The sequence below is a fragment of the Embleya sp. NPDC020886 genome (genome assembly GCF_044333915.1).
Taxonomy (GTDB): domain Bacteria; phylum Actinomycetota; class Actinomycetes; order Streptomycetales; family Streptomycetaceae; genus Embleya.
Window position 1 is genome coordinate 453,698 of the sequence record NZ_JBIRRX010000001.1, and the last position, 57,540, is coordinate 511,237.

The following is a 57,540-nucleotide window of genomic DNA, read 5'->3' on the forward strand; positions in this document are numbered from 1 at the left end:
GCCCAAGCCCCACAAACGCAACAGGGCCACCCCGACCAAGCCGAGGCAGCCCTGTACACAAAAACGCCCTACACCCGCCCGCCGACCCTCACCACCATCGATGCGACCCCGGCCCCGACCCAACGCCCAGCATCGCCCAAACGACCCTCGGCCCTCGGCCCCAATCCCAGCCTCAAGCCCTCAGCCGGAAGCCCTCGAACCCTCAGCCCGAAGCCCTCAAGCCCCGACCTGCCCCCGACCCCGACCCAGGTCCCGGCCCGGCCCCCGCCCAGGCCCCAACCTCACCGCCGCCCCCGCCCACCATCCCGCCGAGTCCCCCGAGCCTCCCGAGGCGCCGGCTCCAAGATCGCCACCGACTCCACGTGATGCGTGTTCGGGAACAAATCAAACGACCGCACCGACCGCAGCCTGAACCCGACCCCCGCGAAATACGCCACGTCCCGGGCCAGTGCCGCCGGGTCGCACGCCACATAGGCGACTCGACGCGGGGTCAGCCGTGCGATCCGCTCGACGACCGCCTTGCCCGCACCCGCACGCGGCGGGTCGAGCACCACGATGTCCGCGCGGCGCAGGAACCCGGGTCGGCCCAGCACCTTCTCCACCGTGCCGGTCTCGAAGCGCGCACCCGGCACGTCCCGAAGGTTGTGGATCGCGTCCTCGACCGCCTGCTTGGAGCTCTCGATCCCGATGATCGTGTCGCTGTCCGCCAACCGCTCGGAGATCGCGCCCGCGAACAGCCCGACTCCGCAGTACAGGTCGAGCGCCAGGTCGCCCGGTCGCGGCTCCAGTCCCGCCACGACGGCCTGCACGAGTACGTCCGCCGCTGCCGGGTGCACCTGCCAGAAGCCGCCCGCCGAGACCTTCCAGGTCCGTCCCGCGGCCACCTCGCGCACCGCCGGTCGCCCGTGCACCTTGCGTACCCGGCCCTTGTCGTCGGCACGGAACACCGACACCGCGCGGTTCAGCTCGACGATCGGCATCCGCCCGTCCGCGCCCTCGGCGGGCACCACGGTCACCGCGCGATCCAGCGAACCGGTCGCCGAGACCGCCTCGACCGAGGCCACCCCGGGCCACTCGTGCGCCTCGATACCCAATTCCTCGACGCCGGGCGCCGCGATCGGGCAGGAGTCGATCGGCTGCACATCGTGCGAGCGGTGCTTGCGCAGCCCCGCGCGGCCGGTCGCCGGGTCCACGGCGAACTGCACGCGGGTGCGCCAGCCGAGGCCCTCGGCCATCCCGGGCGGGCTGTCCACGGCCTCGACCTCGACGTGCACGTCGACCTTGCCCAGCCGCAACAACTGCTCGGCCACGACATCCGCCTTGAGCCGGCGCTGCGCGGCGGGTGCGGCGTGCTGCCAGTCGCAGCCGCCGCACATGCCGGGGCCGGCCACCGGGCACGCGGGGGTGATCCGGTCCGGGGAGGCGGCCAGCACCTCGACCACGTCGCCGCGCAGGAAACGCGAGGTGGGTCCACCGTCGGTGATCTCCACGACGGCCCGCTCGCCCGGGAGTCCGTGCCGGACGAAGATGACGCGGCCCTCGTGGCGGGCCACGCAGTGCCCACCGTGGGCGACCGGGCCGATCTCGACCTCGTACCGCTCACCCCGCAGGGACTGGTCCGATTCGGGGGTGGTCGATCCGACAGGCACGGCACTCCTCGTACAACTCGTACAACATCGACAGGGGTTTCGGTGGTCCCTCGGCCGGCGGCGCCCGACGGCGACGCCCGGGGACGACACGGCGACACAAAGAAAGCGCCTCACGGAGGTGGGCGCGCATCCAGGGTAGTCCCTACCCGAACAAGCCGCGCCCACCGTCACGACGCGCCGTCCACCACCGCCGCCCGCACACCCCCCGGCCCGGACACCAGGCGCCCAGACCCGGCCCACACCCCCGGCCGAGCACCCGCCGACCGCACCTCAAACGCCCGTCAAGACTCCCCACCCGAACCACCCGAACCACCCGACCCACCCGACCGGTCCGAACCACCCGAGCCACCCGACCGATTCTCCGGCCGCACCGGCCGACTCTCCGCCCGCTCCCCCGACCCCCGCTTCCCGTCCCCGCCGCGCGGCGTCCGCGCCGGCCCGCGCCGCACCGACCCCGGCGCGACCCACGCCTTCGGCTCCTTGAGCCGCTCGGAGGACTCCAACTGCCACGGCACCGAGGTGACCATGACCCCGGGTGTGAACAGCAGCCGGCCCTTGAGCCGCAGCGCACTCTGGTTGTGCAGGATCTGCTCGTACCAGCGCCCGACCACGTACTCGGGGATGTACACGTTCACCACATCGCGCGGACTGGACCGACGCACCGACTTCACGTATTCGATCACCGGTCGGGTGATCTCGCGGTACGGCGAGTCGAGCACCTTGAGCGGCACCTCTATACCCCGCTCGTCCCACTCCCGGCGCAGCGACTCGGTCTCGGCCGGGTCGACGTTGACGGTGACCGCCTCGACCACGTTGGGGCGCGAGTATCGGGCATAGGCCAGCGCCCGCAGGGACGGCTTGTGCAGCTTGGACACCAGCACGATCGCGTGCACGCGCGAGGGCAGCTTGGTGTCGTCGATCTCGACCGCGGCCAGCTCGGCGGCGACCCGGTCGTAGTGCCGGCGGATCTGCTTCATCAGCAGGAACAGGAAGCCCATCGCCGCTATCGCGATCCAGGCGCCCTGGGCGAACTTGGTCACCAGCACGATCACGAGAACCGTGCCGGTCATGAACAGACCGAAGGCGTTGATCACCCGGCTGCGCATCATCCGGCGGCGCGCGGCCGGGTCGGCCTCGGTCTTCAGATGCCGGGTCCAGTGCCGGATCATGCCCGCCTGGCTCATCGTGAAGGACACGAAGACGCCGACGACGTAGAGCTGGATCAGCTTGGTGGGTTCGGCGTCGAACGCGATGATCAGCACGATCGCGAACGCGGCCAGCATGATGATGCCGTTGCTGAACGCGAGCCGGTCGCCGCGCGTGTGCAGTTGCCGGGGCAGGTAGCGGTCCTGGGCCAGGATCGAGCCGAGCACCGGGAAGCCGTTGAACGCGGTGTTCGCGGCCAGGATCAGGATCAGGCCGGTGACCGCGAGCACGAGGTAGAACAGCGGTGATGCGAACGTGCCGCCGAAGACCGCGTCGGCGACCTGCGCCACCACGGTCTTCTGCTCGTAGTCGGCGGGCGCTCCCTGGATCTGGGTGGCCGGGTTCTCCGCGAAACGCACCTTCGTCATGTTGGCCAGCGCCAGCATGCCCATCAGCATGGTCACCGAGATGGTGCCCATCAGCAGCAGCGTGGAGGCGGCGTTCTTGCTCTTGGGCTTGCGGAACGCGGGAACGCCGTTGCTGATCGCCTCGACGCCGGTGAGGGCGGCACAACCGGAGGAGAAGGTGCGCAGCAGCAGGAACACCAGCGCGAAGCCGCTGAAGCTGTCCTCGGCCTCGATGTGGAATCCGGCGCTCTCGGCCTCCATGTCCGCGCCGGTGGAGGCCCGGATCAGGCCGAACAGCGTCATCCCCAGGATGGCCGCCATGAAGGCATAGGTGGGAACCGCGAAGAGCTTGCCCGACTCGCGGACACCACGCAGGTTCATCGCCATCAACAGCAGCACCAGGCCGACCGCCAACAGCACCTTGTTCGATTCCAGCGCAGGCACCGCGGAGGCCATGTTGGCCACCCCCGAGGAGACCGACACCGCCACGGTCAGCACGTAGTCGACCAGCAGCGCGCTGCCGACCGTAAGGCCGGCGTTGGGCCCGAGGTTGACGCTCGCGACCTCGTAGTCGCCGCCGCCGCTGGGATAGGCGTGCACGTTCTGGCGGTAGGAGGCGACGACCGTCAGCATGACCACGACGACGGCCAGTCCGACCTTCCACGAGAAGTGGTAGGTCGCCATTCCCGCCATGGAAAGGGTGAGCAGGATCTCGTCCGGCGCGTACGCGACGGAGGACAGTGCGTCGGAGGCGAAAATGGGCAGCGCGATGCGCTTCGGCAGGAGCGTCTCGGACAGCTTGTCGCTGCGCAGGGCTCGGCCGACAAGGATGCGTTTGGACAGATCGGTCAGTCTTGACACGCAGGTGATCGTAAGCCCATCGACTTTCGCCGGGCCGGGGGCATGCCGTAAGGCGTCCACGTGTAACGTCTCGGCGAGGTCTGCCACCCTGGTAACACCACATACGAGCATCAGACCGGGCACAACGGACCAAATCCGGAAGGACGGCCGTGCACATCGTCATCATGGGCTGCGGGCGCGTGGGTTCCACGTTGGCCCAGACGCTCGAGGAGCTGGGGCATTCGGTGGCGGTCATCGACCGCGATCCGTCCGCGTTCCGCCGGCTGGGGTCGCACTTCTCCGGCCGCCGGATCAAGGGCATCGGCTTCGACCAGGACACCCTGCGCGAGGCCGGTATAGAAGAGGCCGGCGCGTTCGCGGCGGTCAGCAGTGGCGACAACTCCAACATCATCGCGGCGCGCGTCGCCCGCGAGACCTTCGGCGTGGAGAACGTCGCCGCGCGGATCTACGACCCGCGCCGGGCCGAGGTCTACGAACGCCTGGGCATCCCGACGGTGGCCACCGTGCGCTGGACCGCGGACCAGATGTTGCGCCGGTTGTTGCCCAGCGGCGCGGAGCCGCTGTGGCGCGATCCGTCCGGGAGTGTGCAGTTGGCCGAGGTGCACGTGAACTCGGCATGGGTGGGCCACCGGATCAACCGGCTCGAACAGGCGTCGGGCGCACGCGTCGCCTTTGTCACCCGTTTGGGCGAAGGCATCCTGCCGACCTCCGAAACCGTGATCCAGGAGGGCGACCTCGTGCACGTGGTCATGCACCAGGCGGATGTGGCCGCCGTCGAGGCGGCCTTCGAGAAAGCGCCGGAGGAGAGCTGATGCGGGTCGCAATCGCGGGCGCGGGGGCGGTGGGTCGCTCCATCGCGGCCGAGTTGTTGGAGAACGGCCACGAGGTGCTGCTCGTCGACAAGGCGCCGGACGCCATCAAGGTGGACAGCGTGCCGCAGGCCGAGTGGCTGCTCGCCGACGCGTGCGAGATCTCCTCGCTCGACGAGGCCGCGCTGCAGCGCTGCAACGTGGTGATCGCCGCGACCGGTGACGACAAGGTCAACCTGGTCGTCTCGCTGCTGGCCAAGACCGAGTACGGGGTCCCGCGCGTGGTCGCCCGGGTGAACAACCCGAAGAACGAGTGGCTGTTCAACGAGGCGTGGGGGGTGGACGTCGCGGTGTCCACGCCGCGACTGATGTCGGCACTGGTCGAAGAGGCGGTCAGCGTCGGTGACCTGGTCCGGCTGATGCGGTTCAGCCAGGGCGACGCCAACCTGGTGGAGCTGACCCTCCCGGGCGACGCCGCCCTCGTCGGCACCCGCGTCGGTGACGTGGCGTGGCCCGAGGACACGGCGCTCGTGACGATCATCCGCGAGGGCCGCGTACTGGTACCCGGCAAGGACGACTCGTTGGAGGCCGGCGACGAACTGTTGTTCGTCGCGGCGCCGCATCGCGAAGAGGAACTGGAAGAGCTGTTGTCGGCCTGACCGACAACGCGGTGGAGTGGACGCTCAGGCGGCGGCCAGGTCACCCATGACCTGGTCCGCCTCCTCGCTGAAGGCGCGCGCGAGCGGCTCCCGGCCGTACGGGCGCAGCCGCCTGCGGAAGTCCGCGAGGAAGTCGTTGCACTGGGCGGACGACAGGTTGCCCGCGATCCGCAGCGCCTCGGTGGCCTTGCCGCAGGCCGCGTCCAGGTCGCCCTGGGCCAGGTGGGCCGCGGCCATGAAGGTGGTGTCCTGGGCACACCGGCGGGACGCGCCGGCGCGGCGCAGTTTGATCGACTCGCCCGCGAAGTCGTGGATCCGGTCCGGTAGGCCGAGGTCGCGATGGCTGTGCGCGAACTCGTGTTGCAGCTCCGATTCGTCGAAGTAGTTGCACCAGGAGGGGTCGTCCTCGATCGGGCCGGCCGCGTCCAGGTGCCGCTCGGCGATGCCCATCGCCCGTTCGCACGCGCGCCGATCGCCCAGCGCCGCATAGCCGCGCGCCTCCATCGCGGCCACGATCGCCCGCGCCCGGGGACCCAGCGCGCCGCCGGCGCCCTGTTCGGCGGCCCGGGCCAGTTGTACCGCCTCCCAGCCGTGCCCCAGGTAGACCGATTGGCAGGCCATGTTGGCCATCACGTAGGCCCCGTAGGCCGGGTCGTCGGCCGCCTGGGCCAGCCGCAGGGCCTGGATGTGGTAGCGCTGGGCCAGCGCGTGCCGGCCGGAATCGAAGGACAACCAGCCTGCCAATTCGGTGAGTTCGGCGACGGCGCGGAACAACCGGCGACCCACCTCGTCGCCGTAGGAACCGGCCAGCTTGGTGCGGGCGACGCCGTTGAGGTGGTTGACGACGGTGTCCCGCAGATCCCCGCCGCCCTGTGCGCGGTCGAGTCGGCGAAAGGCCAGGACGGTCTGGTGGATGCGTAGGACGTCCGCGTCGCGCACGGTGACGGGACCGCGCGAGGCGAGCTTCTCGGGCTCGCCCTCGGCCCGGGACGCGGTCGACCAGAACAGCGCGGGGGCGGCGAACGCCCCCACGCCGAAGGCCGTATTGGCCAGGAAGGTACGGCGGTTCATGTCTCTCTCCGACAATTCGGCCACGGCGTGTCTGACTTCGGCCGCGGTCCGGGCGACTTTCAGCCCGTCGAAGGGGTCGGGGTTCGGTGGCCGCCGGTCGCGCATCCCGAGGTCCTCGACCGTGAGTTCGCAATCCAGGCGCCGACCGAGAGCCTCGGCCAACAGCTCCGGAATCGGCCAACGCGGCTGTGCGCCTTCCAGCCAACGGGCCACCGAGGTGTGGCTGCACCCGAGGTGCAGCCCGCGTCGCTCGGCGACCGAGTTGACCCAACGGGCCAGTTCGCGCCGGGAGAGACCGGCTTCCGCTACCAATGCGATGAGGTCACCGTTTCCGGCCACCGTCCCCGCCTCCTTCGTCCACTGGAGGTCTAACGGGGACGCTAACGGCACGGTTACGCGATCATGCGGGAATAGCCGATTGGACCGCACATGGCCCAAATTCTCCGTAATCGACCAATGCGCCATACCCGAATGATCACCGCGATGATCACTTCGGCACCCACCCGAACCGGCCCGGCACGGCTCGCATCATCCACCGCCACACGACGACGACCCGACGACCCGACAGCCCGACGAGCAACCGCTCAATCCGCGACGCGGTCTTCCCGCCGCTCGTCCCGCTGCTCGCCCACCGGCGCCGCCTCGACCGCCGCCGAGCCGTCTTCGGCGTCCTCGGCGTCCTCCACCTTCACCGGCGGCGGCGCCTTCGACATGATCAACCAGGTGATGTAACAGACCACCAGGAACGGCGGCACGCCCAGGGCGACCTTGGCGATCCCCAGCGCCGTGACATTGCCGGTCCAATAGATCGGGATCTGGATCACGATCCGCAACACGAACATCACGAACCAGACCCAGGTCGCCCGGCGATACGCCGCGAACCGGGCCGGGTTCTGCCGCCAGGTGAAGTTCTCGCCCAGCGCCGGGCCGAGCACGATGCCGATGAGCGGCCAGCGCACCAGGATCGAGATCAGGTAGGCCAGCGCGTAGGCGCCGTTCAGCAACATGCCGAAGGCGTAGAAGTTCTCCGCCTTGCCGGACTTGACCGCGATCCAGCCGGCCAGCGCGACGCCCAGGAAGCCGCCGAGTGCGTGCTGCAGGGTCTCCCGGCGCGCGATCCGAACCACCGCGAACGCCAACGCGACGGCGCCGGCGGTCATCGCCGAGGTCCACGTGGAGTGGCTGATCGTGAAGGCGACCACGAACACCAGGCCGGGCACGGTCATGTCGATCATGCCGCGCACACCGCCGAAGGCGGCGATCATCGAGGCCGCGCTGTCGGTGGGGGCCGGCTGCTCGCCGGGCGCGTCGGAGGCGGACTTTTCCATATGGGCGGTCACTCGTTCACTCTCGGCCGACGGGGCGCAGCTCGTACCTGGGGTTGAACAGGACGGGGCGGCCCGCAGTGGTGCTCACCCGCCCGTGGGCGACCAATTGCCGCCCCGGCTCGATCCCGGCTATCCGCCGCCGACCGAGCCAGACCACCGACAGCGCCGCCGAACCGTCGTACAGCTCGGCCTCGAGCGCGGGCACGCCCGCGCGCGGCCGGAAGGTCACCGTGCGCAGCGTGCCGCCGACCGTGATCAGGTCCCGTTCGACCACGTCCACGATCTTGGTACAGCCGAGCCGCTGGGTGTCGTGCAGCAGCTCCTCGGCGTGCAATTCCTCATGGGTGGAGGTCCACCGATCCAGCATCCGCCGCAATCGCCCGGATCGACGCTCCACCCCGGCTGCGCTACCACTCATGCCGGCAAGGGTACCGCCTATCCAACGGCCCTCGGCTGCCCGAAAGTGCCCGCCCGCCGGGGCCGGCGGCCCACCGGGTGAGGCCGCGAGCTATCCCTCGAAGCGATAACCCATCCCCGGCTCGGTCAGCAGATGGCGAGGGTGCGAGGGGTCGTGCTCCAGCTTGCGGCGCAACTGGGCCATGTAGACCCGCAGGTAGTTCGTCTCCGTCCCGTACTGCGGCCCCCACACCTCCTGCAACAACGCGCGCTGGCTGACCAGCCGGCCGGCGTGCCGGACCAGCACCTCCAGCAGGTGCCACTCGGTCGGGGTGAGCCGCACGTCGGCTCCGTCCCGGGAGACCCGTTTGGCCGCGAGATCCACCGTGAAGGATTCGGTGACCACGACCGGCGCCTCCTCCTCGGGCACCGCACGCCGCACCGCCGCGCGCAGCCGCGCGAGCAACTCGTCCATCCCGAACGGCTTGGTCACGTAGTCGTCCGCGCCCGCGTCCAGCGCCGCGACCTTCTCCGCCGACGCGTGCCGTGCGGACAGCACGATGATCGGGATCCTGGTCCAGCCGCGCAGTCCCTTGATCACCTCGACCCCGTCGATGTCCGGCAGGCCCAGGTCGAGCAGCACCACGTCCGGATGCCGGTCGGCGGCGGCGGTCAGCGCCGCGGTGCCGTCCCCCGCAGTGTCCACGTCATAGCCGCGGGCCTTGAGGTTGATGGCCAGGGCCCGCACGATCTGTGGCTCGTCGTCGACGACCAGGACCCGTGTCATCGCTGTTCCTCCCAAGTGGTTCGCTGATCGGTCGCGGGGGTCCGCCCCTCGCCCGCACTCTCGACTTCACGAGCGCCCGCGCCCGCACCCACGCCGGCGCCCGCACCGGCACCGGCACCGGCACCCGCACCCGCACCCGCGAGCGAGGCCGTGCGCAACGCCAGCACCATCGTCAGCCCGCCGCCGGGCGTGTCCTCGGCCGTCAACGTGCCGTCCATGGCTTCGGCGAAGCCACGCGCGACCGCCAACCCGAGTCCCACCCCATTGCCCTTCGGCGCGTCGCCCAAGCGTTGGAACGGCTCGAAGATCCGCTCCTTCGACTCGTCCGGCACACCGGGCCCGCGGTCGGCCACCCGCAGCTCGACCCGATCCTTGAGCGCGCCCGCCGACACGTGCACCCGGCGGCCCGGCGGATTGTGCTTGACCGCGTTCTCGATCACGTTGGCCAGCACCCGCTCCAGCAGGCCCGCGTCCGCGGACACCGCGGGCAGCGTCTCGGGGATGTCCAGCGCCACCCGGTCCTCGGCGACCCCGGCCAGCGCGCCCGGCACCACCTCGTCCAGACCGATGTCGCCCATCAGCGGAGTCACCGTCCCGGTCTGCAACCGGCTCATGTCCAGCAGGTTCCCGATCAGCGTGTCCAGCCGGTCCGCGCCGAACTCGATCGCCGCCAACAGCTCGGCCTCGTCCTCCTCCGACCAGCTCACATCCTCCGCCCGCAGGCTCGACACGCTGGCCTTGATCGTGGCCAGCGGCGTCCGCAGGTCGTGCGAGACCGCCGCCAGCAGCGCGGTGCGAATCCGGTTGCCCTCCTTGAGCCGACGCGCCTGGGCCGCCTCGGCGACCAACTGTCGGCGCTCCAGGACCACCGCGGCCTGCGCGGCGAACGCCCCGAGCACCCGGCGGTCCTCGGCGGGCAACACCCGCCCCGACAGCGCCAGCGCCAGCGAATCGGACACCGGCACGTCCACGTCCGCGTCCTCGGGCCTGACCGCCGGATGCGGCCCCACGCTGCCCACGCACAACCACGGAGTGTGGTGCTCCTCGCGCTGCAGCAGCGCCACCGACTCCATCCCGAACGTCTCGCGCACCCGATCCAACAGCGCCGGCAGCGCCTGCTCGCCGCGCAACACACTGCCCGCCAGAAAGCTCAGCGTCTGCGCCTCGGCCTGACTTCGCGCGGCCTGATGGGTACGTCTGGCCGCCAGGTCCACCACCGAGGCCACCGACAGCGCGACCAGCACGAAGATGCCCAACGCGAGCATGTTCTCCGGATCGTCGATGGTCAGGTTGTGCAGCGGCGGCGTGAAGTAGTAGTTCAGCAGGATCGAGGACACCACCGCGGTGAGCACGGACGCCCACAATCCGCCGAGCAGCGCGACCGCGACGGTGACCGTCAGGAACAGCAACATCTCGGTGGACAGGCCGTGGCTGTCCCGGGTCGCGTCCAGCGTGTAGGTGAGTGCCAGCGGGCCGATCACGGTCACCGCCCACGACGCGATCCGCCGGCCGCGCCCCAGCGGGGAGCGCATCGGGCGCAGCACCCGCCCCACGCCCGCGTGCTCGTGGGTGACGATGTGCGTGTCGATGTCGCCGGACTGCGCGGCCACGGTGGCGCCCACGCCCGGGCCGAACAGGTACTGCCAGGGCTTGCGCCGGCTGCTGCCGAGCACTATCTGCGTCGCGTTCACCCCACGCGCGAAGGACAGCAGCGCGGTGGGCACGTTCTCGCCGACCACCGAGTGGAAGGTGCCGCCGAGCGACTCGACCAGCGCGCGCTGGCGGGCCAGCGCCTCCGGGGAGGCGCCGGTGAGGCCGTCGCTGCGCGAGACGTAGACCGCGAGCAGTTCGCCGCCGGAGCCGCGGGTGGCGATCCGAGCGGCCCGGCGCAGCAGCGTCTCGCCTTCCGGGCCGCCGGTGAGGCCGACCACGATCCGCTCGCGGGCCGGCCAGGTGGCGTCGATCTGGTGTTCGCTGCGGTACTGCTGGAGGTATTCGTCCACCCGGTCCGCGGTCCACAACAGCGCGAGTTCGCGCAACGCGGTCAGGTTGCCGACCCGGAAGTAGTTGGACAGTGCCGCGTCGACCTTCTCCGGCGCGTACACGTTGCCGTGTGCCATCCGCCGGCGCAGCGCCTCCGGCGCCATGTCGACCAGCTCGATCTGGTCCGCCCGGCGGGCCACCTCGTCGGGCACGGTCTCGCGCTGCGGCACCCCGGTGATCGACTCGACCACGTCGTTGAGCGATTCGAGGTGTTGCACGTTCACCGTCGAGATCACGTCGATCCCGGCGTCGAGCAGTTCCTCGATGTCCTGCCAGCGTTTCTCGTTGCGCGAGCCCGGCACATTGGTGTGCGCCAGCTCGTCCACGAGGGCGATCCTCGGTCGCCGTGCGATGACGGCGTCCACGTCCATCTCGGTGAACGCGCCGCCTCGGTGGATCATGTCCCGCCGGGGGACGACCTCCAGACCCTGTAGTGCTTCCTCGGTGGTGGGTCGGCCGTGGCATTCCACGAAACCGACGACGACGTCGCTGCCGCGCCTGCGCCGACGTTGTCCCTCGCCCAACATCGCGTAGGTCTTGCCGACGCCGGGTGCCGCACCGAGATAGATCCGGAGCTTGCCGCGTGCCATGTCACCCATTCTCTGCCTCGGGGTGGGGAGTGCCGACACCGGCACTCCCCGTCCCCGGCCCGCCACGACCGCCGGGATCAGCCGGCGAGTCGGGCGAGCGCGATGTTGAGGTCCAGCACGTTCACCCGTTCCTGGCCGAGGAATCCGGCGTTGGGCGCGTCCACGTGCTTGTCCACCAGGGCGCGCACCTCGGCCGGGTCCAGGCCGCCGCGCTCCTTGGCCACCCGCTCCACCTGGAGCAGCGCGTAGGCCCGGGAGATGTGCGGGTCCAGGCCGGATCCGCTCGCGGTGACCGCGTCCACCGGGACCCGGTCCTCGCTCACGCCGTTGAACTTGGCGACCTGTGCCTTGCGGTCGCCGATGAGCTTGACGAAGGTCGGGTTCTCGGGGCCGTAGTTGGACGCCCCCGAGGCCAGGCCGTCGTGGTTCGAGGCCGACGGACGCGGCTGGAACCACCTGGGGTCCGGCAGCGTGCCGACTCCCTCGGCCTGCTCGGCGGTCAGCGCGCCGCCGCCCTGGAGGTAGGTGTAGCCCGCGCCGTCCGCCGTGGCGAGCACCTCGCGGCCGTCGGCGTCGAACTTGCGCGGGTCGCCCTGCGCGTCGACCAGGTCGAAGGACTGCCCGATCAGGGCGGAGCCGACCTTCCTGCCGTTGACGCTGACCATCGAACCGTCGGCGTTGTCCTTGAACAGCGCCTGTGCGATCCCGGTCATGGACAGCGGGTAGAGCACGCCCAGGAGCACGGTGAGCACCAGGAAGGCCCGCAGGGACGCGCCCAGGACACGGATACGGGTACTGAAGTTGGTTGCCATCTGAATCAGCCGATTCCGGGGATGAGCGAGACGAGCAGGTCGATGAGCTTGATCCCGACGAACGGGGCGATCAGGCCGCCGAGACCGTAGATCCGCAGGTTGCGACCGAGCAGCTTGTCCGCCGACATCGGCCGGTAGCGCACGCCCCGCAGGGCCAGTGGGATCAGCGCGACGATGATCAGGGCGTTGAAGACGACCGCCGAGATGATCGCCGACTCGGGGGTGGCGAGCTGCATGATGTTCAGCTTGTCCAGCGGGCCGAGCGCCTCGGCGCCCTTGATGCTCGCGAACATCGCCGGGATGATCGCGAAGTACTTCGCGACGTCGTTGGCGATCGAGAACGTGGTGAGCGCGCCGCGGGTGATCAGCAACTGCTTGCCGATCTCGACGATCTCGATCAGCTTGGTCGGGTTGGAGTCGAGGTCGACCATGTTCCCGGCCTCTTTGGCCGCCGAGGTGCCGGTGTTCATCGCCACGCCCACGTCGGCCTGGGCCAGCGCCGGTGCGTCGTTGGTGCCGTCGCCGGTCATCGCGACCAGCTTGCCGCCGGCCTGTTCGCGCTTGATGAGCGCGAGCTTGTCCTCGGGGGTGGCCTCGGCGAGGAAGTCGTCGACGCCGGCCTCGTCCGCGATGGCCTTGGCGGTCAGCGGGTTGTCGCCGGTGATCATCACGGTCCGGATGCCCATCCGGCGCAGTTCGTCGAACCGCTCCCGCATGCCCTCCTTGACCACGTCCTTGAGGTGGATCACGCCCAGGATCCGGGCGCCGTCCACGTCCTCGACCGCGACCAGGAGCGGTGTGCCGCCGGCGGCGGAGATGCCGTCGACCAGTTCGCCGGACCGGGCCGGCACCACGCCGCCGCGCTCGGACACCCACGCGTTGATCGCGGAGGCGGCGCCCTTGCGCACCATCCGCCCACCGCGGTCCTCGGTCAGGTCCACGCCCGACATCCGGGTCTGCGCGGTGAAGGCGATCCATTCGGCGTGCGTGAGCTCGCCCTGGTGCCGCTCGCGCAGCCCGTACCGCTCCTTGGCCAGCACCACGATCGAGCGGCCCTCGGGCGTCTCGTCCGCGAGCGAGGACAACTGCGCGGCGTCGGCCAGTTCGGCCTCGGTCACGCCGTCCACCGGGACGAACTCGGACGCCTGTCGGTTGCCCAGGGTGATCGTGCCCGTCTTGTCCAGCAGCAGCGTCGACACGTCGCCCGCCGCCTCGACCGCGCGTCCCGACATGGCCAGCACGTTGCGCTGCACCAGTCGGTCCATGCCCGCGATGCCGATCGCCGACAGCAGCGCCCCGATGGTCGTCGGGATCAGGCAGACCAGCAGCGCGACCAGGATGATCAGCGACTGCTCGGCGTGCGCGTACATCGCGATCGGCTGCAGCGTGACGACCGCGAACAGGAAGACGATGGTCAGCGACGCGAGCAGGATGTTGAGCGCGACCTCGTTCGGCGTCTTCTGCCGGGCGGCGCCCTCGACGAGGGCGATCATCCGGTCGATGAAGGTCTTGCCGGGCTCGGTGGTGATCTTGACGACGATCCGGTCCGACAACACCTTCGTACCGCCGGTCACCGCGGACCGGTCACCGCCGGACTCGCGGATCACCGGCGCGGATTCGCCGGTGATCGCCGACTCGTCCACGCTGGCCACGCCGTCCACGACGTCGCCGTCACCGGGGATGATGTCGCCGGCTTCGCACACCACGAGGTCGCCGACGGCCAACTCGGTGGCCGCGACCCGCTCTTCCCTGCCGGCGACCACGCGCCGGGCGACCGTGTCGGTCTTGGCCTTGCGCAGCGTGTCGGCCTGCGCCTTGCCGCGCCCTTCGGCGACCGCCTCGGCCAGGTTGGCGAACACCACGGTCGCCCAGAGCCAGACGGTGACCACCCAGGCGAAGACGCTCGGGTCCTTGATCGCCATGACGGTCGTGATGACCGACCCGATCTCGACCACGAACATGACCGGCGTGCGGACCATGACCCGGGGGTCGAGCTTGAGCAGGGCTCCGGGCAGCGACTTGAGCAGTTGGCGGGGTTCGAACAGGCCGGCCGAGACCCGGCCGGGGCCGGTGGGTGACTCGACGTGTTCTTCGGTGGGGCGTATCGCGGTGTCTGTCATGCCAATCCCTCGGCAAGCGGCCCGAGAGCCAGGGCGGGGAAGAAGGTCAGGCCGGTGATGATCAGGATCACGCCGACGAGTTGGCCCACGAACAGGGGCCGATGCGTCTGCAGGGTGCCCGCCGTGTCCGGAACGCTCTTTTGTTCGGCCAGTCGACCGGCGAGGGCGAGCACGAGGCAGATCGGTACGAATCGGCCGATCAGCATGGCCAACCCGATCATCGTGTTGTAGAACTCGGTGTTCGCGCCGAGCCCGGCGAACGCGCTGCCGTTGTTGTTGGCGCCCGAGGTGAACGCGTAGAGCACCTCGGAGATGCCGTGCGGCGAATCGGAGTTGAGGATCGCGGCCTGTTCACCGGGCAACGCGAGGGCGATGCCAGTGAAGGTCAGGATGGTGGCGGGGACCACCAGGATGTACATCGCGACCAGCTTCATCTCGCCGGCGCCGATCTTCTTGCCCAGGTACTCGGGCGTGCGGCCGACCATCAGACCGGCGACGAAGACCGCCAGGATCGCCATGATCAGGATCCCGTACAGACCGGAGCCGACACCGCCCGGCGTGATCTCGCCGAGCATCATCCCCAACAGGGTGATGCCGCCGCCCAGTCCGGTGTAGGACGAGTGGAACGAGTTGACCGCACCGGTGGAGGTCATCGTGGTGGACACCGCGAAGACCGACGAGCCGGGGATGCCGAACCGCTGTTCCTTGCCCTCCATCGCACCGCCCGCGAGTTCGGGGGCCGCGCCGTTGCCGTGCGCCTCGGTCCACCACATCAACAGGACGGCGACGAACCAGATCACGAACATCGCGGCGAGGATCGCGTAGCCCTGCTTGAGGTTGCCGACCAGGCGCCCGAAGGTGCGGGGCATCGAGAACGGGATCAGCAGGATCAGGAAGATCTCGAAGATGTTGGTGAACGCGTTGGGGTTCTCGAACGGGTGCGCGGAGTTGGCGTTGAAGAAGCCGCCGCCGTTGGTGCCGAGTTCCTTGATCACCTCCTGCGAGGCCACCGGACCACCGGGGATGGTCTGCGATCCGCCGGAGAGCGTCCGCACGGTCTGCGGGTCGGCCAGGTTCTGGATGGTGCCGGACGCGACCAGCACGATCGTGCCGATGATCGCGATCGGCAGCAGGATCCGGATCGAACCGCGGATCAGGTCGACCCAGAAGTTGCCGATCTCGCCCGAGCGGACCCGAACGAACCCGCGCACCAGGGCGATCGCCACCGCCATGCCCACCGCGGCCGACACGAAGTTCTGCACGGTCAGCCCGACCATCTGGACCGTGTGGCCCATCGCGGTCTCACCGGAGTACGACTGCCAGTTCGTGTTCGCGGTGAACGACGCGGCGGTGTTGAACGCCTGGTCCGGCGTGATCGGCTTCATCCCGAGGTCGAACGGGAGGTGGTCCTGGAAGCGCTGCAGGGCGTACAGGCCCAGCAGCGAGAACATCGAGAAGCCGAGCACGCTGCGCAGGTAGACGGTCCAGCGCTGCTCGGCGTTCGGGTCGGCGCCGATCAGCTTGTACAGGACGCGCTCACCGCGCAGGTGCTTGTCGCTGGAGTACACCCGGGCCATGTAGTCGCCGAACGGGCGATGGACCGCGGCCAGGACGGCTATCAGCAGGGACAGCTGGAGTATCCCCGCGAGCGTGACGCTCACCTAGAACCTCTCGGGGAAGATCAGGGCCAGGACCAGGTAGCCGAGCAAAGCGATGGCAACGCTCAGGCCGACGATGCTGTCCGCGTTCACAGCTTCGCCACCCCCTTGGCGATCAAGACGACCAGCGCGAAGAACGCGATCGTCAGGAATACGAAGGCCAGATCAGCCATCGCGGATGCTCCTTGGGACGGACAGGCGCTTGATCGCCCGTAGCGAGGTCATTGATAGCACTTCCAAGCCGTCAAAAATCCTCATAAACAGGGCAAAACCGAAAGCGTTGGCGGCGCCCTAACGCACCCATATGCCTTCTTGACGCGCCCTTGACATCAAGATTCGACGCCCCCGGAACCGCACCCGCGCGCGGGCCGGTGCCACACCCGTCCACGCCCCCACCCACGCCCCCGACATGCACGAAGCCCGGCCCCGCCTTTCGGCGGAACCGGGCTTCGGTGTCTCTCGGGGACCTGCGCCGTTACCGGACCTCGGTGATCTCCGGGCCACGCTGGAACGGGTCCAGGTCGCCCGCGAAGCGGTCCTCCTCGGCGCCCTGCGACGGCACCGCGAGCCCGCTGTTCGGGTCGACCTGCGCGTTCTCCGGCAGGCGGAGCAGGATCGGGTCGCGCGGCGCCATCGGCTCGTTGCCGCGCACCACCACGGTGTCGCGGAACATGCTCTCCAGGTCGGCACCCACCGCGGGGTCCACCGCGGCACGACCGGAGATCACCCCGCGCAGGAACCAGCGCGGCCCGTCGCAACCGACGAAGCGCACCAACTGGTGGCCCTGTGTGCCGTCCGGAAGCTGGACCGGCACCTGGGCCCGCAGTTCCCAGCCCAGGCCGGAGTCCTGCTCGTCCACGATGCCACCCTGCTGGGTGATCCCGGAGGCGATCTCGGCGCGCACCTCGTGCCAGATGCTCTCGTTGCGCGGGGCGGCGAACGCCTGCAGTTGCAGACCGCTGTCCTCCAGCACCACGGTGGCCGCGATGATCAGGTCGTTGGAGACCTCGACCCGCAACTCCATCCGCGGGTCGCTCGGGATCAGCATCCCGCCGAGGTCGATGCGGTCCTCGTGCGGGTCCTCGAGCTCGTCGAAGTCCCACGGACCGTCCGGCCGGGGCGCGGGCGGGATCGGTCGGCTCAGCTCGTCGAGGTCCGAGTCGTCGGAGCCTTGCCCGGCCCCGTCGCTCGAAGCCTCGTCGGCATCGCCCTCGTCCTCGATGATGCCGTCGAGGTCATCGTGCTCCTCGACGGGCAGATCATCCTTTTCGCTGCGTCGGCGACGACCGAACACGTCACAGTCCTTCCCTGTCGGAAGCCGAGTCTTGCATGCCCGCGTTGCCCGCCGCCCCGGCGCTCGAAACGCCGATCGCGGCGTGGCCGCCGGTGGATCCGAAGCCGCCTTCGCCGCGCCCGGAACCGGGCAACTCGGCGACCTCGTGGAACCCCGCTCGCTCGACTCGTTGGATCACGAGTTGGGCGATTCGGTCGCCGCGACGAAAAACGACCGGCGTACGCAGGTCGTGGTTGACCACGACAACCTTGATTTCGCCACGGTATCCCGCATCGACGGTGCCTGGGGCGTTCACCAGGGATACTCCGCACCGCGCGGCGAGTCCGGAGCGCGGGTGCACGAAGGCGGCATAGCCGTCCGGGAGCGCGATCGCGATGCCGGTGGGCAGCACCACACGCTCACCGGGGGCGATCTCGGCGTCCTGCGCGGTCACCAGATCGGCGCCGGCGTCGCCGGGGTGCTCGTACGCGGGCAGCGGCAGTTCGGGGTCCAGCCGGCGCACCAGGATGTCCACACTCGTGCTCACGGGTTCACCTCGAACGCTCGGGCCGCCTTCATCAGGTCGGGGTTGTCCATGACGCGCTGTACGTCTTCCGCACGTCCATTGTCGACGAAGTGCTCGAGTCCCACGCTCACGAACAGCGCCGCCGCCTCGACCGCGACCGGTCCGTCCGGGGCGTCGAGCCGGCCCACCGCGCGCAGGTAGATCTTGCGGCCGGCCACCGCCTCGCACCACGCGTGGATGTACAGCGTGGACCCCACCGGCACCGGGCGACGAAAGTCCGTCTCCAGGTGCCCGGTCACCGCCGTGGTGTGCAGCATGTACCCGATCGCGCCGAGTGCCTCGTCGAACGCGCAGGTCAGCAGCCCGCCGTGGGCCAGGCCCGGGGCTCCCTGGTGCAGCGCGGTGACGGTGAACTCGGCGTCCACGGAGACGCCCTCGCCGGCGCGCGCGCGAATGCGCAGCCCGCCCGGGGCGGCCTCGCCGCAGCCGAAGCAGTCGCTGTAGTGCTCGCCCAGCTCGGTGCCGGGAGGAGGCGCGTCCGGGTGGAGCCGGGGCACCACCGCTTCCGGAGGCGGGGTCAGGGATGTTGGTCGACTCACGCCGAAGGACACTACCGTCGTTCCGACCGACACCCGCGCAGCGGCTTGGGAGCCGCCGGCGCCGCGGCCCGAAAGGGGCGCGGGACGGAAGGAAGCGCATGACCAAGAGCGTGGTCGTCACCGGGGCGACCGGTGGGATCGGCCTTGCCGTGGCCCTGGAGCTGGCCGGATCCGGCTTCGACGTGATCGGCACGGCCAGGACCCACGAGCGGGCCGAGCGCCTGCGCGAGGCCGCCGAGCGGGCCGAGGTGGGCGTGCGCACGGTCCTGCTCGACGTCGCCGACGCCACCTCGACGGTGCAGGCCTTCACCGAGATCGCCCAGATGACCGCGGGCGGCCCGTGGGCCGTGGTCAACAACGCCGGGATCGCGCAGCCGGGTGCGATCGAGGACGTGGACGACGAGCAGATCCGCGCCCAGTTGGAGACCAACCTGGTCGCGCCCGCGCGGATCGCCCGGCTGGTGCTGCCGCAGATGCGCAGACGTCGGGACGGGCGGATCGTCAACATCTCCTCCCTCTCCGGCCGCGTCTCGACCCCGTTCGTGGGCTGGTACTGCGCGAGCAAGCAGGGGCTGGCCGCGATCACCGACGCGCTGCGGATCGAGACGGCCGGGTTCGGCGTCAAGGTGGTGCTGATCGAGCCGGGCAGCTTCGGCACGAACATCTGGGAGCGCGGCATGTCCCGGCTGCCGCCGCGCAAGACGTCGGCCTACAACGACTCCTACGACCTCGTGGACGACGTGGCGCGCCGGGCGAAGGCGCTGCCCGCTCCGGCGCCGGTCGCGCACGCCGTACGCGTCGCGCTGAGCGTGCCCAGACCCCGGCCGCGCTACCTGGTGGGCAACGACGCCAGGGCGGGTGCGCTGCTCGACCTGGTGGCCCCGACCGCTCTTTCGGATTACGCCAAAGGGGTGGCGACCGGCCTGCGTACGCCGCCGGAGCAGGTCACCCGCGCGCTGGCCCGGTTGACCCGGCGGCACGGCCCCCGCTGAACCGCGTCGGCCGCCCATGACAGGCTGGTGCCATGCAGGCGTACAGCGAACGACTCGGCGTGCCGGCCTCGTGGTGGGCCCTGACCGTCCTGATGGCCGTCTCGGGCGGGTTGGTGGGCCTGGCCTTCGGGATCGTGGCCACCATCGTGCTCGCCTTGGCCCTGGGCGCCCTGACGGCCTGGGCCACCAGTGCCTACGGCGCGGCGCGGATCACCGTGACCGATACCGAGCTGCTGGCGGGTCGGGCCAGGATTCCGCTGACCGCGCTCGGTGCGGGCGTCGCCCTCGACCCCGAGCAGGCCCGCTCGCTGCGGATGGAGAACGCGGACCCGCGTGCGTTCATGGTGCTGCGCGCGTACATCCCGGGAGCCGCGCGGATCGAGGTCACCGACCCGGCCGACCCCACGCCCTACCTGTATCTGTCCTCGCGCAACCCGCAACGTCTGGTCGACGTGGTGGCCGCGCTGCGCGCCCGCGCCTGACCGGACGCGGACGGATCGATCCCGGCTCGGGCGAGCCGGGAGTGCGTGCGGGATCCGGCGCCGAGTCGGGCACCGGACAGTCAAGAACGCCCGCCGGTGCATCGGCGGACGTTCGACTTCGTACGTCATGCGTGCGGTTTCATCGTTTCCCACGCTCCGTATCGTGCTCTCGCGTTCAAGGACGCTCGGCGAACGTCGACGGTCCAACTCCTGCCGGTACCCGTATGGCGTGTGCAGGGTTGCCGTTCATCGCCGGTCGTCCTCGACCGCACACGATCAGGCGCAGTCGCTGCAGATCGCCTGGCCGTCCTTCTCCTTGGCGAGCTGGCTGCGGTGGTGCACCAGGAAGCAACTGGAGCACGTGAATTCGTCGGCCTGCTTCGGGACGACCCGGACGGACAGCTCCTCATTGGAGAGGTCCGCACCGGGAAGCTCGAGAGACTCGGCCTGCTCGAACTCGTCGACGTCGACCGAACCGGCCGACTTGTCCACGCGCCGAGCCTTCAGCTCCTCGATGCTGTCTTCGTTGATGTCGTCATCGGTCTTACGCGGGGTGTCGTAGTCGGTTGCCATGTACCTCTCCCCCTCCGGGTGGATCTGCGGTGCTGGGTCATGCGGACATCGCCCGAGGACCTTCGTGGACGATGCCTTCAGCGCACGTAACGCGCGAGGGGCCGGAGTTGTGCCCGACCCGGAGCGCAGATTTTGCCTTACATCAAGGCTCGTTACGCAATCGACACCCAACCGAACCCCCAAAGAGGTGACTTGGTTGGATGGGGGGCCACTGTAACCCCGTACCGCCCTGCACAACCAGGAGGAATCGTGACGGTCTACGCGCTGGGTGATCAAGTGCCCAAGGTGCACCCCGATGCGTATGTGCATCCCGACGCGGTCGTGATCGGCAGCGTGGAGATCGGCGCGGATTCTACGGTGTGGCCGGGTGCCGTATTGCGCGCCGATCACGGCCGGATCGTGATCGGCGAGCGTACGTCGGTACAGGACGGGTGCGTACTGCACACGACGGCGCCGTGGCCGACGGTAGTGGGCGACGAGTGCGTGATCGGTCACATTGTGCATTTGGAGGGCTGCGTGATCGAGGATCGTTGCCTGGTGGGCAACGGCGCGGTGGTCATGCATCAGGCCGTGGTGCGCACAGGTGCCCTGGTGGGAGCGGGTGCGGTGGTCGGAAATCGGATCGAGGTGCCGTCCTACGCGATGGCGCTCGGGGTGCCGGCGAAGATTCGTGAGAACGCGGTCGCGCCCGGCGCGTTCGCGGAGGCGGTGCGCAGTTACGTCGAGAACGGTCGTCGATTCCGTCGGGACCTGTACCGAATCGACTGATCGGCACGAGGCGCCACGACCGGCGGGTGTGGCGGATCGCACACGCCCGCTTCGGTTTGAAGGCCCCGTTCGCCCCCGTATATAAGTGCGACACGGGGGGCTGGGAATCACACGGGGAGTGTTGTGCTCGAGCTGGCCGGCCTGGACAAACGGTTCGGTGGGAAGGTCGTCCTCGACGACCTCTCACTGACCGTACAACCGGGCCAAATGTTTGGTTTCGTCGGTACCAACGGTGCCGGAAAGACCACGACCATGCGCATCGCGCTGGGCGTGTTGGCGTCGGACGCCGGGGAGATCCGTTGGCGCGGCGCGCCGGTGGACCGCGGCATGCGACGACGGTGGGGCTACATGCCCGAGGAGCGTGGGCTGTACCCGAAGATGCGCATCCGGGATCAGCTCGTCTATCTGGCCGAGTTGCACGGCATGACGCGGACCCGGGCGCACGAGTCGGCCGAGCACTGGTTGGACCGGCTCCAGGTGGCGGGCGGGCCGATGGATCGGCTGGAGACCCTGTCCCTGGGCAACCAGCAGCGGGTGCAGTTGGCCGCCGCGCTCGTGCACGAGCCGGAGCTGCTGGTGCTGGACGAGCCGTTCTCCGGTCTCGACCCGGTCGGCGTCGACGTGATGGCCGGCGTGCTGCGCGAGCGCACCGCCGCGGGTGCCTCGGTGGTCTTCTCCAGCCATCAACTCGAACTGGTCGAGTCGTTGTGCGACGCGGTCGGGATCATCGACAAGGGACGCATGCACGCCGTCGGCACCGTCGCCGAGCTGCGCGGGGACGACCGCGCGGTGCGCTACCGGGTGCGGCTCGCGCAGGCGCCGACGGGCTGGGCGGACGAGGTGTCCGGGGTCAAGGTGCTCTCCGCGCAGGAGGACACGGTGCTGGTCGAACTGCTTGCCGGGACGAGCGAGCAGACGCTGCTCGACGCGGCCCGGGCGGCGGGCCGGGTGCTGGCCTTCGCGCCCGCGACCCCCTCGCTCGCCGAACTCTTCCGCGAGGTCGTCAACGGGACGGAGGTCGGCGCGTGAGCACCGGCGGCAGCACGTTTTGGTCCGCCGTGCGGCTGGTCGCGCGCCGCGAGTTCACCGAGCGCATCCGGGACCGGGGCTTTCAGGTCTCGGTCGGGGTGATGCTGGCCATCCTGCTCGCGTCGGTGGCCATCCCGGCCGCGCTCGGCAGCGGCTCGGACAAGTACGACGTGGCCTTCCTCGGCCCGCGGCACACCGAGTTGGCGCAGACCGCCCGGCACCAGGCGACGCTGCTGGACGTGGACGTGCGGGTCGGCTCGGTAGCCGATCGCGCGGCGGCCGAGAAGGCGCTTTCCGACGGGAAGCTGGACGCGGTCGTGGACGACGGCCGGATCCTGGTGGACAGCAAGCTGGCCGACCCGTTGGCGGCCGTCCTGCAGAGCTCCTGGGCCACCGTGGAGCGCGACCGGCGGCTGGGTGAGGCGGGCATCGACCCGGGCGCGGTGAACCAGGCCTCGACGATCGCGCCGATGCCCAAGACCACCCTGGATCCGGACGCGGACCAGCGCGACGCCCGCAAGGGCATCGCGTTCGTCGGCACGCTCGTGCTCTACGGCATGCTCATGTTGTTCTGCATGTGGGTGGCGAGCGGTGTGGTCGAGGAGAAATCCAGCCGGATCGTGGAGATCCTGCTGGCGACCGTGCCCGCCCGGGCGCTGTTGACCGGCAAGGTCCTCGGGATCGGCCTGCTCGGCCTGCTCCAGATGCTGGTCACCGCGGTGGTCGGATTGGCCGCCGCGGCGGCGCTGGGCACCATCGAGTTGACGGGCGCGATGATCTATCCGGTGGCGCTGGTGCTGCTGTGGTTCGTGGTGGGCTACGCGATCTACGCGTGCCTGTTCGCCGCCGCCGCGGCCCGGGTCTCCCGGCAGGAGGATCTGCAGAACGTCATCACGCCGATGACCTCGCTGCTGATCGCCTCGTTCCTGGCCGCGATCTTCCTCGGCCAAAAGGGCGGCACGCTCGCCCACGTGCTGGCCTATGTGCCGCCGTTCTCGGCGATGTTGCAACCGGCGATGACCGCGGCGGACGAGGTCTCGGTGGCGGAGAACCTGGCCGCGTTCGCGATCGCGCTGCTGGCCCTGGTCGCGCTGGTACGGCTCGCGGCCCGGATGTACGAGGGCGCGGTGTTGCGGATGGGCGGCAAGGTCGGCTTCAAGGAGTCGCTGGGCGGGTCGGCCCGCAAGAGCTGACCTGGCGGGCACGAGCGCCGAGGCCCGCCGTCCCCGAGGGGGCGGCGGGCCTCGGCGTGTTGCGGTCGGGCCGACCTCAGCGTCGGTTGGCCGCCTTGCGGGCCTCCAGGGCGAGCCGGCGCTCCTCGAAGCGCACCACCTGGGAGTCCAGGCCGCCCAGGAACAGCGCGAGCTCCTCACGGGCCTTCTCGCCCTCCGGGCCCAGGTCGGTGCGCTCCATGATCTTGAGGTGGCGCAGCACCGGCAGGATCACGTCGTTCTGGTGGATCGGCAGGTTGTACACGCCGCCCACCGCGAGCTTGGCCGCCGCGCGCTCGAAGCCGCTGATCCCGTGTCCGGGCATCCGGAAGTCGGTGACCATCTCGGTGACCGCCTGCATCGCCTGGTCGGGGGCGATCTCGAAGGCGGCCTTGAGCAGGTTGCGGTAGAAGACCATGTGCAGGTTCTCGTCCGTGGCCACCTTCGCGAGCAGTTGCTCGGCGATCGGGTCGCCACAGGTGCGGCCCGAGTTGCGGTGCGAGACCCGGGTGGCCAGTTCCTGGAAGGTCACGTAGGCGATCACGTGCAGCGGGTTGTCCATGTGGTCGCCCTGGTAGCCGGCCTCCATGTGTTCCATCCGCGAGCGCTCCAGCGCGACCGGGTCCACGGCCCGGGCGGCCATCAGGTAGTCGCGGATCGCGATGCCGTGCCGGCCCTCCTCCGCCGTCCAGCGGTGCACCCAGGTGCCCCACGCGCCGTCGCGACCGAACATCGCCGCGATCTCGTAGTGGTAGCTGGGCAGGTTGTCCTCGGTGAGCAGGTTCAGCGTCAGCGCTATCCGCCCGACGTCGGTGAGCCCGGACTCCTCGGGGGTCCACGCCTCGCCGCCGAGTACGCCGTCGAAGTCGCGACCGGCACTCCACGGCACGTACTCGTGCGGGAACCACTCCTTGGCCACCGCGAGGTGGCGGTCCAGCTCGACGGCGACGACCTGCTCCAGCTCGCGCAGCAGGTGCTCACCGGTCGGGGCGGGGACGAGAAGGTTCATCGGCTCTCCAGGGCATAGGCAGACAACGTCGTACAGCGGCAGACACGGAGGACGGCGCTGTGCATCGCCCGCACGACGCGTCCCTACGATTCCGTAACTTACGACAGCGTAGGTTGGTTCCACCCCAAGACGGAAATGTGATCCACGACTCTCGTACACGTGTGCGACGAAATCGGGTCGCGCGGCCGGCCGTGCCGGGCCGGCCGTCGACCCGGCTCAGCCCGCCGGGAAGCCGATCCGCATCATCAGGCCGCCTTCTTCGCGCGGCTCGACCTCGATCCAGCCGCCGTGTGCGCGCACGATCGAGCGCACGATGGACAACCCGAGCCCCACGCCCTTGTCGCTGGCGATGCGCTCGGTGCGCAGCCGCCGGAACGGCTCGAACATGTTGTCCACCTCGTAGCCGGGCACCACCGGCCCGGTGTTGACCACGGTGAGCACCGCGACGCCCGCGGTGGACTCGGTGGAGATGTCGACCATGCCGCCGGCCCGGTTGTAGCGCACCGCGTTCTGGATCAGGTTCATCGCGACCCGCTCCAGCAGCACGCCGTTGCCCTGGAGCACGGCGGGACCCAGCTCGTCGTGCAGGGTCACCTTGCGCTCGGACGCCTCGGCGCCGGTCTGGTCCACCGCGCGGCGGGCCACCTCGGCCAGGTCCACCGGCTTGCGCTCGGTCAGCTCGTTGTCGCTGCGGGCCAGCAGCAGCAGGCCCTCGATCAGTCCCTCGCTGCGCTCGTTGGTGGCCAGCAGGGTCTTGCCGAGCTGCTTGAGTTCGACGGACGCCTCCGGATCGCCGAGCGCGACCTCCAGCAGGGTGCGGTTGATCGCCAGTGGCGTGCGCAACTCGTGCGACGCGTTGGCGACGAACTTGCGTTGCGACTCCAACGATCGATCCAGCCGATCGAGCATGTCGTCGAAGGTGTCCGCGAGCTCCTTGAACTCGTCGTCCGGCCCGTCCAGGTCGATCCGCCGGTGCAGGTTGGATCCGGCCACCTCGCGGGCGATCGAGGTGATCCGCTCCAGCGGACGCAACACCCGACCCGCCATCACGTAGCCGAAGCCGAAGGCGATCACCGACAGCAGCAGCAACGCCAGCAACGACTGCTGAAGCAGCGAGTTCAGCGCGGCGTCGCGTTGATGGACCTGCTGGATACTCTGCCACTTCTCGAACTGGGCGGGCGTCATCGGCACGCCGTTGATGGTCATCAGCGTGTCCGGCGCCAGGCTCAGATTGAGCCGGCCCTCGGTCAGGCTCTGCCGCACCAGCAGATAGACGGTGCCCAGCAGCAGCACCCCGGCGATCAGGAACATCCCGCCGTACAGCGCGGTCAGTCGCATCTTGATGGTGGACCGCAACATCGCGGGCAGTTGCGAGGGGGCCATCCGCGACAGCCGGGACATCTCCGCCGCGTCGTCGGCGTCCCGGCCCAGGATCAGCCGTCGGCCGCCGGCGGCCGGGCGCTGCGGGTCGCGGGCGGGCTCGCGGTTGGGCTTGGGCGGCGCGCTGGGTCGCGGCGGCTGGGGCGGGCGGCCCGGGCGCGGCGGTGGACCGGACTTGATCGCCGGGCCCGGCTTCGTGGGGGTCGGACTCGGCTTCGTGGGCGCGGTCGAGGCGCCCGCGGCCGGCTGCGCGGAGCCGGCTGCGGTACTTCCGGCTTCCGCCGGGACGGCCCGAGAGCTGTCGTTCATGGCGGTCCTCAAATGCGGTATCCGGCGCCGGGCACCGTCAGGATGACGGGCGGCTCGCCGAGCTTGCGGCGCAGCGTCATGACGGTGACCCGCACGACGTTGGTGAACGGATCGGTGTTCTCGTCCCAGGCCTTCTCGAGCAGTTGCTCGGCCGAGACCACGGCGCCGTCGGCGCGCATCAGCACGTCCAGCACCGCGAACTCCTTGGGCGATAGGTGCACCGGAACACCCTCGCGCAGCACCTCGCGCCGGTTCGGGTCGAGCCGGATGCCGGCCCGCTCCAGCACCGGCGGCAGCGGCGAGACGGCTCGCCGGCCGAGTGCGCGCACCCGGGCGATCAGCTCGCTGAACGCGAACGGCTTGGGCAGATAGTCGTCCGCCCCCAGCTCCAGGCCCTCGACCCGATCGCTGACGTCGCCGGCGGCGGTGAGCATCAGCACCCGCATCGGGATGCCGGTCTCCACCACCGCCCGACACACGTCGTCGCCGTGCACGATCGGCAGATCCCGGTCGAGCACCACCACGTCGTAGTCGTTGACGGCGATCCGCTCCAGCGCCGCCTCCCCGTCGTATACGACGTCGACGGCCATGGCTTCCCGGCGCAACCCGGTCGCGACCGCGTCCGCCAGGAGCTGCTCGTCCTCGACTACGAGAACCCGCACCGGCTGTGCCTCCTGCTCGATGAAAGGGGATGGATCCGTTGTCCATCTTCCCCCGCGCCCCGGTAAAGCCCGAGTAAGCCGACCGACGGCCCCGGGGCCGGGCGGGCGGCCCGGCCGGACCGGTCCGGAACGGTCCGGCCGCGGACGTTACGGCACCCCCCGAGTGAGGGAAGGATTCCGGTACGCCCCGGAAAGTCCGACACCGTGCCGTTGGGCAGGACAAGTCCCCTGGTCAGACCCCCGGATCGGGGGCCGCCCAAGGCCCGATCGGTGGTTTCCCCGGCGTTGCACGGGGGGTAGGACAACCGAAACCGGCGACGACGAGTGACATTGGGGCGGCCTTATGGACGAATTCACGGCCGGCGTACTGCGACGCATACGTGAGACCGAGCAAGCGCTGAAGCAGGCCTGCGACACCGGCGACGATTTCCTGGTCGAGGTCGAGCAGTCCGAGTTGGACGACCTGCTGCGGATGGCGTCGGAGCATGGCGTGCGGGTGCTTCGCGAAAGCGCCTGAGCCACCGAGACGACACCCGAACCCGCAGGCGAACAGCACCCGCACCAGTTTCTTTCCCCCGGCGAGGTCCCGAGCGGACGCCGGGGGTTCGGCTGTCGGGCCGAGGGTCGCGGGGCCTGGATCACCCGATCCGGGCCTCGCGCCCGCTCCGGGTCTACGCGTGCAGAGCGGCCAGGGCCGCCTCGAGTTCGGCGCGCAGCCCGGTGGGGGCGGCCAGGCACACGCTCGACCCGTCGGGCTCGGGCCACAGGTCCTCGATCACCTCGGCGCCGGCCTCGCGGGCGATCAGCGCGCCCGCCGCCACGTCCCAGGGGTTGAGGCCGCGCTCGTAGTAGGCGTCGACGCGGCCTGCCGCCACCGAGCACAGGTCGATCGCGGCCGAACCGCCGCGACGCAGGTCGCGCACGCTCGGCAGCAGCGCGCCGATCACCGCGGCCTGGCGGGTGCGCCGCGGGGTGGTGTAGCCGAATCCGGTCGCCACCAGCGCCCGGGCGAACGGGGCCGCGGGGCGGCAGTGGACGGGCTTGCCGTTGCGATAGGCGCCGCCGCCGCGCACGGCGTGGAAGGTCTCGCCGACCGCGGGCACCTCGACCACGCCGAGCAGGGTGCCCTCGGCGGTCTCGGCGGCGATCGACACACACCAGCCGGGCAGGTCGTACAGGTAGTTCACGGTGCCGTCGATCGGGTCGATCACCCAGCGCACGCCGCTGCTGCCGGCACTCGCCTCGCCCTCCTCGCCCAGGAAGCCGTCGTGCGGTCGGTGGGCGCGGATCCGTTCGATGATCAGTTTCTCCGCGGCCGTGTCCATCTCGGTGACCACGTCGGTGGGGCTGCTCTTGGTCGCCGCGACGCCGAGGTCGGCGGGACGCTCGTGCAACAGGAAGCCGCCGGTGTGCCGGGCCGCGTCGCGAGCGATGGCCAGGAGTTCCGCGGTGTCGATCGTCATGCGCCCATCCTGCCGGCGGCACCGGGTGCCCGGCGCCGCCGGCGAGCGCGCCGGCTACCCGTGCAGCGCCGCCCCGCGTGGCGCCCGGGCGGCGGCCTGCGGGTCCGCGCGCAGCGCCCGCGGGTCGGGGCAACAACCCACCGGACACACGTCGTGTGCGGCGCCCAGCGCACCGAGCGCGCAGCGGGCGGGCGCTCGGCCGCGCACCGCGGCGGCGCGCTCCAGCAACAACTCGCGCACCGCGCCCGCGAATCTGGGGTCGGCGCCCGTGGTCGCGGCCCGACTCACCGGCAGCCCGATCCGCGCGGCGGTCGCGGCGGCCTCCACGTCCAGGTCGTAGACCACCTCCATGTGGTCGGACAGGAACCCGATCGGCACCAGCACCACCGCCGGCACCTCCTCTTCGCCGCGCAGGCGCACCAGGTGGTCGTTGACGTCGGGCTCCAACCACGGCACCTGCGGCGGGCCGCTGCGGCTGGAGTACACCAGATCCCAGTCGTGCTCGCGGCCGAGCACCCGGGCGACGCCCTCGGCGACCAGGCGCGCGGTCTCCCGGTGTTGGGCGACGTAGCCGCCGCCGGCCGGGCCCGCGGTGCGCGCGGTGACCGTGGGGATCGAGTGGGTGACCATCACCAGCCGGGCGCCGGCCCGTACCGGCTCGGGCAGTTCGGCCAGCGCGGTCAGTACGTGGTCCACGAGCGGCTCGACGAAGCCGGGGTGGTTGAAGAAGTGCCGCAGCTTGTCGAACGTCGGGGCCCGATCACCGACTTCGGCTCGGGCCTCGATCAGGTTCTCGTGATACTGCGCGCAGCCCGAGTAGGACGCGTAGGCGCTGGTCACCAGGACCGCGGCGCGGCGGATCCCGTCGTCGGCCATCCGCCGCACGGTGTCCGCCAGATACGGGCGCCAGTTGCGGTTGCCCCAGTAGACCGGCAACCGCACGTCGTGCGCGGCGAGATCGGCCTCGACCGCCGCGATCAGGGCACGATTTTGCGCGTTGATCGGACTGGCGCCGCCGAAGTGCGCGTAGTGGCCGGCCGCCTCCTCGAGGCGTTCGCGGGGGACCCCGCGCCCCGCGGTCACGTTCTCCAGGAACGGGAGCACCTCGTCGGGGGCGTCCGGGCCACCGAAGGAGAGCACCAGGAGCGCGTCGAACGGACTGGGGTCGGGGGCCTGGGTCGCGTGCATGTCTGTGATCCTCGCATCGCCGCCCCCGCCGGCCCGTACACCCCACCCGCGCGGGCGTGAGTTGCGGCGCAACCGTGCGCGACCCCTTCCCGGTCCGATGACCGGCGAGTAATGTCCGGCTGATCCCACGGCGACCCCAGGAGGAACCCGTTGAGCAGCGCCACCCCCGCCGTCTCCAAGACGCCCCCCACCTGGCGGAACTGGTGCGGGAACCAGTCCGCGCGGCCGCACTCGGTGCTCACTCCGAGATCGGCCGAGGAGATCTCGGCCATCGTGCGCCGGGCCGCCGGGCAGGGTCTCGCGGTCAAGGCCGTCGGCGCGGGGCACTCGTTCACGTCGGTCGCGGTCACCGACGGGGTGCAGATCCGGCCGGAGGGGCTGACCGAGGTGCACGCGCTCGACCGCGCGGCGGGCACGATCACGGTCGGGTCCGGGATGCGCCTGAGCGACTTCAACACGCTGCTCGCCGGCTACGGCCTGGCGCTGGCCAACATGGGCGACATCGCGGTGCAGAGCCTGGCCGGCGCCACCTCGACCGGCACGCACGGCACCGGGCGGGCGTCCGGCTCGCTGGCGGCGCAGATCCTGGGCATGGAGATCGTGCTGGCGGACGGCGAGATCACCACCTGCTCGCCGACCGAGAACGCGGAACTGTTCGCGGGCGCCCGGGTGGGTCTGGGCTCGCTGGGCATCGTGACCGCGCTGACGTTCGCGGTGGAGCCGAGCTTCCTGTTGGAGGCGCGCGAGGAACCGATGAAGTTCGACGCGGTGCTGGCCGACTTCGACGCGCTGTGCGCCGACAACGAGCATTTCGAGTTCTATTGGTTTCCGCACACCGACAACTGCAACGTGAAGCGGAACAACCGGATCGAGGGACCGGCGAAGCCGCTTTCGAAGGCGCGTTTTCTGCTGGACGACGAATTGTTGTCCAACGGGGTGTTCTCGCTCGCCTGCCGGGTGGGGCGGCGCGCGCCGAAAACGGTGCCCTCGATCGCACGACTGTCCAGCCGCGCGTTGTCGGCGCGGACCTACTCGGACACCTCGCACAAGGTGTTCACCAGCCCGCGCCGGGTGCGCTTCATCGAGATGGAGTACGCCCTGCCGCGCGAGGCGGCGACGGCGGCGCTGGCCGAGGTGCGCGCGTTCGTGGAGGCCGCGAATCTGCCGATCAGCTTCCCGGTGGAGGTGCGGGTGGCCCCGGCGGACGATCTGTGGATGTCCACGGCGTACGGCCGCGACACCGCCTACATCGCGGTGCACATGTACAAGGGCACGCCGCACGAGCGGTACTTCACCGAGGTGGAGAAGATCATGGTCGGGCACGGTGGGCGCCCGCACTGGGGCAAGATGCACACCCGCGACGCGGACTACTTCGCGAAGCTCTACCCGAGGTTCGCCGATTTCACGGCGCTCCGGAACCGGGTGGATCCGGAGCGCCGCTTCGGCAACGACTACCTGCGTCGGGTGCTGGGCGACTGAGCCGAGGCCGCCGGGGCGGGTCCGCTCGTCTAGCCGCGTTCCGATCCCGAGCCCGCGTTCGACTTCCGTTCGTTGTTCGCCGGGCCCTGGTCGGTGCCGCCGGCGTCGTTGCCCGCCGCCGCTCCGCCGTCGGCCGCGCCGCCGCCCGAGCCGCCGGGGGGCGTGGTCGCGGGCGGGGCGGTGGCCGGCGGCCGGGAACCGGTCGGATCGGACGAGGGGGTGTCGCTCGGGCGCGTGGTCGGGGTGGTCGAGGGCACCGAGGTCGCGCCGTCGCCGCCGGGCACGCCCGACGTGCCCTTGTCGTCGGTCCCCGGGCTTCGGGTGGGCGCCGACGTGCCGGTGCCGGTCGGGTTCGGGGTCGAACCGGCCGGCTGCTCGGGCGGGTCGTGCCGGGCGGGTCGGTCCTCGACGATGCGCGAGATGGTCGATCCGCCCGCGTCGCCGTGGCCGAACAGGCTCGCGAACGAGCGGCCGATCGCGGTCTCGGCGAGCGTGACGACACCCATCGCCACGACGAACACGAGCACGGCCCCCACCAACGACCGCGCGAGCCACACCCGTCGCTCGCCGGGGCCCTCGGACGGTACCGCGTGCTCGGCGTCGTCGGCCCGGGAGGCGCCGCCCGGCGCGTCCGCGCCCGGGCCGACCCACTCGTAGCCGCCGACCGGCAGCAACATCGTCTCGTCGGTCGCCGGCCGCCGGTCCGCCACGCCGACCGGTCGATCCGGTACCGCGCCGGGGTCCGGGCTCGGCCCGCCCTCGTGCGGCGGGCTCAGCGTCGCCCGCACGTCGCGCAGTTGCTCGCCGGTGCGCCGGAACAGGTGTACGTAGACCGCGCTCCCGACGGTCGCGACCACGCTCGCGAGCGCGGCGCCGATCACCGTCCCGGCGACACCGAGCGTGGAGAGCAGGAACGCCGAGGAGATGGCGGCCAGGGCACTGCCCACGACCTGCACCGCGTTGACATCGATCCGGCGGCGTTCATTTTCGGTCCTTTCCGGCATCACTTTCCTTGCCCGTCCGTACTCGGACGGTGGTTAATCATGAAAAACAGGACTTCACCCTGGTTACGACTGAACGGCCCATCCACATCGTTCCGATCGGCCCAATCTTGTGATCGACATCACCCCGGACGGCCGAAAACGACTCGTCCGAACGGGACGCGCCGATGCGGCGCGGTGTGTCCCGGTAGAGCCCCCGAATGGAGTACTGTTCACGCGAGGTTCCGGAAAGACCTGTGCGCGAAGGGGGAGACGACCGACCGCAGAGGTCAGGGTGGGGCGCCGCCCAGGTATCTACCCGAAATGGTGTAACCAGGGCAATTCGGCCAGTCAGGTAATAAATCCGACACGCCGGACAACTCGGTCAGGTTGTGGCCATGTCAAGGCTGGGCAGGTCACACTCGTAGCGGGAGCAACGACGCAGGTGACGTCGGCAGGCACCACCCGGGAGGTCCCCATGCCCGAACTGCGTGTCGTGGCCGTCAGCAACGACGGCACACGGTTGGTGCTGAAGGCTGCCGACGGCACCGAGTACATGTTGCCCATCGACGAACGGCTTCGTGCCGCCGTCAGGGGCGACCGCGCCAGGCTCGGCCAGATCGAGATCGAAGTCGAGAGCCAACTGCGTCCGCGTGACATCCAGGCCCGGATAAGGGCCGGTGCCACCGCGGAGGAGGTCGCACAGCTCGCCGGCATCCCGGTCGACCGCGTGCGGCGCTTCGAGGGTCCGGTGCTCGCCGAACGCGCCTTCATGGCCGAGCGCGCCCGCAAGACACCCATCCGCCGGCAGGGCGAGACCACCGGTCCGCTGCTCGGCGAGATCGTCACCGAACGCCTGCACCTGCGCGGCGCGGACTCCGAGTCGGTGCAGTGGGATTCGTGGCGACGCGACGACGGCAGCTGGGAGATCCTGCTGCTCTACCGCGCCGACGGCGAGATGCGCTCGGCGAGTTGGAGCTTCGACCCGCCCCGGCGACTGGTCACCACCAACGACGACGAGGCTCGTTCGCTCATCGGCGAGCACCCGGCGGCGTCCGAGACCCCGTTCCCGTTTCGACCGCGCCTGGCCACCATCCCGCGCGAGAGCGACGACGACGCGATCACCAGCCTGCTGGACGCGGTCCCGGGGCTGCGCGGCGAACCGCAGACCCAGTCGGTCTCCCCCGGTCCGATGCGCATCGACGTGACCGCACTGGCCGAACGCCCGCGGGTGGGCAGCATCGAGCGGTCCGAGCGGGCGGAGCGCCCGGAACGGATCGAACGCGGCGAGCGCCCCGAGCGAATCGAACGCGTCGAGCGGGCGGAGCGCCCGGAGCGCGCCGAACCGATCGAGGAAGAGGAGACCCAGGCGCCCGCCGCGGCGGCGGGCGCGGGCAGCGCCTACGAGAACGTCCTGGTGCCACGCGGCGTGGTCGGCCCGCACCGCGAGCGGCTGGTCGGCAGCACCGACCGGCAGGCCGAGGCCGACGGCGTGCGTCCCGGCCGCCGGGCGACGGTACCCAGTTGGGACGAGATCGTGTTCGGGAGCAGGCGCAAACGCCGGGAGTGATCGACGCGTACGCAGACCGCGGGAGCCGAGGGTCCGACGGACCCTCGGCTCCCGCGTTTTCCGCGCTCGTGCGGCGGCCCACCGGGCCCGCTACTCGCCGGTGGCCACCGGGCGCCGGGGGTCGGTGATCCAGTCGCTCCAGGATCCCGCGTACAGGCCGGCCGGGATGCCGGCCAGGGACAGCGCGAGCACCTCGTGCGCGGCGGTCGCGCCGGAGCCGCAGTACGCGGCGACCCGCGCCCCGGGCACCGCGCCCCGGGCCGCGAAGTACTCCTTGAGCTCGGCGGGTTCGCGAAAGCGGCCGTCGGCGTGCGTGTACTCGGTCGCGGGCGTGCTGACCGCGCCGGGGATGTGACCCGCCTTCGCGTCGATCGGCTCGCTCTCGCCGCGGAAGCGCTCACCGGCGCGGGCGTCGAGCAACACGCCGCCGGCGGCCACGAACGCCGCGGTCTCCTGCGCGTCCAGCCGCGACATCTCGCCCGGACGCGGGACGAACGTGCCGGGCTCGGCGGGCTCCGGCACCACGTCGGTGACCGGCAGGTGCTCCGCCGTCCAGGCCGCGAAGCCGCCGTCGAGCACCCGCACCCGATCGTGGCCGAAGTAGCGCAGCAGCCACCACGCCCGCGCCGCGGCGACGCTCTGGCCCGCGTCGTAGACGACCACGTCGGTCGCCGCGGCGATGCCCAGTCGGCGCATGGCCGCGCCGAACGCGCCCGGTTCCGGCATCGGATGGCGGCCCCCGGCACCGGTGGGCGTGTGCGGGCCGGACAACTCGGTGGCGAGGTCGACGAAGCGGGCGCCCGGCACGTGGGCGACCCGATAGGAGTCGATGCCGGGCGGACCGCCGAGCTGCCAGGTGACGTCGAGCACCAGCGGTGGCGACGAACCGTCGAGGGCGGCGGCCAGGTCGGCCGCCTCGATCAGGGAACTCATACCGGCATCCTGCCTCGTGCGGCGCCCACCGACGAGCACATGTCCGACCCCGGTGGCAGCATCGATTCGGATCGTCCCCAATTGTCGGCGTCTGCCCCGGGAGGCAGTGATGAGCGAGTGGACCTCGCGGTATCCCACCGGCGTACCGTGCTGGGTGGATCTGGGCGTGCCCGATGTCGCGGCCGGACTGGCCTTTTATCGCGGTTTGTTCGGCTGGGCCGGGGAGATCGGGCCGGCCGACGTGGGTCACTACACGACCTGCACGCTCGGCGGGCGACCGGTCGCCGGCCTGCTGGGGCGTCCGCCCGAACAGGAGGGGCCCGTCGCCTGGACCACCTACCTCGCCGCGGACGACACGGACGCGGTGATCGAGCGGGTCCGCGTGGCCGGCGGCACCGTGCTGGTGCCGCCGATGGACGTGCGGACGTTCGGCCGGATGGCGGTGGCCGCCGACCGCACGGGTGGCGTGTTCGGCGTCTGGCAGGCGGGCGACCACAACGGCGCGGGGGTGATCAACGAGCCCGGCGCGGTGGTGTGGAACGAGCTGTACACACCGGACGGCCCGCGGGCCAAGGAGTTCTACGCGGCGGTGTTCGGCTTCACCTACGAGGACATGTCCGACGCCGACTTCGACTACGCGACGTTCCACGTCGACGGCGAGTTGCGCGGCGGCGTGGCGGGCGGACGCAACGGCCCGCCACCGCACTGGGCCACGTACTTCGCGGTGCGCGACGCGGACGAGACGGTGGACCGGGTGGACGAGCTGGGCGGCAAGGTGCTGCGCGGTCCGGAGGAGTCGCCGTACGGCCGGGTCGCCGCGGTGCAGGATCCGCAGGGCGCGGTGTTCAACGTGATCGCGGTGGCGTCGAATCCGAATGATCCGCAATAGCCCGCCTGGTCCGAATCCGCGACCGAAGCCCCGAACGGGCCCGCCACTCCGACCGGAAACCACTCCACCCTTGAGCCAAACAGGTGACGTAGAGTCGAGCTCGACGGGCTCCCGTCCGGAAACGGGGTCCGGGATCGGCGGGTACCCGTGCGCCTACGTACACACGGATCGCGTCGCCCGCGGCCTTCCCCGGTCGGGAGACGCATCTTCGTTCGACCATCGAGGGGGTCCATTTTCATGGGCAAGCTGTTCAAGATCGTCCTGCTGCTCGCCGCCGCCGCGGGCGTTGCGCTCGTGGTGTCCAAGAAGCGCAACCAGGCCTGAGCCGGCTCCGGTTCATGCCGAAGGGGACGGTCTCCGTGCGGAGACCGTCCCCTTCGGCATGAGCGGGCCCTGAAGCCGCGCCCTAGGCGCGAACCTCCAGAAGCGGGATCGACTGTTCGGCCGAGGTCATCGAGCCGTGTACGCCGGTGAGTCGCGACTCGCCCGGTTCGCGGCGGGAGGCCACCACCGCGATGTCGCCGAAGGCCGCCGCGACGATGTCGCCGATCCGCGCGCGCACCCGGTCCTCGACGACCGGCCCGAACCAGCCGGACTCGATCGCCTCGTCGCGGGTGAGCACCCACATCTGGTCGCCGAGCATGTCGTCCCAGATCGCGTGCACGTCCCTGGTGGCACCCGGCCGCGTATAGATGTGCCGGGCCCGGGACTCGCCGCCCAGGAGAGCGACGCCGGCGGACAGGCCGGGGTCGGTGTCCACGTCGACGCGCTGCTCGGGGGCCACGTCGACCATGCCGTGGTCGGCGGTCACGTACAGGACCGAGTCGGCGGGCAGCCCCTGGGCCATCGCCCGGACGACACCGTCGATCCGGCGCAGTTCGGCCCGCCACTCGGGCGAGTCGACGCCCATGCCGTGGCCGCACCGATCGAGCTCGCTGGCGTAGGTGTACACCAGCACCGGGCCGGGGTGGGCGAGTTGACGGTGCACCCCGCGGACTCTGGGGTCGCCGAATTCGGCGCCGACGTAACGGCCGCCGTCGAGCACCGCCTTGGTCAGCGGGGTGTGTTCGAAGATGACGTCGTTGACCTGCGCGACCCGGATGCCGGCGGCGGCGGCCCGCTCCAGCACGCTCGGGTACGGCTGCCAGTCCCGCGGCCGGATGTCGTCGACCCAACGCAGTTGGTTCATCAGCCGGTTCTCGCCGGGCACCGCCACGGAGTAGCCGACCAACCCGTGCACGCCGGGGGTCAGTCCGGTGCCGAAGGAGGCGAGGCTGGTCGCGGTGGTCGCCGGGAAGCCGGCCGTCAGCGGCCGGCCGCTGCCCGCGAACGAGGTGCCCAGGAGCGAGTGCAGATACGGCGCCTCGACCGGGTGCGCCCGCAGCAGGTCCCAGCCCAGGCCGTCGATCAGGAACACGCACGCCGCGCGGGCGGGCGCGAGGCCGAGGATGTTCGCCTCCCCCGGCATGCCGAGGGAGGCGGCTATCGAGGGCAACAGGTCGGACAACGCCCCGGTCCCGTAGCGAGGCAACGGGACCGGGGGTTGTTCGTCGAACCAGACGGAAGCGCTCACTGGTTGATGCCGGCCACTGCCTCGGACAGCGCGCGGGCGAACGTGAGGGTGCGCTCGACCGCTTCGGGACCGTCGGCGGCTTCGCTGACCCGCAGCGAGAGGTCGTCGGCAGTCAGCGAACCGGTGTAGCCGTGGTCGACCTCACAGTTCGGGTCGGCACAACCGGCCGGTTCGAGGTCGATCCGGCCGACCGCGCCCCACCCGATGGTGAGCACGGCTTCGCGCGGCGGGGCCCCGGGAACGTACTCGGCGGGGTTGCCCACGACACGACTGACCACGACCGACTCCAGTCGGTCGATCCGCACCGTCTCGGTGGACGTCGTCGCGTAAGGGGTGGGCGAGGTGTCGTCCGGCGCGTGTTCGTCGGTGTGGCTGACCAGAAAACGGCCTGGCGTGAGCACCAGAACGGTGATGTGGCGGCGGACCTCATTGGAATCGAACGTGGTCTCCTGGTGCACCAGGAAAGCGTCGACCGGCTCGGTGCCGATCGTGGACTCGACCGCGTCGGCAACGAGGCTCGGGTAGTAACCGCTGCGCTCGATGGCCGTGCGCAGCCCCTGGGTCGAGGTGGTGGTCTTAGCCATACCCCCCATCCTGGCACCTCCGAGGGCGCACGTGCGCCATCCGCCCCGGGTGAAGGTCGGGTTACGCACACGCCGTTGCCCAATGGTGACGGTTTGTCGACGTAATGACAGGCCCGAACGGGTGAGGTGGATGCGCACTGTTGGTACCACTTCTACGGATCGCCACCGTGCGCCTTCCGTGCGCCCTCCCGGTGGGCGGCTCGGCGGGGTTGACTGATCTCTCGAGAGGCCCGACCGGGGCAACAGGGACGCGCCGTCGACACGGTGGCGCCGGTGGATCTCTCATGGCACTCGGGCCCCCGGGCGGGGGAACGAGTGACACCGCCTCACCGCCGGGGACACTCGGGGAAACGACCGGCACGGGGCGGCGCGGTCCGGAGAGCGTCGAACGGCATGAAATGCGCAGCCATGTGGAGGGTAGGCGCGGAGGGGCATGCCGCGGAGCGGATCCGGCCTGGAGCCGCCGTCGTACGTAGGTGCCACAGCTCGGGGTGGCATGTGAGTACGGCGGCGGTTCCGCATGTCCACGGGTGCGGCTCTCGCGTCGATCCGCGCGAGCGGGTCCGCCCTCGGCGCGATCGCCGCTACGGTCGGGACAGTGACCTGGGGCCCAGGTCGGTGCGGGCGGGCGGACGGGACAGGCGGATCTGCGCGCCCAGCACGTGTGCGCCCTCGGCCGCCACCACCACCGGGTTCAGCGCGACCGACGTCACCTGCGGCAGGTCGTCGGCCAGCCGGGACAGCCGCAGCAGGACGTCCTCCAGCGCCGACACGTCCACCGGGCGGGCGCCGCGGTAGCCGAACAACATCGGTGCCGCCCGGACTTCGCGGACCAGATCCGCCACGTCCTGGTCGGTGGCGGGCACCAGTCGGTGTGCCACGTCGCCCAGGAGTTCGGTGGCCGGCCCGGCCAGCCCGAAGGTGAGCACCGCGCCGAACGATTCGTCGTAGGTCAGCCCGAGGTCGGTCGCGATCCCGTGCGGCGCCATCGACTGCACCACCAGTCGGGCCTGGTCCGGGCCGCCCAGGCGGGCGGTCATCTCCCGGAACACCCGGCGCAGTCCGGCCTCCGCGCCGATGTCCAGGCGCACCCCGTCCACGTCCACCCGGTGCCGCAGATGTTCGGCGATCGTCTTGAGCGCGACCGGGTAGCCCAGTTCGGTCGCCGCGCGGATCGCCGCGTCCTCGCTGTCCACCCGCACCGCGGGCAGCAGCCGGATGCCGTAGCAGTCCAGCAGGTCGGCGGCGTCCGCCGGGGACAGGCCCACCGCGTCCGCCGCGCCGAGTCGGGCCCGGACCAGCGCGCGGGCCTGGTCGGTGCGTACGTCGGGGTGTTCGGGCACCGAGCCGGTGGGCCGGCGGCGCCACGCGGCGTAGCGCACCACCTCGGCGAGGGCGCGGACCGCGTTCTCCGGGGCCGGGTAGGAGGGCACCGAGCCGAGCGCGGGCACCCCGTCCGCGTCCAGGCGGCGCAGTTGGGTGGGCAGGCCCTCGTGGGCGAGGTAGGTGGTCAGCAGCGGTTTGCCGATCTCCGCCGCCTGTCCGGCCATTTCCGCGATCGTGCTCGCCACCTCGTCGCCGGAGGTGGTCAGCGGCGGGATGAACACCGTGATCACCGCGTCCGTCTCGGGGTCGGCCAGTGCTTCGGCGAGCGCGTCGCGGAAGTCGTCGGCGGTCGCGGAGGTGGTCAGGTCGACCGGGCGCCGCGGGTTCAGGCCCGCGCTGGCGCACGCGTCCTGGGTGAGCAGGCCCAGCGAGTCGGAGTTGCCGATGATCGCGATCCGGTCGCCGGCGGGTAGTGGTTGGTAGGCGAGCAGTTGGCCCACGTCGAAGAGTTCGGCGACGGTGGGCACGCGGATCACGCCCGCCTGCCGAAAGAGTGCGTCGACCGCCGAGTCGGGCAGGGTCAGGGTGCGGGTGACGTGCCCGAGGGGGACGCCCTGGGTGTGCCGTCCGGACTTGACCGCGACCACCGGCTTGGCCCGGGAGACGCGTCGGGCGAGCCGGGTGAACTTGCGCGGGTTGCCGATCGATTCCAGGTGCAGCAGGACGACGTCGGTGGCCGGGTCGTCCTCCCAGTACTGCAACAGGTCGTTGCCGGAGACGTCGGCGCGGTTGCCCGCCGACACGAACGTGGACAGGCCGATGCCCCGGCTCACGGTGGACTCCAGGATGGCGATGCCCAGCGCGCCCGACTGGGCGAACATGCCCACCCGGCCGCGGCGCGGCATCCGGGGCGACAGGCTCGCGTTGACCAGCAGGTCCGGGTCGGTGTTGAGCACGCCCAGGCAGTTCGGTCCGATCACCCGCATGCCGCGCCGGCGGGCGGCGCGGACCAGACGCCGCTGGCGGTCCCGGCCCTCGGGGCCGGTCTCGGCAAAGCCGGAGGAGACCACGACCAGGCCGTGTACGCCCTTGCGCCCGCACTGTTCGACCACCTGGCGCACCGCGTCCGCCGGGACCGCCACCAGGGCCAGGTCCACGTCCGCGGGGATGTCCAGGACCGAGGCGTAGGTCGGCACGCCGTCGATCGGCTCGCTGCCCGCCTTCGGGTTGACCGCGTACAGGTCGCCGGTGAACTCGCCGGCGCGCAGGTTGGCCAGCAGGGTGTTGCCGACCGTGCCCTCGTGTCGGCTGGCGCCGATCACCGCGACCGAGCGCGGGGTGAGCAGGCGGGCGATCGAACGCGCCTCGGCCCGGTGCTCGCGCCCGAGCATCACGCCCAGCGAGGTCTCGGTGGGCGCGAGTTCCAGGGTGAGCCGGACCACACCGTCCTCGAACGCGGACTGTTGGGTGTAGCCGGCCTCGGTGAACACCGTGACCATCCGGCGGTTGGAGGGCAGTACGTCGGCCACGAAACGGCGGATGCCGCGCTCGCGGGCGACCGCGGCGATGTGTTCGAGCAGGACCGACGCGACGCCGCGGCCCTGTTGGTCGTCCTGGACCAGGAAGGCCACCTCGGCGGTGGAGGAGCGGCCCTGCGGGCCGGTGCGCACCGCGCGCCCGTCCGGACCGATCCGGTCGTAGCGCACGATGGCGACCATCTCGTCGCCGACGAACAGTCCCAGACCCACCCGGTCCACCCAGTCGTGGGTGGTGAAGTGTCGGACGTCGCGGTCGGACAGCCGGGGGTAGGGCGTGAAGAAGCGCAGGTACTTCGACTCGGCCGAGACGCGCGCGTAGAAGTCCACGAGGCGGCCGGCGTCATCCGGGCCGACCGGGCGCACATGGGCGGTCGCGCCGTCGCGCAGGACGACGTCGGCCTCCCAGTGCTCGGGGGGCTTCGCCGGCGGATCTGCGGTGTCGGTGGGCTCCACGTTTGCGAGGCTAACCCCTGCGGCGCGCCGCCGGTGCCTTCCGGGCGCCCCGACTCGGTTGGTGTCCACCGCACCTGATAGACCATCAGATACCGTGCCCGGTCTCGCCTCAGGAGGTAACCCATGTCCGCTCAGGGCCTGTCCGCCGCTTTTCCCGTCGCCGACATGGCCGCGGCGGTGCGGTTCATGACCGCGGTACTCGGTGCGGAACCGACGTTCGTCGACGGTGAGCGCTGGGCGCAGTTCGACGTGAACGGCGGCCGACTGGCGCTGGCCGGCACCGACCGCGAGGGCGACTCGGCGTCGGTCATGGTCAAGGTCGCCGACCTCGACGCGGCCCTGGTGCCGCTGCGCGAGGGCGGATTCACCGTGGGTGAGTCGGTCGAGGGGCCGCACGAGGTGCGGGTGCGGGTGACCGGTCCGGACGGCTGGGCCGCCGTGCTGTATCAGCCGCGGCGCTGATCGCCGGTCGGGACGGGACGGCGGTTGCCATGATCATCGGAGTATCCGAGCGCCGAGGCGAGGCCGAACCGCCGCGTCCCGGTGCGTATGCGGTGCCGCTGCCGCTCGCGCCCGGTAGCGTCCTACCGGTGAACGGCTTGCGAATCCTTCCGGAGGTCGCGGACGCACTCGCCGCGGGCCGACCGGTGGTCGCCCTGGAGAGCACGATCATCGCGCACGGGTTGCCCCGCCCGGACAACCTGCGGATCGCGCGCGAGATCGAGGGCCGGGTCCGGGCCGCGGGCGCGGTCCCGGCGACGATCGCGATCGTGCACGGCCGCCCTTCGATCGGCCTGGACGCCGAGACGCTCGAATTCGTCGCCACGTGCACGGATGTACTCAAGGCCGGCATGCGCGATCTGGCCCTGGTCGCCGCGCGCGGCGGGCACGCCGCGACCACCGTGGGGGCGACCGCGCATCTGGCCCACCAGGCGGGCATCCGGGTGTTCGCCACCGGCGGCCTGGGTGGGGTGCACCGCCAGGCGCGGGAGAGTTGGGACGAGTCCGCCGACCTGGTGGCGTTGACCCGGTGCGGGCTCGTCGTGGTGTGCTCGGGGGTCAAGTCGATCCTGGACGTGGGCGCGACGCTGGAACGGCTGGAGTCGCTCAACGTCCCGGTGACCGGTTTCGGCACCCACGCGTTCCCGGGGTTCTACCTGGTCGACTCCGGCCATCGGCTGGAGTGGCGGGTGGACACCGCGGACGAGGTGGCCGACGTGGTGCGGGCACACGAGGCGCTCGGACTGGGACGAAACGCCCTGGTGGTGGCGAACCCGGTGCCGCGGGCCGACCAGTTGGACCCGGAGCTGCACGACCGGGTGCTGAATCGGGCGTTGGCCGCGCTGACCGACAAGGGCATCCGCGGCAAGGCGGTCACCCCGTTCCTGCTGGACTACTTCCACCGCGAGACCGCCGGCGCCAGTCTGACCGCCAACATCGCCCTGATCCTCGACAACGCGGCTCTGGCCGCCCGCATCGCCCAGGCCCTGACCATCGCCTGACCCCCTTCCCGGGCCGTGACCGCCGGCGGCGCGGCGGCCCGGGCGGCGGATCCCACCCGCGGGTGCGTCGCGCACCGATTTCTCCGGCTTCCGGGCTCGATCGTTGACCCCCCGAACGGGTGGTGCGAGGGTGCGTTCCGGTACCGACGACGCGATGCTGCGGTACGGCGACCGCACGACAGACGGAGGAATTCGGCGATGACGACGGGTGCGACCGAGGCTTTTCGCGCAGCGCGCGACTTCCTGCTCGAACACCGCGAGGACCAGCCCACCGCGTGCCGGGACTTCCCGCGCCCCGATCCCACCGAGTTCAACTGGGCGCTCGACTGGTTCGACGTGATCGCCCGCGGCAACGACACCACCGCGTTGTGGATCGTGGCCGAGGACGGCACCGACACCAAGGTCTCCTTCGACGAACTGGCCCGACGCTCCGACCGGGTCGCCGGTTGGTTGCGCGCCCGGGGGGTCCGGCGCGGCGACCGGGTGCTGCTCGTGCTCGGCAATCGGGTCGAGTTGTGGGAGGCGATGCTGGCCGCGATGAAACTGGGCGCGGTGATCATCCCGGCCACCACGATGCTCGCACCGGCCGATCTGACCGACCGGGTCACCCGAGGCGATGTCGCGCACGTGATCGCCGAGTCGGCGGTGACCCCGGGCTTCGCCGAGGTGCCGGGTGCCTGGACCCGGATCGCGGTGGGCGAACCGACGCCGGGCTGGCTCTCCTTCGCCGCCGCGCACGACGGGTCCGACGGCCACGACGCGGACGCGGTGTTCGTACCGGACGGCCCGACCGCCGCGACCGACCCGCTGCTGTTGTACTTCACCTCCGGCACCACCGCGCAGCCCAAGCTGGTGGGCCACACCCAGACGAGTTATCCGATCGGGCACCTGTCCACGATGTACTGGCTGGGTCTGCGTCCGGGCGACACGCACCTGAACATCTCCTCGCCCGGCTGGGCCAAGCACGCCTGGAGCAACTTCTTCGCCCCGTGGAACGCCGGGGCCACGATCTTGATCGTGCGTCAGGAGCGGTTCGCCGCGCGTCCGTTGCTGGACACCATGGTGCGCTGTGGGGCGACCTCGTTCTGTGCGCCGCCGACCGTGTGGCGGATGCTGGTCCAAGAGGACCTGGGCGCGTGGCGCACCGCGCTGCGCGAGGTGATCGGCGCGGGCGAGCCGCTCAACCCGGAGGTCATCGAACAGGTGCGGACCGCCTGGGGGTTGACCATCCGGGACGGCTTCGGGCAGACCGAGACCACCGCGCAGATCGGCAACGCGCCCGGGCAGGAGGTCCGGCCGGGCTCGATGGGCCGACCGCTGCCCGGCTACACGGTGGCCCTGGTCGACCCGATCTCCGGCGAGGTGGTCACCGGGACCGATGCCGAGGGTGAGATCTGCCTCGAACTCGCCGCCCGCCCGCTGGGCCTGATGACCGGCTATCTCGACGACCCGGAGCGCACGGCCGAGTCGATGCGTCACGGCTTCTATCACACGGGCGATGTCGGCACTCGGGACGCGGACGGCTACATCACCTATGTGGGCCGCTCCGACGACGTGTTCAAGGCGTCCGACTACCGCATCTCGCCGTTCGAGCTGGAGAGCGTGCTGATCGAGCACGAAGCGGTGGCCGAGGCCGCGGTGGTGCCCTCGCCGGACCCGGTCCGGCTGGCCGTGCCGAAGGCGTACGTGGTGCTCGCGCCCGGGCACGAGCCGACCCGCGAGACCGCGCTGTCCGTCCTGCGGCACGCCCGTGCCGTGCTCTCGCCGTACAAGCGGGTCCGCCGGATCGAGTTCGCGGAGTTGCCCAAGACCATCTCGGGCAAGATCCGCCGAGTGGAACTACGGGGTCGAGAGCGCGAGTTGCACGACGGCGATCAGGCCGGACGGGGCGAGCTGGAGTGGTTCGAGGAGGACTTCCCGGAGCTCAAGGGCAACTGACCGCGCGCCGGGGCCGAGCGGGATCGACTCGGCCCCGGACGGCGGATCAGATCTTGTCGGCGATCAGCTTGGCGATCGCGATGTGCTGTGCACGCGGCAGGTCCTTCGCGGCGGGTGCCAGGCTCACGTGCATGTCGACGATCAGGTCGCCGTGCGCCTTGGCGAAGTAGACCTCGGGCACACTGGGCGCCGGGTAGCTGCCGGTGCCCGGCACGTACAGGGTGGGGATCGGGCCGAGGTCGGTGATCGGCTTGCCGTACTTGGCCACGGTGTTGTTGGCCACGACACTCTCCGGGGTGTCGGCGAGCTTGCTGCTGCGCATGAAGTACTGGATGGTCACCAGCCCCGCGTCACCGGGTCCGTAGTAGCGGCAGGTGCGCAGCGTGTCGTCGTTCTTGGTGCGGGTGACCTCGGTGCCCAGCACGCCCTTGAGTTCGGCGGGCGTGAGCAGATTGCAGAACGCCTTGGGGTCGAGGTCGACCGTGCCACCGGGCTTGCCGGTGGCCGGGGCCGTCGCGGGTGTGTTGCCCTTGCCCCCGCCGGGCGTCGTGGCCGGCGCGCCGGTCGCGCCGCCGCTCGCACCGCCGGTCGATCCGCCGCCCGCCTGAGGCGCGGTCGTGGCGGAGTCCTTCTTCTTGTCGTCGTCGCCCTTGGCCTTGTCGACCAGGCCGCATCCGCTGGAGAGCGCGATGACGGAAGCGGCGATCAACAGTCCCGAAAGGGCAGGCTTGCGCAGATACAACGTGATTCTCCATCCCCGTGGCGCGATCGGCCGCCGCCACCCCCCTGGATGCGTGACCGTTCGTCACGATGGCGCCGATCCCGCGGTGTTGCCGATGCGTGTGTGCGGCAGAGCGAGGCTAATGCACGAAATCGCCGGCCGCTGGAGTGGCGGGTGGCGATACCGTGGCGGTTGTGACCAGCACGCTGCGTGATTCCGAGGGCCTCATCCGCAAGGCGACCTTCGGCTGGGGTGGTGCCCGCGTCGCGCTGGGCGTGGTCGCGCTGCTCGATCCGCCGCGGGTGGCCCGGCCGTGGATCGGCGACGACGCGGACCGCACCGGGGCCCTCGTGTTCGCCCGCGCGCTCGGCGGACGCGACCTCGCGCTGGGCGCGGGCGCGATGTTCGCGGCGGTGCGCGGTGAGCCGATCCGGGCCTGGGCACTGGCCGCCTCGGCGGCCGACCTCGGCGACACGCTCATCACCTACGGGCACCGCCGGCGACTGCCCCGCGGCCGGCGGGCCTTCATCGCGGCCCTGGCCGGTGGCTCCGCGCTGGTCGGCGTGAGCCTGGCCCTCGCGGAGCGGCGGCAGGGCGGCCGCTAGGTTCGGCGCATCTCGCGGCTCGGCGGGCACCGCGAACGCAACGGGTGGGCCGGGCGCGACCATCGCCGACCCGACCCACCCGCCACCGCACCGACACCCGCCGGGGCGGGCCGGCCTCGAACTAGCCCGCGACCTCGCTCGCCAGGCGTCGCTTGTTCCAGTAGGCGACGACCTCCAGCAGGAGCCCCGCGGCGACCGCGAGGCCGACCGCGGTCCACGGCATCCGGGTACCGACCAGCTTGAGCTCGAAGAAGTCCTGGAGCCACGGCACCGTGAGCACCGTGGCGAACCCGGCGCCCATCACCAGCACCAGCGCCACCCGCCACCAGGTGTACGGGCGGGCGATGATCGCCAGCACCCACAGGCCGACCAGGAACAGCGTGAGCGTCGCGATCGACGTCTCGGCCGTACGCGTGGCGTCCGTCGCGCCGTAGTGCGAACGGGCCAGCAGGTACGCGGTGAAGGTCGCCGTGCCGGCGATCACGCCGGAGGGGCCCGAGTAGCGCAGCACCCGCTTGACGAAGCCGGGCCGGGCCCGTTCCTTGTTCGGTGCCAGCGCCAGGAAGAACGCCGGCGTGCCGATGGTGAACCAGGCCAGCAGCGTCAGGTGCCGGGGCAGGAACGGGTAGGGCACGTTGGCGATCACGACCAGGATGGCCAGGAGCACCGAGTAGGCGGTCTTGGTCAGGAACAGGTTGGAGACCCGCTCGATGTTGCCGATCACCCGGCGACCCTCGCCGACCACCGAGGGCAGCGTGGCGAAGCTGTTGTCCAGGAGCACGATCTGCGCGACGCCCTTGGTGGCCTCGCTGCCCGAACCCATCGACACGCCGATGTCGGCGTCCTTGAGCGCGAGCACGTCGTTGACGCCGTCGCCGGTCATCGCGACGTTGTGGCCGCGCGACTGGAGGGCGGCGACCATGTCCCGCTTCTGCTGCGGGGTGACCCGGCCGAAGACGGTGTTGGCCTCCAACACGTCCGCGAGCTCGTCCTGGTCGGTGGGCAGCGTACGGGCGTCCACCGGGTGGTCGGCGCCCTTGATGCCGAGCTTGGCGGCCACCGCGCCGACCGAGATCGCGTTGTCGCCGGAGATCACCTTGGCCGCCACGCCCTGGTCGGCGAAGTACTCCAGCGTCGCTCCCGCGTCGTGCCGAAGTCGCTGCTCCAGCACCACCAGCGCGGCGGGCGTGACGTCGGCGCCGTCCGGGCCGCCGACGAGCGCGTCGACGGTGTCGGCGAGCGAGGCGTCGGTGCGCACCAGCAACAACACCCGCAGGCCCTGGGCGCCCAGCCGTTCGGCGTCGGCGAGCAGGTCGCCGTGCGCGTGCGTGGTCACCAGCACCTCGGGGGCGCCGATCAGCCAGGTGGCCCGGGCGCCGGACGCCTCGAAGGTCGCGCCGCTGTACTTGCGGGCGGAGGAGAACGGCACGCTCTCCACCGACGTCCAGCCGGCCTGCGCCGGGCACTCGTCGATGATCGCGGCCAGACTCGCGTTCGGCCGGGGTTCGGTGGTGCCGAGCGCGCCGAGCGCGGCGCGCACCGGCAGGCCCTCGGCCAGTTCGCGGACCTCGGCGACGTTCATGCCGCCCTCGGTGAGCGTGCCGGTCTTGTCCAGGCAGACCACGTCGACCCGGGCCAGGCCCTCGATCGCGGGCAGTTCCTGGACCAGGCACTGCTTGCGACCCAGCCGCACCACGCCGACCGCGAAGGCCAGCGAGGTGAGCAGCACCAGGCCCTCGGGGACCATCGGCACGATGCCCGCGATCATCCGGGTGACCGCCTCGCGCCAGGTGGTGTCCTCCAGCCGGTACTGGCTGACGATCAGCGCGACCGAGGCCGGGAAGAGGATCCAGGTGACGTACTTGAGGATCGTGCTGATGCCGTTGCGCAGTTCGGAGGCGACCAGGGTGAACTTGCTGGCCTCCTCCATGAGCTGCGCGGCATACGCCTCGCGCCCGACCCGGGTCGCGGTGAACGCGCCGTTGCCGGCCACCACGAAGCTGCCGGACATCACCGGATCGCCCGGACGCTTGATCACCGGGTCGGCCTCGCCGGTGAGCAGCGACTCGTCGATCTCCAGGTTGTCCGCCTCGACGACCACGCCGTCCACGGCGGCCTTGTCGCCCGCGCCCAGTTCGATCACGTCGTCCAGCACCAGGTCCGAGGGGGACAGCGCCACGGCCTGCCCGTCCCGGCGCACCACCGGCTTGGACTCGCCGATCACCGCGAGCCGGTCCAGGGTGCGCTTGGCGCGCATCTCCTGGATGATGCCGATCCCGGTGTTGGCGATGATCACGAAGCCGAACAGGCCGTCCTTGACCGACCCGACGGACAGGATGATCAGCCACAACACGCCGATGACGGCGTTGAACCGGGTGAAGACGTTCGCCTTGACGATCTCGGCCGTCGAGCGGCTGGAACGCACGGGAACGTCGTTGACGTCTCCTCGTGCGACCCGCTCCGCGACATCCGCGGCGGTCAGTCCGACGCCCAGGGGCACGTCGGGTTCGCTTTTGTCGGGTCTGTCGACCGGCGGGATGGCTGTCGTCTCTCCGGGCCCGGCGCCCGGCAACGGCTGAGTCATGGGTCTACCGTAAGTGTCCGGGGAAACCGCGGTTGGCGGTGGGCCGGCCGTTGCCGTCCGCCCACCGCCGGTTCGCGACTATTCGACGACCGTGACCGGTCCGAGTTCGAGCGCTTCGAGCGGTTCACGAATCTTGTCCGCGTCGCCCACCAGGACCACCACGAGGTACTCGGGATCGAATCCGGCGGACACCGCCTCGGCGGCGTCCTTGGTGGCGACCTCGGCCAGCCGCAGGTAGAGCTGCGGCAGGTAGTCGTCCGGCTGCCGCTCGGCGGCCATGTCGGCCAGCGAGTCGCACACCGCGCGCGGTGTCACGTACTTGAGCGGTGCCACCCCCACGATGCTCTGCACCGCCGCGTCCCGCTCGCCGTCCACCAGGCCCTCGGCGGCCAGCGTGCGCAGCACGGTGACCATGTCCGCGACGGCCGGCCCCGTGACGTCGGTCTCCACCGAACCCTGGATCGCCAGCAGCGAGCCCACCTGCAGCGACTGGTTCGCCGCGCGCACGCCGTAGGTGTAGCCCTTCTCCTCCCGCAACACCCGGTCCAGCCGCGAGGTGAGCGTGCCGCCCAGGCAGTACGTGCCGATGGTCAGGGCCGGCCACGAGGCGTGCTCGCGGCCCGGCCCGATCCGCCCGACCAGCAACTGGGTCTGCACGCTGTCCGGTCGGTGCACGATCAGCACCCGGGCGTGGTCGTCGGCGAGCACGGGCACGGGCCGCGAGGGCTCGGCGGCCTGTGCGCTCCAGGTGCCGATCGTGCGCTCCAGCACGTCGGTGACGTCCACGCCGGCGAAGTCGCCGACCACGACCAGGGTGGCCGTCTGCGGGCGCACGTGCGCGGTGAAGAAGTCCCACACGGCCGCGCGGTCCACCCGCGCGACGCTCGTCGCGGAACCGGCCCGCGGCCGGGACAACCGCATCGAGGCGTCGAACAGCGTGCTGCTGAGCGCGAGCGCGGCGCGGCGCGGCGGGCTGGCCAACTCGTGCACAATCTCGTCCAGCCGCTGGCGCACCAGCCGGTCCACCTCCTCCGCCGGGAAGGCCGGTGCCCGCACCGCGTCCGCGAGCAACCCGAGGGCGCGTTCCAGGCGCGAGGCCGGCACATCGAGCGCGACCCGCACGCCCGGGTGATCGGCGTCGCTGTCGATCGTCGCGCCGCAGCGCTCCAACTCGGCCGCGAACTCCTCCGCGCCCATCCTGTCGGTGCCCTCGGTGAACGCGCGCGCCATGATCGTCGCCACGCCCTCGCATTCGGCCGGCTCGGCGGCCAGCGGCGAGTCGAGCACCAACTCGACGGCCACCACCTTCTGGCCGGGCCGGTCCACGCGCAACACCGTGAGGCCGTTTCCGAGCACCGACCGCCGGGGCTCGGGGAAGGTCCACTCACGGGCCGGACCCGCGCCGGGGCGCGGGTGGAACACCATCTCGCCGGTCTGGGTCACGCGACCTGCTCCTCGTTCTCGTCCGCGTCGTCCGTCGGTTCGTACACCAGCACCGCGCGATTCTCCGGTACCAGGCGTTCGGCGGCGACCGCCCGCACCTCCTCGGCGGTGATGTCCAGCAGCCGCTCCAGCGCGGTGAACGCCAGGTTCGCGTCCCCGAACAGCGTCGCGTAGCGGCACAGTTCGTCGGCCCGGCTGCCCACCGTCGCCATCGTGTCCAGGTAGGCGCGCTCCAACTGGGCCTGCGCACGCTCGAGTTCGGCCGGCGTCGGCCCCTCGGCGGCGAACCGGGCGAACTCCTCGGCCAACGCCGTGTCGATCGCCGCCACCGCGCCCGAACCGGACGCCTTCACGTCCAGCATGCCCACCGACGCGGTGCCGGCCTGGCGCATCAGGCCCACCCCCGCGTAGAGCGCGAGTTCGTCGTGCCGCACCAGGCGGGTGTTCAGCCGCGAGCTCTCCCCCTCGCCCAGGATGGTCAGCGCGATCTCCGCGGCGTCCGCCGCCCGCGTGCCGTCGGCCGGCATCCGGTAGGCGGCCATCAGCGCCGGCGAGGGCACCTTCTCGCGCACGCTCTCGCGCAGCTCGGCACCCAGGACCGGCGGCAGCGCGCCGTCCGCGGGCACCGGCTTGCCGTCGTGCGCGGGGATCGTGCCGAAATACTTCTCCACCCAGGCCAGGGTCTGCTCGGGGTCCACGTCGCCGACGATGGCCAGCACCGCGTTGTTCGGCGCGTAGTACGTGCGGAAGAACGCCTGACAGTCGGCGAGCGAGGTGGCGTCCAGGTCGGCCATCGAGCCGATCGGCATGTGGTGGTACGGGTGGCCCTCGGGGTAGGCCATCGCCACCAGGCGCTCCCACGCGGTGCCGTAGGGCACGTTGTCGTAACGCTGGCGGCGCTCGTTCTTGACCACGTCGCGCTGGTTCTCCAGGCTCTCCTCGGTCAGCGCCTGGAGCAGCCCGCCCATCCGGTCCGCCTCCAGCCACAGCGCGAGTTCGAGCTGGTGCGCGGGCATCGTCTCGAAGTAGTTGGTGCGCTCGAAACTGGTGGTGCCGTTGAGCGAACCACCCGCCGACTGCACGAACTCGAAGTGCTCGTTGCCGTGCACGTTGGCCGAACCCTGGAACATCAGGTGCTCGAAGAGGTGCGCGAGCCCGGTCCGCCCGGGCCGTTCGTGCCGTGAGCCCACGTCGTACCAGAGGCAGACGGCGGCCACGGGGTCGACGTGGTCCTCCGAGAGCACCACGCGGAGCCCGTTGCCGAGGGTGTGCGTGGTCGCGGTGAACCCCAACGATGCAGTCGCCGGTCCTGCCATAAGCCCATCCGTCCTCTCCTGGAGGGTGACCGCCGCGACGGCGGCCACCCTCACCCTAACGACGCGCGGTGCCCGATCGACTCCCGCGCGCGGGGGTGTTCGCGGTGGGCGAAGCGCGCCCGCGGCGCGCCCTACTGCTGGTAACCCTCGACCTCGCGCGCCGGCCGCGCGGCCGCGTTCGCCGGGTCCGCACCCGCGTCGCGCAACGCCTGACGCTGCCTCAACAGGTCCCAACATCGGTCGAGTTCGGCCTCCACGTCGGCCAACCGACGATGCTCCTCGCCGCCCGAGACGCCACCTTGCGCAAGTTGCTCCCGCAGGGCACGCTCCTGCTCGACCATGTCGGTGATGCGTTCGCGAATCTGCTTGTCGTCCATCGCGAAAACCCTTCCTTTTCCCTGCTCGGACGGCGGCCGGGGACTGCGGCACAACCGTGGGCCAAAGGGCTGTCCTTCCCTCCTCGCACGGCCCTCAAGCACGCTGTCACCCGGGTCGATGCACTCACATGTCGCACCGGCGGGTCACAATGGGCACGCCGTGCGGGCCGTCCCCGGCCGCGCCGCCCTCGGGCGGACACGGGAGACACGGCCCGGCGCCGGCCCGAAGAAGCAAAGGAGCAACGCCGCGCATGGCCCGCCGTAGTACGAAAACTTCCGGTCCGCAGCCACCGGACGACTTCGAGGAACGCATCCTCGACATCGATGTCGTCGACGAGATGCAGGGCTCCTTCCTGGAGTACGCCTACTCGGTGATCTACTCACGGGCACTGCCGGACGCCCGCGACGGACTCAAGCCCGTGCATCGCCGCATCCTGTACCAAGCCGCCGAGATGGGCCTGCGCCCGGACCGGGGATACGTCAAGTGCGCCCGCGTCGTGGGCGAGGTGATGGGCAAGCTGCACCCGCACGGTGACGGCCCCATCTACGACACCCTGGTGCGGATGGCGCAGCCGTTCTCGATGCGCCTGCCGCTGATCGACGGCCACGGGAACTTCGGCTCCCTCGGCGGCGACGACCCGCCCGCCGCGATGCGATACACCGAATCCCGGTTGTCCTCGGCCGCGATGCTCATGGTCGACTCGATCGACGAGGACGTCGTCGATTTCGGCCCCAACTACGACGGCCAGGAACAGGAACCGGGCGTCCTGCCCGCCGCGTTCCCGAACCTGCTCGTCAACGGGGCGTCCGGGATCGCGGTCGGCATGGCGACCAACATGCCGCCGCACAACCTGGTCGAGGTGGTCGCCGCCGCGCGCCACCTGATCCGACACCCCGGCGCCACGCTCGAAGACCTGATGCGCCACGTGCCCGGCCCCGACCTGCCCACCGGCGGTCGGGTCGTCGGCCTGGGCGGCGTCCGGGACGCGTACGAGAAGGGCCGCGGCACCTTCAAGATCCGCGCGACCGCGTCGGTCGAGTCGGTCACCGCGCGCCGCAAGGGCATCGTGGTCACCGAACTGCCCTACAACGTCGGCCCGGAGCGGGTGATCGCCAAGATCAAGGAGCTGGTGCAGTCCAAGAAGGTCCAGGGCATCGCGGACCTCAAGGACCTCACCGACCGCTCGCACGGCCTGCGCCTGGTCATCGAGATCAAGAACGGCTTCAACCCCGAGGCGATCCTCCAGCAGCTCTACAAGCTGACGCCGATGGAGGAGACCTTCGGCATCAACAACGTCGCGCTCGTCGACGGCCAGCCGCTCACGCTGGGCCTGAAGGAACTGCTCCAGGTCTACGTGGACCACCGCTTCGAGGTGGTCCGCCGGCGCAGCGAGTTCCGTCGCCGCAAGCGCCAGGAGCGGCTGCACCTGGTGGACGGCCTGCTCGTCGCGCTGATCGACATCGACCGCGTGATCGAGCTGATCCGCTCCAGCGACAACTCGGCGCAGGCCAAGGAACGTCTGATGGAGACGTTCTCGCTGTCCGACATCCAGGCGTCCTACATCCTGGACACCCCGCTGCGCCGGCTCACCCGGTTCGACCGGATCGAACTGGAGGCCGAGCAGGAGCGGCTGCGCGCCGAGATCGCCGAGCTGACCACGATCCTGGAGGACGACAAGCTGCTCCGGAAGGTGGTCTCCGAGGAACTGGCCGCGGTGTCCAAGAAGTACGGCACGCCGCGCCGCACCGTCCTGCTGGAGTCGGCCGACGTGCCCGCCGCGGCGGTCCCGCTCCAGGTCACCGACGCCCCGTGCACGGTGCTGCTGTCCTCGACCGGCCTGCTCGCCCGCACCTCGACCGGCGGTCCGCTGCCGCCCGAGGGGGGGCGGGCCAACCACGACCTGGTGGTGTCCTCGGTCGCCGCCACCGTGCGCGGCGAGGTCGGCGCGGTCACCAGCACCGGTCGGCTGCTCCGGATCAACGTGGTCGACCTGCCCTCGTTGCCGGAGACCGCGACCGCGCCGAACCTGGCCGGCGGCGCACCGCTTTCCGAGTTCGTCTCGTTGGAGGCGCAGGAACGACTGGTGTGCCTGACCACCCTGGCCGCCGACTCCCCCGGGCTCGCGCTCGGCACGGCGCAGGGGGTGGTCAAGCGGGTCGTGCCGGACTATCCGGCGAACAAGGACGACCTGGAGGTGATCACGCTGCGCGAGGGCGACGTGATCGTCGGCGCGGTCGAGTTGCGCACCGGCGAGGAAGACCTGGTCTTCATCACCGACGACGCCCAGTTGTTGCGTTTCCAGGCGTCGATGGTGCGGCCGCAGGGCCGCCCGGCCGGTGGCATGGCCGGCATCAAGCTCGGCGCCGAGCAGTCCGTGCTCTCGTTCACCGCGGTGGATCCGGGCGCGGACGCGACGGTGGTCACCGTCGCCGCCTACAGCGGCGACGCGCTGTTCGGCTCGGAGCACGGCACCTGCAAGGTCACCCCGTTCTCCGAATACCCGCGCAAGGGTCGGGCCACCGGGGGCGTGCGCTGCCAGCGCTTCCTCAAGGGCGAGACCACCCTGCGCCTGGCCTGGGCGGGTCCGGCGCCGGCCCGAGCCTCGGACGCCAAGGGCCGGCCGGTCGAACTGCCGGCCCCGGACCCGCGCCGGGACGGCTCCGGCACGCCGCTGGCCAAGCACGTCGACACGGTCGGCGGCCCGCCGGGCACCGTCTGAGTCGACCCGTCGACGAGGCCCCCGCAGCGTCCCTCGCTGCGGGGGCCTCCCTCGTTCGTTCGCTCGCCGGGCACACCCGCCCGGGCCTCAGCGCGCCGCGAACTCCTCCAGCAGCTCGATCGAGCGCGCGTACTTGCTGCGCAGCCGCACCTGCGTCGCCGCGTCGAGCTGGCCCAGCCGGGCCTCGGAGCGGTTGTCCGCGATGTCCGCCCGCTTGACCACGAGCGCGATCGGGTCCGCCGCCGCGCGCGCGATGCTGACCTCCAGCGGTTCGCCGGGCAGCTTGGACAGCGCGATCACCGCCGCCACCACCCGCTCCGGCACGCCGGCGGCACGCAGGTCGTCCGCACCCACCGGTGTGTCTTCGATCACGTCGTGCAGGACCGCCGCCATCTGCGTATACGCGCCCTCGACCTGCCGCATCACCCGCAGCGGGTGCGTGATGTACGGATGACCACCCTTGTCCAATTGACCGTCGTGCGCGGCCCTGGCGAGCGCCACCGCGTCGTCCAACGTGAAGCCGGCTATCGCCGCACTCCCGTCGGGCCGTCCCTGGGGCATGGCCGCCTCCCATCGTTACCGTGTGCAACAACCGTACCGGGATCACCGGATCGGGGCGCTCGGGGCGGGACCGATCGGGCCGGCCGGCCGGCGAAAGTTATACGGTGCACAGTCGTGGAAACCTGCGTCTTTCTCTCGCACGAACTCGCCGAGCCGATGGCCGGCACCGCTCCGACCACGCGCGGCTGGCTGCTCGTGGAACACCCCGGGCCGTGGGCGGCCAGGGCGCTGACCGACAGCCGCGGGCTCGACGACGGGGTGGGCGAAGAGTTGGACGAGCGGGCCGGCCGGGCCGGTTTCCGCGCCGCGCTGATCCGTCGGCCGGACGAGGCGAGCCGCCGCTCGGAGGAGCCGGGCGCCGGAAGCGACGAGGGCGAGCGCACCCCGAACACCCCGGGACGCCGCGCCGACGACGAGGCCGGGGCCCCCGACGGCCCCCGGACCGCCTTCCTGGCCTGGACCGAGCCCGGTGGCACCTGGCTGCGCCGGTTGCGGGTGCGTGCCGCGGCCGATCTGCTCGCCCTCGACCTGGCCGCGCTGGCCGGACCGGTCGAACCCTCGGTGGGCGAGTCGGCCGCCGAGCCGCTCCTGCTGATCTGCACGAACGGCAAGCGGGACCGGTGCTGCGCGGTCGCGGGCCGACCGCTGGCCGCCGCGCTCGCCACGAGCTTCCCCGAGGCCACCTGGGAGGTCACGCACCTGGGCGGGCACCGGTTCGCCCCGACCGCCGTCGTGCTGCCCCAGGGCTACCTGTACGGGCGCCTGGACCCCACCGCGGCCCGCGCCGTGGTCGCCGCCGCCCGGCGCGGCGAGATGGTGCCGGATCACTGCCGGGGTCGGGCCACCTACTCCCGGGCCGGTCAGGCCGCCGAGCTCGCGGTCCGCGCGGACTGCGGCGAGCGCCGGGCCGACGCGCTGTCGGTCTACGACGAGCGCGCGGAGGACGACGGCGGATGGACCGTGCGCGTCGATCACCTCGACGGCCGCACCTGGACCGTCGCGGTGGACGCACGTCGGGAGGCCCCCGCCCGGCCGGAGAGTTGCGGCAAGGACGAGGGCCTCCCGACGAGCATGCGCGCCCGTCTATTGACGCACCGTCAGTAGGCGCCCGCCCCGGTCAACGAACGCACTTCCATCTCGGCGTACTTGGCGGCGTCCGCCTCCTCGTCCGAGCGCAGCGTGCCGATCCAGCCGCACAGGAAGCCGATCGGGATCGACACGATGCCCGGGTTCTCCAACGGGAACCAGTGGAAGTCGATCCCGGTCACCAGCGGCGTCCTGCCCCCGGAGACCACCGGCGAGAACAACACGAGCAGCAGCGCCGAGCCGAGCCCGCCGTAGATCGCCCAGACCGTGCCGTTGGTGTTGAACCGCCGCCAGAACAGCGTGTACAGCAGCGTGGGCAGATTGGCCGAGGCGGCCACCGCGAAGGCGAGCGCGACCAGGAACGCGACGTTGAGCTTCTGCGCGGACAGGCTCAGCCCGATCGCGATCCCGCCGATCACGATCGCCGAGAGCCGGGCGGCCCGCAGTTCGCTCTTCTCGTCGGTCGCTTCCTTGCGGATCACGTTCGTGTACAGGTCGTGCGCGAAGGACGCCGAGGAGGCCAGCGTCAGGCCGGCCACCACCGCCAGGATGGTCGCGAACGCCACCGCCGCGATCACCGCGAGCAACACCACACCACCGAACGTGTCCGGTCCGCCGCCGAGTTCCTCGGCGAGCAGCGGCAGCGCGGTGTTGCCCGCCGCGTTCGACTTGCGGATCCGGTCCGAGCCGAGCACCGCCGCGGCGCCGAATCCGAGCACGATGGTGAGCAGGTAGAACGTGCCGATCAGGGCGATCGCCCACATCACCGAGTGCCGCGCGGCGCGCGCGGTGGGCACGGTGTAGAACCGCACCAGGATGTGCGGCAACCCCGCGGTGCCGAGCACCAGCGCGATCGCCAGGCTGATGAAGTCCAGTCGACTGGTCAGGTTCTTCCCGTACTTCAGCCCCGGTTCCAGGAACTGCTGTCCGTGGCCGCTGGTGTGCGCGGCGGTGTCCAGCAACTCGTCGAGATCGAAGTGGAAACGCAGCAGGACCAGGATCGTCATCAGGACCGCGCCGCCGAGCAGCAGCACCGCCTTGACGATCTGGATCCAGGTGGTGCCCTTCATCCCGCCGAAGGTCACGTAGACCACCATCAGAGCGCCCACGCCGACGATCGTCCAGGTCTGCGCCGACCCGCCCGGGTCGCCGAGCAGCAGCGCGACCAGGGTGCCCGCGCCGACCATCTGGGCGATCAGGTAGAAGATCGAGACCACGATGGTCGCGGCCCCCGCCGCGGTCCGCACCGGCTTGCGGCTCATCCGGAACGCGACCACGTCGGCCATTGTGAACCGCCCGCAGTTGCGCACGAGTTCGGCCACGAGCATGAGCACGACCAGCCACGCGACCAGGAAGCCGATCGAGTACAGGAAGCCGTCGTAGCCGAACAGCGCGATCAGTCCGGCGATGCCCAGGAAGGATGCCGCCGACATGTAGTCGCCGGCGATGGCCAGCCCGTTCTGGGACGCGGAGAACTCGCGGCCGCCGGCGTAGAAGTCGTTGGTCGTGCGGTTGTTCCGACTGGCCCACACGGTGATGCCGAGGGTGATCACCACGAAGAC

General features: G+C 71.1%; 49 protein-coding genes (1 of these 49 running past the window's edge). 17 read left to right on the forward strand and 32 right to left on the reverse strand.

Annotated features, from left to right (window positions below):
- Positions 1 to 281 precede the first annotated feature (281 nt).
- Together ACH4U8_RS01890 and ACH4U8_RS01895 are read right to left on the reverse strand one after the other, a co-directional pair.
- The gene (locus tag ACH4U8_RS01890) at positions 282 to 1,649 is read right to left on the reverse strand and encodes a class I SAM-dependent RNA methyltransferase (RefSeq protein ID WP_395775555.1); all 1,368 of its coding nucleotides are present in this window, start codon (positions 1,647 to 1,649) and stop codon (positions 282 to 284) included.
- Between the two features lie 281 nt (positions 1,650 to 1,930).
- A complete protein-coding gene (locus ACH4U8_RS01895; RefSeq protein ID WP_395775556.1) occupies positions 1,931 to 4,063 on the reverse strand; it encodes an APC family permease in 2,133 nt (710 codons plus the stop codon).
- A 149-nt stretch (positions 4,064 to 4,212) separates the two neighbouring features.
- Here ACH4U8_RS01895 and ACH4U8_RS01900 point away from each other — a divergent pair, with 149 nt between their 5' ends.
- Complete coding sequence (locus tag ACH4U8_RS01900; protein ID WP_360312946.1) at positions 4,213 to 4,875, forward strand: TrkA family potassium uptake protein; 663 nt, start codon at positions 4,213 to 4,215, stop codon at positions 4,873 to 4,875.
- Entirely contained in the window at positions 4,875 to 5,531 is a 657-nt protein-coding gene (locus ACH4U8_RS01905; protein WP_078974936.1) for a TrkA family potassium uptake protein, read from the forward strand. Before ACH4U8_RS01900 ends, ACH4U8_RS01905 begins: the two co-directional genes overlap by 1 nt.
- Before the next feature lie 24 nt (positions 5,532 to 5,555).
- Here ACH4U8_RS01905 and ACH4U8_RS01910 read toward each other — a convergent pair whose 3' ends face one another.
- The 12 genes from ACH4U8_RS01910 to ACH4U8_RS01965 all read right to left on the reverse strand — a co-directional run bounded on the left by ACH4U8_RS01910 (position 5,556) and on the right by ACH4U8_RS01965 (position 18,734).
- Entirely contained in the window at positions 5,556 to 6,941 is a 1,386-nt protein-coding gene (locus ACH4U8_RS01910) for a hypothetical protein (protein ID WP_360312944.1), read from the reverse strand.
- A gap of 245 nt (positions 6,942 to 7,186) precedes the next feature.
- Positions 7,187 to 7,942, reverse strand: coding sequence for a DUF3159 domain-containing protein (locus ACH4U8_RS01915; protein WP_360312942.1), 756 nt, complete (start codon positions 7,940 to 7,942; stop codon positions 7,187 to 7,189).
- Positions 7,943 to 7,946: 4 nt separating this feature from the next.
- Positions 7,947 to 8,348: an OB-fold nucleic acid binding domain-containing protein gene (locus tag ACH4U8_RS01920; protein ID WP_360312941.1), complete on the reverse strand. Its 402-nt coding sequence runs from the start codon at positions 8,346 to 8,348 to the stop codon at positions 7,947 to 7,949.
- A 90-nt stretch (positions 8,349 to 8,438) separates the two neighbouring features.
- The gene (locus ACH4U8_RS01925) at positions 8,439 to 9,113 is read right to left on the reverse strand and encodes a response regulator (protein ID WP_360312939.1); all 675 of its coding nucleotides are present in this window, start codon (positions 9,111 to 9,113) and stop codon (positions 8,439 to 8,441) included.
- A complete protein-coding gene (locus tag ACH4U8_RS01930; protein WP_395775557.1) occupies positions 9,110 to 11,746 on the reverse strand; it encodes an ATP-binding protein in 2,637 nt (878 codons plus the stop codon). Before ACH4U8_RS01930 ends, ACH4U8_RS01925 begins: the two co-directional genes overlap by 4 nt.
- A 77-nt stretch (positions 11,747 to 11,823) precedes the next feature.
- Positions 11,824 to 12,558, reverse strand: coding sequence for a potassium-transporting ATPase subunit C (locus ACH4U8_RS01935; protein WP_360312935.1), 735 nt, complete (start codon positions 12,556 to 12,558; stop codon positions 11,824 to 11,826).
- Between the two features lie 5 nt (positions 12,559 to 12,563).
- Positions 12,564 to 14,678, reverse strand: coding sequence for a potassium-transporting ATPase subunit KdpB (kdpB, locus tag ACH4U8_RS01940; protein ID WP_360312933.1), 2,115 nt, complete (start codon positions 14,676 to 14,678; stop codon positions 12,564 to 12,566).
- Entirely contained in the window at positions 14,675 to 16,339 is a 1,665-nt protein-coding gene (kdpA, locus tag ACH4U8_RS01945) for a potassium-transporting ATPase subunit KdpA (RefSeq protein ID WP_379989935.1), read from the reverse strand. The genes kdpB and kdpA overlap by 4 nt, the downstream gene beginning before the upstream one ends.
- Entirely contained in the window at positions 16,340 to 16,429 is a 90-nt protein-coding gene (gene kdpF, locus ACH4U8_RS01950; protein WP_020555859.1) for a K(+)-transporting ATPase subunit F, read from the reverse strand.
- A 382-nt stretch (positions 16,430 to 16,811) separates the two neighbouring features.
- A complete protein-coding gene (locus ACH4U8_RS01955; RefSeq protein ID WP_395775558.1) occupies positions 16,812 to 17,630 on the reverse strand; it encodes a DUF3710 domain-containing protein in 819 nt (272 codons plus the stop codon).
- 1 nt (position 17,631) lies between these two features.
- On the reverse strand, positions 17,632 to 18,156 hold the full coding sequence (gene dut / locus ACH4U8_RS01960) for a dUTP diphosphatase (protein WP_360312927.1): 525 nt from the start codon (positions 18,154 to 18,156) through the stop codon (positions 17,632 to 17,634).
- Positions 18,153 to 18,734 (reverse strand): PaaI family thioesterase, encoded by a 582-nt coding sequence (locus tag ACH4U8_RS01965; RefSeq protein ID WP_360312925.1) that lies wholly within the window; start codon positions 18,732 to 18,734, stop codon positions 18,153 to 18,155. Before ACH4U8_RS01965 ends, dut begins: the two co-directional genes overlap by 4 nt.
- Before the next feature lie 98 nt (positions 18,735 to 18,832).
- Here ACH4U8_RS01965 and ACH4U8_RS01970 point away from each other — a divergent pair, with 98 nt between their 5' ends.
- The gene (locus tag ACH4U8_RS01970) at positions 18,833 to 19,726 is read left to right on the forward strand and encodes an SDR family oxidoreductase (protein WP_395775559.1); all 894 of its coding nucleotides are present in this window, start codon (positions 18,833 to 18,835) and stop codon (positions 19,724 to 19,726) included.
- A 32-nt stretch (positions 19,727 to 19,758) separates the two neighbouring features.
- Positions 19,759 to 20,208, forward strand: coding sequence for a DUF3093 domain-containing protein (locus ACH4U8_RS01975; protein ID WP_360312921.1), 450 nt, complete (start codon positions 19,759 to 19,761; stop codon positions 20,206 to 20,208).
- Between the two features lie 276 nt (positions 20,209 to 20,484).
- Here ACH4U8_RS01975 and ACH4U8_RS01980 read toward each other — a convergent pair whose 3' ends face one another.
- On the reverse strand, positions 20,485 to 20,781 hold the full coding sequence (locus tag ACH4U8_RS01980; protein ID WP_020555852.1) for a DUF4193 domain-containing protein: 297 nt from the start codon (positions 20,779 to 20,781) through the stop codon (positions 20,485 to 20,487).
- Positions 20,782 to 21,030: 249 nt separating this feature from the next.
- On the opposite strand from ACH4U8_RS01980, the gene ACH4U8_RS01985 reads away from it, so the two are divergent.
- The 3 genes from ACH4U8_RS01985 to ACH4U8_RS01995 all read left to right on the forward strand — a co-directional run bounded on the left by ACH4U8_RS01985 (position 21,031) and on the right by ACH4U8_RS01995 (position 23,771).
- Positions 21,031 to 21,549 (forward strand): gamma carbonic anhydrase family protein, encoded by a 519-nt coding sequence (locus ACH4U8_RS01985; protein ID WP_360312919.1) that lies wholly within the window; start codon positions 21,031 to 21,033, stop codon positions 21,547 to 21,549.
- A gap of 123 nt (positions 21,550 to 21,672) precedes the next feature.
- Positions 21,673 to 22,578 (forward strand): ABC transporter ATP-binding protein, encoded by a 906-nt coding sequence (locus tag ACH4U8_RS01990; RefSeq protein WP_395775560.1) that lies wholly within the window; start codon positions 21,673 to 21,675, stop codon positions 22,576 to 22,578.
- The gene (locus ACH4U8_RS01995; RefSeq protein WP_395775561.1) at positions 22,575 to 23,771 is read left to right on the forward strand and encodes an ABC transporter permease; all 1,197 of its coding nucleotides are present in this window, start codon (positions 22,575 to 22,577) and stop codon (positions 23,769 to 23,771) included. The genes ACH4U8_RS01990 and ACH4U8_RS01995 overlap by 4 nt, the downstream gene beginning before the upstream one ends.
- A gap of 76 nt (positions 23,772 to 23,847) precedes the next feature.
- On the opposite strand, the gene ACH4U8_RS02000 is transcribed toward ACH4U8_RS01995, so the two are convergent.
- The 3 genes from ACH4U8_RS02000 to ACH4U8_RS02010 all read right to left on the reverse strand — a co-directional run bounded on the left by ACH4U8_RS02000 (position 23,848) and on the right by ACH4U8_RS02010 (position 27,149).
- Positions 23,848 to 24,798 (reverse strand): acyl-ACP desaturase, encoded by a 951-nt coding sequence (locus ACH4U8_RS02000; protein ID WP_360312913.1) that lies wholly within the window; start codon positions 24,796 to 24,798, stop codon positions 23,848 to 23,850.
- Positions 24,799 to 25,014: 216 nt separating this feature from the next.
- Complete coding sequence (locus tag ACH4U8_RS02005; protein WP_395775986.1) at positions 25,015 to 26,199, reverse strand: sensor histidine kinase; 1,185 nt, start codon at positions 26,197 to 26,199, stop codon at positions 25,015 to 25,017.
- 296 nt (positions 26,200 to 26,495) lie between these two features.
- Positions 26,496 to 27,149 (reverse strand): response regulator transcription factor, encoded by a 654-nt coding sequence (locus ACH4U8_RS02010; RefSeq protein ID WP_020555846.1) that lies wholly within the window; start codon positions 27,147 to 27,149, stop codon positions 26,496 to 26,498.
- 343 nt (positions 27,150 to 27,492) lie between these two features.
- Between ACH4U8_RS02010 and ACH4U8_RS02015 the strand changes: the two genes are divergently transcribed.
- On the forward strand, positions 27,493 to 27,666 hold the full coding sequence (locus ACH4U8_RS02015; RefSeq protein ID WP_360312911.1) for a hypothetical protein: 174 nt from the start codon (positions 27,493 to 27,495) through the stop codon (positions 27,664 to 27,666).
- A 154-nt stretch (positions 27,667 to 27,820) separates the two neighbouring features.
- On the opposite strand, the gene ACH4U8_RS02020 is transcribed toward ACH4U8_RS02015, so the two are convergent.
- Both ACH4U8_RS02020 and ACH4U8_RS02025 read right to left on the reverse strand, forming a co-directional pair.
- Positions 27,821 to 28,612: an inositol monophosphatase family protein gene (locus ACH4U8_RS02020; RefSeq protein ID WP_395775562.1), complete on the reverse strand. Its 792-nt coding sequence runs from the start codon at positions 28,610 to 28,612 to the stop codon at positions 27,821 to 27,823.
- A 54-nt stretch (positions 28,613 to 28,666) separates the two neighbouring features.
- Positions 28,667 to 29,800: a ferrochelatase gene (locus ACH4U8_RS02025; RefSeq protein WP_360312907.1), complete on the reverse strand. Its 1,134-nt coding sequence runs from the start codon at positions 29,798 to 29,800 to the stop codon at positions 28,667 to 28,669.
- A 150-nt stretch (positions 29,801 to 29,950) separates the two neighbouring features.
- On the opposite strand from ACH4U8_RS02025, the gene ACH4U8_RS02030 reads away from it, so the two are divergent.
- A complete protein-coding gene (locus ACH4U8_RS02030; RefSeq protein ID WP_379992509.1) occupies positions 29,951 to 31,279 on the forward strand; it encodes a D-arabinono-1,4-lactone oxidase in 1,329 nt (442 codons plus the stop codon).
- Positions 31,280 to 31,308: 29 nt separating this feature from the next.
- Here the strand turns inward: ACH4U8_RS02030 and ACH4U8_RS02035 are convergent, their stop codons facing one another.
- A complete protein-coding gene (locus ACH4U8_RS02035) occupies positions 31,309 to 32,283 on the reverse strand; it encodes a hypothetical protein (protein ID WP_395775563.1) in 975 nt (324 codons plus the stop codon).
- 421 nt (positions 32,284 to 32,704) lie between these two features.
- Here ACH4U8_RS02035 and sepH point away from each other — a divergent pair, with 421 nt between their 5' ends.
- Positions 32,705 to 33,829, forward strand: a complete 1,125-nt coding sequence (sepH, locus tag ACH4U8_RS02040; RefSeq protein WP_360312901.1) for a septation protein SepH — start codon at positions 32,705 to 32,707, stop codon at positions 33,827 to 33,829.
- A 90-nt stretch (positions 33,830 to 33,919) separates the two neighbouring features.
- On the opposite strand, the gene ACH4U8_RS02045 is transcribed toward sepH, so the two are convergent.
- Complete coding sequence (locus ACH4U8_RS02045; protein ID WP_395775564.1) at positions 33,920 to 34,762, reverse strand: sulfurtransferase; 843 nt, start codon at positions 34,760 to 34,762, stop codon at positions 33,920 to 33,922.
- Positions 34,763 to 34,871: 109 nt separating this feature from the next.
- Here ACH4U8_RS02045 and ACH4U8_RS02050 point away from each other — a divergent pair, with 109 nt between their 5' ends.
- Positions 34,872 to 35,651 carry a VOC family protein gene (locus tag ACH4U8_RS02050; RefSeq protein ID WP_395775565.1) on the forward strand — a complete coding sequence of 260 codons (780 nt, stop codon included), beginning with the start codon at positions 34,872 to 34,874 and terminating at the stop codon, positions 35,649 to 35,651.
- Positions 35,652 to 36,057: 406 nt separating this feature from the next.
- Here ACH4U8_RS02050 and ACH4U8_RS02055 read toward each other — a convergent pair whose 3' ends face one another.
- The 3 genes from ACH4U8_RS02055 to ACH4U8_RS02065 all read right to left on the reverse strand — a co-directional run bounded on the left by ACH4U8_RS02055 (position 36,058) and on the right by ACH4U8_RS02065 (position 41,125).
- Positions 36,058 to 37,224 carry a nucleotide pyrophosphatase/phosphodiesterase family protein gene (locus ACH4U8_RS02055; protein ID WP_360312895.1) on the reverse strand — a complete coding sequence of 389 codons (1,167 nt, stop codon included), beginning with the start codon at positions 37,222 to 37,224 and terminating at the stop codon, positions 36,058 to 36,060.
- Complete coding sequence (locus ACH4U8_RS02060) at positions 37,221 to 37,808, reverse strand: DUF5998 family protein (protein ID WP_161365428.1); 588 nt, start codon at positions 37,806 to 37,808, stop codon at positions 37,221 to 37,223. The genes ACH4U8_RS02055 and ACH4U8_RS02060 overlap by 4 nt, the downstream gene beginning before the upstream one ends.
- Before the next feature lie 584 nt (positions 37,809 to 38,392).
- On the reverse strand, positions 38,393 to 41,125 hold the full coding sequence (locus ACH4U8_RS02065) for a GNAT family N-acetyltransferase (RefSeq protein WP_395775566.1): 2,733 nt from the start codon (positions 41,123 to 41,125) through the stop codon (positions 38,393 to 38,395).
- 123 nt (positions 41,126 to 41,248) lie between these two features.
- Here ACH4U8_RS02065 and ACH4U8_RS02070 point away from each other — a divergent pair, with 123 nt between their 5' ends.
- The 3 genes from ACH4U8_RS02070 to ACH4U8_RS02080 all read left to right on the forward strand — a co-directional run bounded on the left by ACH4U8_RS02070 (position 41,249) and on the right by ACH4U8_RS02080 (position 44,565).
- Complete coding sequence (locus ACH4U8_RS02070; protein ID WP_360312891.1) at positions 41,249 to 41,587, forward strand: VOC family protein; 339 nt, start codon at positions 41,249 to 41,251, stop codon at positions 41,585 to 41,587.
- Between the two features lie 29 nt (positions 41,588 to 41,616).
- Positions 41,617 to 42,627 carry a pseudouridine-5'-phosphate glycosidase gene (locus ACH4U8_RS02075; RefSeq protein WP_395775567.1) on the forward strand — a complete coding sequence of 337 codons (1,011 nt, stop codon included), beginning with the start codon at positions 41,617 to 41,619 and terminating at the stop codon, positions 42,625 to 42,627.
- Positions 42,628 to 42,825: 198 nt separating this feature from the next.
- Positions 42,826 to 44,565, forward strand: coding sequence for an AMP-binding protein (locus ACH4U8_RS02080; protein WP_395775568.1), 1,740 nt, complete (start codon positions 42,826 to 42,828; stop codon positions 44,563 to 44,565).
- Between the two features lie 46 nt (positions 44,566 to 44,611).
- Here ACH4U8_RS02080 and ACH4U8_RS02085 read toward each other — a convergent pair whose 3' ends face one another.
- The gene (locus ACH4U8_RS02085; protein ID WP_360312885.1) at positions 44,612 to 45,307 is read right to left on the reverse strand and encodes a hypothetical protein; all 696 of its coding nucleotides are present in this window, start codon (positions 45,305 to 45,307) and stop codon (positions 44,612 to 44,614) included.
- Positions 45,308 to 45,480: 173 nt separating this feature from the next.
- Between ACH4U8_RS02085 and ACH4U8_RS02090 the strand changes: the two genes are divergently transcribed.
- A complete protein-coding gene (locus ACH4U8_RS02090) occupies positions 45,481 to 45,891 on the forward strand; it encodes a hypothetical protein (protein ID WP_360312883.1) in 411 nt (136 codons plus the stop codon).
- Between the two features lie 121 nt (positions 45,892 to 46,012).
- On the opposite strand, the gene ACH4U8_RS02095 is transcribed toward ACH4U8_RS02090, so the two are convergent.
- From ACH4U8_RS02095 to ACH4U8_RS02110, 4 genes are all read right to left on the reverse strand, one after another.
- On the reverse strand, positions 46,013 to 48,475 hold the full coding sequence (locus tag ACH4U8_RS02095) for an HAD-IC family P-type ATPase (RefSeq protein ID WP_360312881.1): 2,463 nt from the start codon (positions 48,473 to 48,475) through the stop codon (positions 46,013 to 46,015).
- Between the two features lie 78 nt (positions 48,476 to 48,553).
- Positions 48,554 to 49,918, reverse strand: a complete 1,365-nt coding sequence (locus ACH4U8_RS02100; protein ID WP_395775569.1) for a M16 family metallopeptidase — start codon at positions 49,916 to 49,918, stop codon at positions 48,554 to 48,556.
- Positions 49,915 to 51,234: a pitrilysin family protein gene (locus ACH4U8_RS02105; protein WP_360312877.1), complete on the reverse strand. Its 1,320-nt coding sequence runs from the start codon at positions 51,232 to 51,234 to the stop codon at positions 49,915 to 49,917. The genes ACH4U8_RS02100 and ACH4U8_RS02105 overlap by 4 nt, the downstream gene beginning before the upstream one ends.
- Positions 51,235 to 51,365: 131 nt before the next feature.
- Entirely contained in the window at positions 51,366 to 51,611 is a 246-nt protein-coding gene (locus tag ACH4U8_RS02110) for a DUF2630 family protein (RefSeq protein WP_395775570.1), read from the reverse strand.
- Between the two features lie 251 nt (positions 51,612 to 51,862).
- Between ACH4U8_RS02110 and ACH4U8_RS02115 the strand changes: the two genes are divergently transcribed.
- The gene (locus ACH4U8_RS02115) at positions 51,863 to 54,331 is read left to right on the forward strand and encodes a DNA topoisomerase (ATP-hydrolyzing) (RefSeq protein WP_360312873.1); all 2,469 of its coding nucleotides are present in this window, start codon (positions 51,863 to 51,865) and stop codon (positions 54,329 to 54,331) included.
- A gap of 87 nt (positions 54,332 to 54,418) precedes the next feature.
- Here the strand turns inward: ACH4U8_RS02115 and ACH4U8_RS02120 are convergent, their stop codons facing one another.
- Complete coding sequence (locus ACH4U8_RS02120; protein WP_395775571.1) at positions 54,419 to 54,892, reverse strand: HD domain-containing protein; 474 nt, start codon at positions 54,890 to 54,892, stop codon at positions 54,419 to 54,421.
- Between the two features lie 114 nt (positions 54,893 to 55,006).
- On the opposite strand from ACH4U8_RS02120, the gene ACH4U8_RS02125 reads away from it, so the two are divergent.
- Positions 55,007 to 55,996: a sucrase ferredoxin gene (locus ACH4U8_RS02125; RefSeq protein WP_360312869.1), complete on the forward strand. Its 990-nt coding sequence runs from the start codon at positions 55,007 to 55,009 to the stop codon at positions 55,994 to 55,996.
- Here ACH4U8_RS02125 and ACH4U8_RS02130 read toward each other — a convergent pair.
- Positions 55,990 to 57,540, reverse strand: the 3' portion of a protein-coding gene (locus ACH4U8_RS02130; RefSeq protein WP_395775572.1) for a cation acetate symporter. 63 nt of this gene lie beyond the right edge of the window; 1,551 of the gene's 1,614 nt are visible here — the last part of the coding sequence; its start codon lies beyond the right edge, outside the window — the gene reads right to left on this strand; its stop codon occupies positions 55,990 to 55,992. The two genes, ACH4U8_RS02125 and ACH4U8_RS02130, sit on opposite strands and share 7 nt — an antisense overlap.

Excerpts from the sequence above, each read along its gene's own strand:
- ACH4U8_RS02095 (WP_360312881.1), bottom strand. The coding sequence starts at position 48,475 with ATGACTCAGCCGTTGCCGGGCGCCGGGCCCGGAGAGACGACAGCCATC.
- ACH4U8_RS02020 (WP_395775562.1), bottom strand. The coding sequence starts at position 28,612 with ATGACGATCGACACCGCGGAACTCCTGGCCATCGCTCGCGACGCGGCC.
- ACH4U8_RS02000 (WP_360312913.1), bottom strand. The coding sequence starts at position 24,798 with ATGAACCTTCTCGTCCCCGCCCCGACCGGTGAGCACCTGCTGCGCGAG.
- ACH4U8_RS02050 (WP_395775565.1), top strand. The coding sequence starts at position 34,872 with ATGAGCGAGTGGACCTCGCGGTATCCCACCGGCGTACCGTGCTGGGTG.
- ACH4U8_RS02060 (WP_161365428.1), bottom strand. The coding sequence starts at position 37,808 with ATGGCTAAGACCACCACCTCGACCCAGGGGCTGCGCACGGCCATCGAG.
- ACH4U8_RS02080 (WP_395775568.1), top strand. The coding sequence starts at position 42,826 with ATGACGACGGGTGCGACCGAGGCTTTTCGCGCAGCGCGCGACTTCCTG.
- ACH4U8_RS01905 (WP_078974936.1), top strand. The coding sequence starts at position 4,875 with ATGCGGGTCGCAATCGCGGGCGCGGGGGCGGTGGGTCGCTCCATCGCG.
- ACH4U8_RS02035 (WP_395775563.1), bottom strand. The coding sequence starts at position 32,283 with ATGCCGGAAAGGACCGAAAATGAACGCCGCCGGATCGATGTCAACGCG.
- ACH4U8_RS02075 (WP_395775567.1), top strand. The coding sequence starts at position 41,617 with ATGATCATCGGAGTATCCGAGCGCCGAGGCGAGGCCGAACCGCCGCGT.
- ACH4U8_RS02120 (WP_395775571.1), bottom strand. The coding sequence starts at position 54,892 with ATGCCCCAGGGACGGCCCGACGGGAGTGCGGCGATAGCCGGCTTCACG.
- ACH4U8_RS02105 (WP_360312877.1), bottom strand. The coding sequence starts at position 51,234 with ATGGCAGGACCGGCGACTGCATCGTTGGGGTTCACCGCGACCACGCAC.
- ACH4U8_RS01980 (WP_020555852.1), bottom strand. The coding sequence starts at position 20,781 with ATGGCAACCGACTACGACACCCCGCGTAAGACCGATGACGACATCAAC.
- ACH4U8_RS02015 (WP_360312911.1), top strand. The coding sequence starts at position 27,493 with ATGGACGAATTCACGGCCGGCGTACTGCGACGCATACGTGAGACCGAG.
- ACH4U8_RS01935 (WP_360312935.1), bottom strand. The coding sequence starts at position 12,558 with ATGGCAACCAACTTCAGTACCCGTATCCGTGTCCTGGGCGCGTCCCTG.
- ACH4U8_RS02025 (WP_360312907.1), bottom strand. The coding sequence starts at position 29,800 with ATGCACGCGACCCAGGCCCCCGACCCCAGTCCGTTCGACGCGCTCCTG.
- ACH4U8_RS01930 (WP_395775557.1), bottom strand. The coding sequence starts at position 11,746 with ATGGCACGCGGCAAGCTCCGGATCTATCTCGGTGCGGCACCCGGCGTC.
- ACH4U8_RS01925 (WP_360312939.1), bottom strand. The coding sequence starts at position 9,113 with ATGACACGGGTCCTGGTCGTCGACGACGAGCCACAGATCGTGCGGGCC.
- kdpB (WP_360312933.1), bottom strand. The coding sequence starts at position 14,678 with ATGACAGACACCGCGATACGCCCCACCGAAGAACACGTCGAGTCACCC.
- ACH4U8_RS02110 (WP_395775570.1), bottom strand. The coding sequence starts at position 51,611 with ATGGACGACAAGCAGATTCGCGAACGCATCACCGACATGGTCGAGCAG.
- ACH4U8_RS01975 (WP_360312921.1), top strand. The coding sequence starts at position 19,759 with ATGCAGGCGTACAGCGAACGACTCGGCGTGCCGGCCTCGTGGTGGGCC.
- ACH4U8_RS02005 (WP_395775986.1), bottom strand. The coding sequence starts at position 26,199 with ATGTCCCGGCTGTCGCGGATGGCCCCCTCGCAACTGCCCGCGATGTTG.
- ACH4U8_RS02045 (WP_395775564.1), bottom strand. The coding sequence starts at position 34,762 with ATGAGTTCCCTGATCGAGGCGGCCGACCTGGCCGCCGCCCTCGACGGT.
- ACH4U8_RS02115 (WP_360312873.1), top strand. The coding sequence starts at position 51,863 with ATGGCCCGCCGTAGTACGAAAACTTCCGGTCCGCAGCCACCGGACGAC.
- ACH4U8_RS01920 (WP_360312941.1), bottom strand. The coding sequence starts at position 8,348 with ATGAGTGGTAGCGCAGCCGGGGTGGAGCGTCGATCCGGGCGATTGCGG.
- ACH4U8_RS02070 (WP_360312891.1), top strand. The coding sequence starts at position 41,249 with ATGTCCGCTCAGGGCCTGTCCGCCGCTTTTCCCGTCGCCGACATGGCC.
- ACH4U8_RS01970 (WP_395775559.1), top strand. The coding sequence starts at position 18,833 with ATGACCAAGAGCGTGGTCGTCACCGGGGCGACCGGTGGGATCGGCCTT.